The sequence below is a fragment of the Natronorubrum amylolyticum genome (assembly GCF_052040145.1).
In the GTDB taxonomy this organism is placed as follows: Archaea; Halobacteriota; Halobacteria; order Halobacteriales; family Natrialbaceae; genus Natronorubrum.
This window is the reverse complement of record NZ_JBPPFW010000004.1, coordinates 166652-224322: the sequence shown is the minus strand read 5'-3', so window position 1 is coordinate 224322 and position 57671 is coordinate 166652. Positions and strand designations below refer to the sequence as shown.

The window sequence follows — 57671 nt, the reverse complement described above, 5'->3', positions numbered from 1 at the left end:
CGGGTTTCGGTGAGTATTTCGAGCGCTCCGCCGTCGCGATCCGATCGGCGACGCCACCCTAATCGTGTAGAACTTTATACGATAGCGCGCTCGAAAATACGGGCATGGTCGAGGTCGACTGGAACACTGATCGCCGGGAGGGGGTGACGTTCGTGACCGCAACCGTCGCGAACACGCGGACGACCCCGCAGACGGTCCGTCTCGAGAGCCAACTCGACGGTCCGACCTGGCCGCCGCGTCGAAACGGCGTTACGGCACCCGAGTGGGACGGGGACGTCTGGGAGGGCACTGTCGAGCCGGGACGCTGCCGCGGCGTCGGTTTCGCCAGTCCGGTAGCACCGACGGAGCCGCCGATCGAGGTTCTCGAGGTGTCGCGCGTCTCCAACGTAACGACCGCGACGTCGGACGAGGTGCTCGCCGAACTGGACGGCTGGGCGCCGACTCCCGACGTCCTCACCCGAGACCCATGATCGTCGCGGTCAGTGGCGGGAAAGGCGGCGTCGGGAAATCGACCGTCTCGCTGAACCTCGCGCGGGAACTCGACGCCGTCGTTGTCGACGCGGATCTCGCGACGGCGGATCTCCCCCGCGGCCGCGGCGCCGATTTGCACGACGTCCTCGCGGGGCGCGCCGATCCGCTCGAGGCCGTCGACTCGTTCGGCTCGATTCGAATCCTCCCCTGTGGCCGGACGCTCGCCGGCGCTCGAGCGTCGAACTTGAGCGAACTCGAACGGGTGGTCGACCGACTCGAGCGGAAGTGCAGCCGCGTCGTCATCGACTGTCCAGCAGGGCTGGCACGCGACGTCGGCATGCAGCTCACGTGTGCCCACGTTGCCGTCCTGGTTACCACGCCGACCGAAGCGGCGGTCGTGGACGCGCTTCGAACGCGGGAGATCGCACTCGAACTCGATACGCCGATCGCGTCGATCGTCTGCAACCGAACCACGGTCAACGAGCCAGAACACCTCGCGACTCGCGTCGAGCGGGAACTCGGGGCCCCGACTGCGGTGATCGAGGAGCGCTCGGCCGTCGACGATGCGATGGCACGGTGGCAGCCGGTCCGCGATGCCCATCCCGACTGCGACGCGGTCGATGCCTTCGAGGACGTTGCGTACTCGATTGAACGCTGCGAGAAGCGTCTTTCCGGTCGTATCGGGGTTCTCTGAGCCGTACTCATCCCCTCCTCGTTCGACCCGAATCGATCACGTTCCGCGACCGAGGCTTCAGACTGGTCGAACCGATCTCGGTGTTCGTACGCTCAATTCCCGTTCTGGTTCGTCTCGAGAGCCATCGCCTCCACGCCGTCGAAGGTGAGTTCGATCGTCTCGGTGAACGTACTCTCGGGACGGAACTTAGGAACTGACAGATAGTGTTCGACGGCCGTTCCGACACCCGACTCTCTCGTCCGCAGTTCGAAGACGGCGTCGACCGCGTGGATCGTCGCCGTTCGGTTCTCCGGTCGGCCAGGTCCGTCGAGACAGTGTAACACGGCGACGCCGTCGGTCTCGACCATCCGATCTTTCAAATCGTTCAGGAACGAGACGTACGCCCGTCGATCGTCTCGTTCGAGGACGTCCACGAGGTCGATGACGAGCGTGGCGCCGTCGGGCAACTTCCCGATGATCTCCACGGCATCCTCGAGGACCTCCGTTCCCTCGACGTGGCGGATCGTCGGATTCCCGGTCTCGACGGACGTGGTCTCGATCGCCCGGCGGACGTTCGCCGTCGATCGCTCGGTCGTGAGATACAGCGTGCCGCGGGGTGCCGTTGCCTCGTAGAGCAGTTGCTCGGACTGACTGGCCGGCTCGGCAGTCAGCGCCACGACGGAACCCGGAGCGAGACCGCCGCCCAGCCGTCGATCGAGGGTGTCGATGCCCGTCGGCAGCAGTTCGTCGTCGTACGCCGGTGGCGTTCGGTCGGTCGCGTTTCGCGTCTGTAACGTCTCGACGATTTCCTCGTAGGCGGCTGTGGTGTCCTCGTCGGTCAGCGGCGACTCTGCCTCCGGAACGACACCCAGTACCGGCACGTCGACCCACGACTCGACCTCGGTGGGGACCTCCTCGCACCTGTTCACCACCGTCCCGAGCACCCGCACGCCGAGCCGGCGAGCCATCTCGACCGTCGTCTCGGCGGCCGTAAGACTCCGCTCGCTGTCCGTCGTGACGACGATCACGCCGTCGGCCGCCGACAGCGGTTCGACGACGTCGGGTCCCGCCCCCGAGGGACAGTCGACGACCGTCTGTATCGAGTCGGCCTCGACTCGCCCCAGCACCGACTCGAAGTCGAGCTTCTGGGACGGCTCCGGCGCGGGAACGATGCCGGCACGCGACGTCCGCGGACTCACCTGCGCGACCGACCGGACGTCGGTCTCTGCCGTGAGCGCCGCGAGCGTCGGCTCGCGGTCGACGCCGCCGGTCACGTGCACGTTCGGGAGCTGTCGATCCGCATCGATCGCGATAGCTGGCGTTCCGGTTCGCGCAAAGCCCTCCGTGAGACCGAGCGTCGTAATCGTCTTTCCGCAGCCGCCTTTCGCGCCGGCGATAGCAATCATATCGGGATTGGCGCGTCCTCCTTTTTCAACCTGTACACCGTTCCCGGGGTCACACTCGAGAACGTCGTCGCTCCGACGGCCGGAATCTCACGACTGGAGCATCTACTGGCCGTGGAGTTCGCCGTCTCGAGAGCCTCTCTGAACGCAAAATGGTGTTGCCGAACCAACGTTATCCGCACTGTTTCAGCTCGGTGGCCGTCGACCGAATCGTCATCCGCGAGACGTTCGCTAGCTCGGCGACTTCGGTTTGCGTGACGTCGACGCCGTGATCATAGGCCGCCCGGTAGAGGCAGGCGGCCGCGACACCGCTGGGGTTCTTCCCGCTGATCCGACCACGCTCGCGCAGCCACGTCGCGTACTCTCGGGCGCGGCTCTCAATATCCGCCTGCAGTTCGAGTTCGGACGTGTACCGCGGCAGGTACTCGACCGGCGAAATCGGACCGACCGGAAGGCCGAGCTCTCGATTGAGCGCGTCGTATGCCGCCTTGAGCTCGCTCTTGCTCGCGCGCGCCTGCGAGACAACCTCGTCTATCGTCCGTGCGATCGACTGGACGCGACAGGTCGCGTACACCGTCGCCGCAGAGAACCCCTCGAGCGAGCGTCCACAGAGTAAGTCCTCGTGCTGGGCCGACTCGAACAGCGCACACGATTGCTCTCGAACCGGCGTCGGCAGCGACAGCGAGGAGACGAGTCGCCGGATCTCGGTAAAGCCGTAGGCCTTGTTCCGCTCGGCTTTCGACGAGAACCGGGCTCGGTTGTGTTGCCGGCGCATGCGGACCAGCTGGCGCTGACGCTTGCCCGTCACCTCCGCCCCCGTTCCGAACCCGATTCTGGTCGACAGTCCCCTGTCGTGGCGCGAGCGCTCGAGCGGTGCGCCGGTTCGACGTCGGTTGTCACCGTTCTCGAGGGTCCACCACTCCGGGCCGCGATCGATACTGTCTTGGCCGACCACGAGCCCGCACTCCTCGCAGATCACTTCGTTTTCCGTCGTTCGAAGACGGCCACCACACTCCTCACAGCTCTCCGTCTGGGTTGCGCGTTTCATTCAATCCCCACCGCTTCAACTTCGTGTCTACACTATATTATATTAAAACTTCTGAACAATACGAAAATGCAGAATTTTATAAATTACAGGGATGGCTAGACAAAGATACGACCGATAGTTGACAGCATTTCTATGAGTATATAACTATTAGGTATCCGAACAAAAACTGCTGAATCCATCACATTCTAACCATCGAAACCGACGGACCTCACCGGAATCGGTGCGCGGGTGTACGCGTTCGATTCCCGATCGAAACCGACCCGTCCGTTGCTGAACGGTATCGGTCCCGAACCGTCTTTCACAGCGCCATCTCGATGACAGTGACGGAAAACCCGTACAGGGCCATCGAGGTGACCAACGCTCGGCCGATGTGATAGCCGAAGAGGGCGCGATCCAACCCGTACCGGAGGGCGATCGAGAGCGGAATCAGGATGAAACACAGCGTGATGAGATAGACGCCGACGACGATGGCGAGCGATTCGGCGGGAAAGGCGGCCGCGTCGAGGTCCGCCGTCCCGACCATGTCTTCGCTGGACATCATGGCGGCCATCGCGACCGTCGCCCCGGCCACCAGCGGTCCGAAGTAGGTCGCCGTGTTGTCGAGCGTTCCCGTCACCTGCTCGAGACTCCGTTTCGTCTTGGCCTCGACCTCGTCGAGTTCCTCTAAGTGATCGGCCATCGAGACGATCGCCCGACCCGCGGGCTTGCCTTCGTCGGCGGCGATCGCGAGCAGCGCGGCCGTCCCGCGGGCCCGCGGACTCGGGACGTCTCTGAGCGCTCCGTACTCGCCGAGGAAGGCGGCTTCGACGCCCGTGTGAAGACGCCGCTGGACGCCGGAGGCGTGCTCGAAGATCTCGCCCGTTTCGGCGGGGACTCGCGCCGCCGCGAGTTCGACCGCCGACTCGACTGATTCGCCTTCGGCGACCTGGCGGCCGACGATATAGAGTGCGTCGGTGAGGTGTTCCTCGACGTCGCGAACGTAGTTTCGCACCTCGAGAATCGGCCCGAAGATCGCGAGCAGGCCAGCGCCGAGTCCGAGACCGAGGCCGATGATCGGCGCCAGATGGGCGGGACCGAACGTAACCGTGATCGCGTACCCACTCGCACCCGCAAGGATACCCCACAGTCCCCGCAGCCAGAGCCGGTCGGGAACGTCGGGGTGGTCGTGGCTGACCTTCGGCGGCGGGAACGCGACCGGGCGGCGGACGAGGAGCCAGAGACTCGCAGCGACGAGACACGCCGGGAGGGCAACGTTGTACAGCAACACGATGATCCAGATGTTGACCGAGAAACCGACCATCGGCACGGCGGGAACGAGCGCGATCAGCGCCAGCGGGATCATGATCCCGAAGGCGAACAGTGCGGTCGTCGGCGCCCGAATGGCGGCGGTGAACTCCGCCATCTGGTTCCGGGTACCGGTAAGCACCGCCGAAAGCGCTCGATCGAGCGTTCGCGCTCGTTCGCCCTCCGGCGCGTCCTGGGCGGTTGCAAGCAGGTGTGAGGAGCGGCGCAACGCGGGGAACCACTCGGACCACTCCTCCGCGAACGACAGCAGTCCGGTATCCGCAGTCCCCATCGAGCGATCGATGTGGCCGTCGAGGCTGGCCGCCAGCGGCCCTCGTCCGGTTTCGGCGGCGAATCGGACGGCGCTCTCGAGCGCCGGCTGAACCTGCATCCGCAACACGGCGCGGCCGACGAGATTCGGCGTGTCGCCGAGTGCTTCAGTTCGGCGAAACGCCGCTTGGAGATGCGGCAGCGAGTGAATCGCGTGAATCGCCGCGACGGGCGTCACGAGGACGAAAAAGAGGACGAACGTGAGCGGTGCCGAGGTCACTAACAGCGGTAACGGGAGCAGTGCGCCGACGATACCGGCTCCGTACCCTGCACGAATAACTGTCTCGTCGTCGTGTGGCGAGTCGATGAACGAAAGCGAGTCGACGAGGTCGTCGCTCCCGTCGACGTCGTAGGGGTAGAGCGCGGCCAACTTCTGAATGAGTGCCGACGACAGCGTCATCGATCGATTACTTCCTCCCCCGGTCGGCGTACGCCGAAGCTACTTCGCGCGGACTCGTCCGTCCGTCGGCGGCGAGTCTCGAGAGCCGCTCCGTGCGCTCCGAAATCGCCCGCCGAACCGATGCGTACTCCTCGGCTGGCCTGGTGAGTTGATCGACGGTCCGGCTCTCACCGCGGTCGATCCGGCCGGTCGGAACGGTGTGTCCGTCGTCGTCGAGTTCGTACAGCGCCTCGAACCAGATGTCGTCGCCGCTGGTGATGACCTCCTCGATTCTGGCGACGCGGCGGTCGCGGCCGTTCGGCGTTCGGTACGCCTGGACAGTCACGACGAGGTCCGTCGCACCGAACGAGGAGGGTTCGACCTCGAGGTCGGAGACGACGCGCTCGTAGACCTCGTCGGCCCCGTCGCCGTGGATGGTCCCGAGCACGGCGTTCGCGTTCGCACCGACACGCATTGCCTCGTAGAGCACGCGGGCCTCCTCGCCTCGGATCTCCCCGACGACGAGGGCACCGTCTCCGAGTCGGAGTGCCGTCTTGAGCGCCTGTTCGGGCGAAATTTCCGGCCCGTCACCGGTTCCGGTTCGGAGCGCCTGGACGTCTCGATCGACCGACTGCAGCGGGTCGACCGGAAGTTCGGGCGTGTCTTCGATCAGGACGGTCCGCGTGTCCGGCGTCAGTTCGTACAGCAAGGTTCCGAGGAGGGTCGTCTTCCCCGACCCTCGAGTGCCGGCGATCAGTGCGGCCGCATTGCGCTCGATAGCGACCGAGAGAAACGCGGCGACCTCCGCCGGCATCGTGCCGTTCGCGACGAGACTGGGGAGCGTAAAGCGGTCGTCGGCCTCCTCGCGGAAGGCAAAGGCGACCCCCTCCGCGACCGGATCCGTAACGCCAGCGACGCGGACCCCGGTCCCGTTCTCGAGGGCAGCCATCGCGTCGACCGTCGGATTCGCCCGCGAGAACGCCCGTCCGCTGGTTCGACGGACGCGTGACGCGAGCGCCCGCGCGCCATCGACCGTCAGGTGGACGTTCGTCGTCATCGACTCCCCGTCGACGACGAGACGGATCGGGTTCTGGGACACCGGCGAGGTCACGTAGACGTCCGTCACCCGCTCGTCCGCAAACAGATCCTCGAGGATGCCGTAACCGCTCGTGTGCTTCGAAAGCACCCGCGTCAGCAACGGATCGGCCGGCTCGTCGGTCGCGTACTCGATCGCGCGCGAGGCCGCACGGTCGCCCTCGACGTACCCCTCTGCGATGGCCTCGTAGCCCTCGATGAGGTGTTCTCGCTCCGTTTCGGAAAGCGTCCTATCGACGACGTCGAGAACGTACAGCGGAACGCCGTCAGATCGCGTGTAGACCCGCGCTTCGCTGCCGGTATCGAGCGTCTCGACGTCTTCGAGACGCGCACCCTCGTCGATCCGCTGGTCGACGAAATAGTGTCCGATAGTGAGTCCGACGGTCGAGGTCAGCACCGAGTCGTAGCTGCCGATCCCGATCGCTGCGTCCGTGAGTCCGGACTCGACGGCGATGTCCGCGACCGGCCCGATTTGGCTCTCGAGTTCCGCAGCAACCTCGAGTGGGTTGCGCGCGGCGGCCTCGGCGAGTCGCTCGTCGCGCTCGCCGAGCAGTTCGACGAACCGGCCGGCCGCGCCGAGCAGTTCGACGCCCCGATCACCGTACCGTCGTTCGATCCCGTTCGATCGGGTGAGGATACTCGTCGCCTCGCGGTCGGTGAGCGCGTCGACGACCGTCCCTCGACACGCCGGTGCGCTCGCGAGGTCGCCGTCGCAGTCACTCGCGTCGACTACTACCAACTCATCTTCGAAGGAGATACTGCACGTACACGCCCCCTCCGACTCGCCATCGCCGAGCAACGACCCGAGCCCGAGTTCGTCGAGTACGGACCGAAGGGCGCTCGCGACCCCGTCCTGTGACATGTCGATACTGGCGGCGCGTTCCGGTTTAAAATTATACATCACGGGCGACGATTATCGGCTCTCCGTCCTCGTCTTCCAGCAACACGAGCGCGAGGCGCTGGTCGCCGGTGCCGCCCAACTCAGTCGGTTCGTTCCCCTCGGAATCGTTCCAGACGATTTCTTCGTTGATAACCTCCTCTCGTGTGGTGCCGTCCTCGAGGACGTACCGGGCGTGCGTGTAGCTCCCGTTCTCGTAGGGGACCAGTTCGAAGTGGTCGACTCCCTCACTGGTCAGCGTGCTCCGCGGGAGCGTCACCTCGACGACGCGCTGGGGATCGGGGTGGCCGTCGGGAGTCACCTCTTCGTTTTCGATCAGCGAGGTCGCCTCGTCGTCGATCTCCGCCAGACTCGCGTCGACCTGGCGCTCGCTATTCATCGTTGCCCCCCTGTCGATGGCGGGGATCGAGATCGCGAGGAGCGCGATCGTCAACATGACGGCGAGAACGTATCGAATCACGATAGTGTCGCGCGAATCGAGGCGAACAGACCGCTCGATTCGTCGTTCTCGTCATTCCTGTCGTCCTCGTCGTCCGATAACTCGGCCAATTGGGTATCGTCCGAACTGGCTGCGCTGTCCGAATTGGACGCGCCAACTGAACTGGATGTCCCTACCGAACTGGATCCGTCGCCCGCGTCGTCCGACCCGGAGAGTCGCCGTTCGATCGCCTCCTGGACGGCGAGTCCGCTGGACGAAGCGCTGTCAGCGGCGTCCGCTTCCACCTCGTCTTTCGGTGGCTCGAGGAGCGTTTCAGCCGTTGTTTCAACATCACTGGACTTCCCCAACGAAGCGTCGGCCGCCGAACGCTCCGTCGCCACGAGACCTGTTGAGCCGGATTCGTTCGCACCGGTTTCCGACGTGTGTCCCACCCTGGACGTCTGCTCGTCGCCACCAGCGGTCTCCAGTGCAGACGGCTCCGTTCCTGCATGGTCACTGGTGCCGTCGAAGTCTCGGCCGTCGGCCTGTCGCTCCCGTTTTGCGAGTGATCGCTCGAGTTCGTCGATCCGATACTCGAGCCGATCGACGGCGGCGATAGCCGCGTCGGCCTGTCGCTCGACGCCCTCGTTGACCGTCTCGACATTGCCGACGAGTCCGGTAACCGCGTCGACGTTCCCTTCCAGTTCCGCAAGCCGCCGCTCGTGTTCTTCGAGTCTCGTCTCGAGGCGTTCGACGTCCTCGATGACTGCGGCGAGATCGGCGAGTCGGTCGAGTTCGACGTCGCCGTCGACGACCGCGCGCTCGACCGCGGACAGTCGCTGATCGATTCGCTCGATATCGCTCATGTCGCTCTTGGCCGACTCATGGTATTTAAACATCAACTTCGATTGAAGTATTCGGGTCTCCTTGCCGATCCGATTCGCATCAGTCGTCCGCGACGACGTCACTCGCTCGCGGACTGTCACCGCCGTGTGGGGTATTGCGCGGACGGACCTGCGCCGAGTGGATCGTCTCCGTCGCGTCGTCGACGATGACGACCTCGCCGGGGGCCTCCGGGAGCCGGTCCGCGTCCGACAGCGAGAAGTTCATGTACGTCGGCTGGGCTGCCTGCAGGGCGTCGAGGTCCGACTGAGAGGTCAGCCGGTGGGAGATCAGAACGTCCGACTGAGAGATGCCGACCTCGGGGACGGCACTCGGTCGCTGGGTCGCCGAGACGAGGCTCACACCGGGCGCGCGCCCGCGAGTCAGAATTGTCCGAAGAGCTGGCTCCGCCACGCCGTCAAAAAAGGTGTGGGCCTCGTCGAGGAGCAGCCACGGGAGCCGATCGACCGTTTCGGTAACGCGTGCGCGATACAGCGCTTCCGCGACACCGCGGCAGACGGCGTTCATCGGCGCGGACTCGAGACCCGAGACGTCGATGATCGTTACCGCTGAACTGCCGAGTTCGTTGGCATCGATCCCGTCGGGGTCGAAAACCTCCCACGCGTCGGCGAGTCGGAGGTGGTTGCTCGCCGCTCGTTTGTCGGCGACCGGGGCGTCGGTTGCTTCGACGTGGGCTTCCATCTCCTCGAGCGTCGACCCCGCCTGTGCGGCTTGCCAGACGAGTCCGCCCGCGCCGCTCTCCGGCGAGAGCCCGAGCAGCGCACACCACGAGCTGGGATCGAGCGAGGTCGGCGTGACGGCCGGTTCGTCGATCACCGTCGCTGGGACGCCCGCACCGGGAGTCGACTCCGCGAGCGTGTCGAAGACGCCCATCGGATCGACGATCACCGGTGCGACGCCGTCGGCTCGAGCGAGGCCTTCCGCGAGGACGCCCATCGTGTAGGACTTCCCGTAGCCGCGCTTGCCGACGATCAACATCGCGTGCGGGCCGTCGAAATCCAGGTGCAGCGTCGCCCCCTCGCTTCCGTCTCGAGCCCGGTAGGCACCCAACCGCCCGACGGGTCCGTCCTCGAGGTCGTCACCGCGTCCGATTACGAAACTCACAGCGGGCTTTGTCCCTCTTCTCTTTTGAACTTTCGGTCCAACATTTAAGTCAGAAGGCGCGACCAAGAGGGGGTATGCTACCGGACACCCTGTTGTCGGACCGCTCCGACGGGTCGGATCGGTCCGACCGGTCGAACCGTTCTCGGTCGTCGTTCGCTCGAGACGACCGGGCAATCGAGGGCCTGCCGATCCGACTCGTGATCGCGCTGGTCGTCGGTGTGGCGGCGCTCGCGCTGATGTTGAATATGCTTGGTGGGATCGGTGATGTTGGGGATACGGAGGTGACTATTGATATTCCGGATTCCGATGACCAGATAATTCCTCCTGATCGAGATCTTTCAATCGAAATCGAAGTTCTTGACGAAGATGGCGGCTCAGTGTCTGATGCAACAGTAATTGTAACAGCAGGCTCAGCACAACTTGAAGAACCAGTTGAGGGTAATACTGGAGAGGGAGAGAACACTGCAACAGTGGAATTCGGTGGAGAGCAGAGTCTTCGTGCTGATCAAGATATTGGTACGCTCGAAGTCGAAGTAATTCCTCCATCTGATAGTAATTATATTGACGAACAACCCAATCCGGAAATTCGTGTCGCTGATGGTGCAGATCATGACGACATCTGACGACGGTTACAATCCAATAATGGAGAAGTCACAATCTAATTGGGAGAATAGTTGGGTTCGCTTTGTTGTGGTTACTGGCACAATCATGGCTTTTCTTATAATATTGCTTTCTGGGTCTGTAGGAGCATCCGCAATTACCGAAATGGAAGGAGAAGGCACCGAAAGTGATCCATATGTGATTACTAATGCTGAAGAGTTGCAAGCTATTAACGAAGACCTTGACGCGCACTACGTTCTTGGAAACAATATTGACGCAAGTGAAACAGAAACGTGGAACGCTGGCTCTGGGTTCGAACCAATTGGTGAACGGCCTCAAGATGGTACCGTATTCACAGGATCATTTGATGGGCAAGACCACACTATTGATGGCCTCACAATTGACCGGTCGGATGACTATGTTGCCTTGTTCGGAGCATCAACTGGAACTATCGAATCAGTCAGGGTTCAAAATGCAGACGTTAGTGGCTTCAGAGCCGCTATATTAGTCGACTATTTGTATGGCGATGTAAAATCTGTACATGCGAGTGGCCACGTGGAGGCAGATGGATTTGCCGGGGGATTAGTCAGACGAACTGCAAACGATGGAGATAGCACTATCGACAAATCTGGCGCTGATGTTAATATTATTGGTGGGAATGAAGTATACGGACATGTCGGGGGCCTCGTTGCTAATGCAATAGATGTCACCGTTTCCCGTTCGTACGCAACTGGTGATGTTGAAGGTGGAGATGATTCAACTGGAGGTTTGATTGGTTCCTTAGACTCATCGTCTACTGTTCGTCTGTCATATTCATCGGTAGATGTTTCTCAGGGTGATGAAGTCGGTGGCCTCGTCGGTGAAAACAGCGGTTCGATCGATGAATCATACGTAGTTGGACAGGTCGATGGAGGTTCGGAAGTAGACGGTATTGCTGTCCATGATACAGGTAGTGTGACTAATACATATTGGGACATCACTACTTCAGATCATGTAAACGCCGACGGAACTGATTTGAGAACTGATGAAATGACTGGGATGGATGCAGGAACGAATATGGTAGAATTTGATTTCAATAACTTCTGGACGCTCACCGACGACTACCCAGTCCTCGAGTGGCAAGTCCAAGACCTCTCGATCACCCTCGACGACTCGACCGTCGGCGAAGGCCAGCAAATGGGGGTCACCGTCACGCTCACGCTCGACGACGGCTCGACGGTCACCGCCTCCGAAGTCGCCGACTACGATGCCGGCGGCATCGTCGACGTCGATAGCGGCGTCGTCGACGCCAACCAGCAGGGCACGACCGAGATCACGGCCACCGTCGCCGGCCAGAGCGACAGTGTCGAACTCGAGGTCATGGAACCGCCGAATATCGAACTCGAGGACGCTACTCTCGATGCGGATGCCGTCGTCGAAGGCAGCCCGCTCACTGCCACGGCCACCTACGAGAACGACGGCGGGCCGGGCAGCCACACCGCTGAGCTGACGGCCGACAGCGAGGTCGTCGATACGCAGACCGTCTCACTCGAGGCCGACGACGAGACCGAGGTCGACTTCGAGTGGACGCCGAACGGTCCCGTCGGCACCGAGTACGACGTCTCCGTCGACGGAACTGACCTCGGTTCGATCGATGTCGTCGAGTCCGGCACGGTTTCGCTCGCGGACATTTCGGTCCCCGAGGAGGTCGGCTCCGGGTCACCGTACGAGTTCACGGCCGACCTCGAGAACGCGGCCGACGAGACGGTGATCGACACGGTCGAGTACGAACTCGAGAGCCAGACTGTCATCACAGAACCGGTCGCCGTTGATCCTGACGGCTCGACCGCGATACTCGGCTACGAGACCGATGTCGATAGCGGACTCACCGTCGTGCACGGTGTGACGGTCGACGACGAAACGCTCGAAGAGACGAGTCAGGTCACCGAGCCGCCGTCGTTCGACGTCACTGACGTCGAGACGCCCGTGGATGTCGAACCCGGCGACGAGTTCGACCTCTCGGTGACGATCGAGAACACCGGCGGCGTCGAGGGGACGCAGTCGGTCACCGTCTCGGACAACGGCAGCGAGATCGCGACCGAAGAACTGACGCTCGAGGCCGACTCGAGCGAGACGATCTCGTTGGCAGTGAGCGAGGACGCGACGGGCGAGTACGAGTACACGGTCGCCACCGACGACGACGAGACCGATGCCACAGTCACGGTCTCGGAGGAGGCCGATGACGACGGGGCGGACGATTCGGACGGACTGCCCGGATTCGGTGCGGTCGTCGCGGCTGGTGCACTCGCGGTTGCGGTGGCAGTTGCGACACTGCGACGCCGAGAGTAGGGACCTCGAGACGTCTATCGGTACGATTGCGACGAGACACTTACGATCAGCTATGAACGACAGACGCACGATTCAGTGGTATCCGGGGAACGAGAGTGGGACGGCTCCGAGCGGACGGAGCGCTTTGCGAATAACGCCCTCGAGAGCGGGCAGGCACCGATCTCGAGACCGACACACGGGGTGTCGATGATCCCGTTGTTCGTGACACCCGTCGAGATTCTCACGGGTGTGTCCGTCGCCCTCCTGTTCGGCACCGTTTGTGCCGCAGTCGTCGGCTGTGCAACCGTCGTGATCGGCTACGTCGCAGACGAACCGGTCCCGTCAGTCGTGGGTGGTGTGGCGACCGTCGCAATCACCGGCGTCGGCCTGTACGCCGCGGCCGTCGTCGACTCGAGTACGATCCAGCCCGGATTGCTTCTCGGCGTCGGACTCAGTTTCGTCCTCGGGCTGTACGCGACGAGCTGGGGGAGGCAGCTGGCTGTCGACCTGCCGCGGACTACCGCCGGCTCGAGCGAACGAACGCAACCGCTCGCAGCGGACGCGATCGACGCGGTCGACGCGATGGGGCAGGTGACGATTCGATCGAGCGGCGGCGTTCGCGAGTTCGAGGGGTACCCGCCGCTGGGTCCGGAGCTCCGGGCTACACTCGAGGACGGTGCCTGGCGACTCCCTGCGGACTGCCCGCTCTCGGAACTCGAGACGCGCCTCGAGGATCGACTGCGGACGAGCTACGGTTTCGAGGCGGTGTCCGTCTCTGTCGACGGGCGCGGCCGGGCGACGATCACTGCGGCGCCGCCGGCCAACAGCGTCGCGAAGCGGGTCCCTGAGGGGTGGCGGGCCGTGTCGACTCGAGCGCTTCTCCCGACGGGACTGGCGCCAGGCGACGACGTCCTCGTCGCCACCGAGTCGACGACCGTCTCCGGAACGGTGCTCAGCGCGACCGTCGCCCCAGTTGCAGATGGTGGGTACACCAGTCCGAACACGGCACCACATGACGATGGGCCGGGTGACACCCGATCCAAGAGCGGCAGTGGTTCGCTCTCGCCTGACGCCGTAACGGCTGGGGGCGACGGATACGTGACCGTCGCTGTTCCGACCACTGATGCGGATGTGCTTCTCGAGGGCGAACAGGCCAGGATCGTTGTCAGGCCGTCCGGCTCCACGCACGAGTTCGACGCGATTTCATTGCTCGAGCGGGATGGTACCGCGATTCGGCAGAAAACCGTAACCGACGCGGTACGAAACACCGTCTCCGACAAGGAGAGCGATCTCGATGTATTCGCGACCCGAAACGGAGAGCCGAGCGGTAGTGAGCCGGCAGCCGAGTACGAGTGGCGGTTCGAACCCGATTCAGACGCACTCGAGATCGGTAGCGAGGTGTTCCTCTTGGGCTCCGATGTGGCCGCCTTCGGACCCGAACCGGACGAAGGGGGCGAGCGGGACGAAGGAGAACCTGCAACTCCCGAGGTGAGTCACTGAGATGACGATCGCACTCGGACTCGAGGCAGTCGCTTCGACACACCCGCTGCAGACCGGTGGGGAGTTCGGCGGCAACACGACGCTCGAGTGGACGCGAACCGCACTGCTCGGCATTCTCGGCTACGGACTGCTGGCGGGCGTCGGAGCGCTCGTGGCCGCGTTCGGCTATCGAGCGCTGACCGTTCGCGAACTCCCGATCGGACCGGCAGTCCTCGTCGGGACTACCCTGCCGGCGGGCTGGCTGATGACGGAGGCGCTTCGCCACGGTGAGGTCATCGCTGACTCGCCGTTAGTTCATTACACCTCCGGGACGTTCCTTCTCGGCGTGTTGTTCGTCGGTTGTGTCGCCGCGTTCGGGGGTTATCGACTCGGCGACCACCTCGCCTGTGGCGCCTACGGGATTACGCCGATTGGGAGTAATGGTCCGGTTGCAACGCTCGTCCAGTCGGCCGGTCTCGCGAGCGCCGTTCAGTTGCCTGCATCGATCGGCGACGCCGAAGGCTACCCGCCCGTCGACGACGAACGCAAGCGAGCGCTCGCGGGTCGGGAGTTCCTGTTCCCGAGCGGACTGTCGGTCCCGGGGCGTCGGTCTCGACTGGAATCTCGTATCGAGTCGGATTTCGGCGTCGGCTACGTTCGCGCCGATCTCACCGATGCAGGTGCCGTGACGTCGATCGCCGTTGGCGACCAACAGGCTGGGGTGAGTTCGACGCTGGGGCCGGATCAGGTTGCCGTCGCGATCGCCGGCGACCCGTCGCCACGAGCGAGCGCCGGCGATCCGATCGAGGTCTGGACGGCCGACGAGGACTCGAGCCGGCTCGTCACGACCGGTACGTTACGGGCGAGTGCCGGCTCGGTCACGACCGTGGTTGTCGATGCGGACGACGCGGACGCGTTCGAACCGAACGGCCGCTACCAGCTCACGACGCGGCCGGAGACGCCGAGCGACGGGCATGCGCTCGTCTCCGCGATCCGGGCTGGAGATGAGACGGTCACGGCGATCACCGTCGAGGATGACGGCCCGCTCGCGAGCGAGTTCGCCGGCTGGGTTGCCGGGACCGTCCTCGTGATCGACCGAGGCGAAGAGATCCTCTCGCTACCGGCTGACAAGGAGCCGCTGCAGCCCAACGACAGGGTGTACGTCTTCGGGACGCCGACGGAACTCGAGGCGCTTGCAACCGAACTCGAGCCATCCCGGACACCGGAGATGCGAGCGTAACGGACTCACGCAGAGGAGGGCTCGACACAGTTCGTCAGTGGGCGAGCCCGATTGGAAACGGTATCGCCCGAGACGACGGCCGGTAAAGCCAACAGCTTTCGGGGTCGTTGCGTAGATATACGCTATGACCGAACTCCACGCGGCCGCCGAGACGGCTGTTCGTCAGTGTCTGGCCCTCGAGAGCGACGAATCGTGTGCGATCGTCACCGACGACAAACGCGAGCCGATCGGGAACGTGCTGTACGAGGTCGCCAGCGAGATTACCGACGAGACGGTGATCGTTCGCTATCCGCCCGGAGAGACCCACGGCAGCGAGCCGCCTGCACCCGTCGCGGCGGCGATGGCCGGCGCGGACGTCGTGCTCGCGCCGACTACGAAGAGTCTGAGCCACACTCGCGCCCGAACCGAAGCCAACGACGCCGGCGCTCGCGTCGCGACACTGCCGGGGATCACCGAGGACGTCTTCACGACGGGGCTGGACGCCGACTACGAGTCCATCGCGGCCCACTGCGACGACGTAATCGAGCAGGTCGCCGACGCGGACGAGATCCGGGTCACCACGCCGGCCGGCACCGACATCACCTTCGGGATCGGCGACCGGGAGTGGCTCGCAGATACCGGTATCGTTCACGAACCCGGCATCATGTCGAACCTACCGGCGGGTGAGGTGTTCATCAGTCCCGAAACTGCGACCGGAACGTTCGTCGTCGACGGGACGATGCGTCCACACGGGCTGCTCGAGGACGACCACCAGTTGACGTTCGAGGTCGAAGACGGACTCGTCACGCACATCTCGGACGACGAGATTCGCGCGACAGTCGAGGGCGCGGCTGAGGATGTCGGTGATGCGGCGTACAACCTCGCGGAACTGGGGATCGGGACGAACGTGGCCGTCACCGAACTCGTCGGTTCCGTTCTGCTCGACGAGAAGGCCGCCGGCACCGTCCACATCGCGATCGGTGACAACGCGGGAATCGGCGGCGAGACCGAGGCACCGATCCACCTCGACGGAATCTTGCGAGAGCCGACGGTGTATGCGGATGGGGAGGTCGTAGACCTCCCGAAAAGCGAGCGGTGAAACCGCGAGCAGGCGCGGAAGTGAACCTTCCGCGGGCAGAGTGAGCGGCGAAAGCCGCGAACCGGGGAAGTCGGTAGACTTCCAGTAGCGAACGGCGACGAGCCGTGAGCAGGGGAGGTCGTAGACCTCCCAAAAAGCGAGCGGTGAAACCGCGAGCAGGGGAAGTCAAACGGTAAAGACGCTCGAGCCCGTCCGATAGCCCAGATCGAATGGACGACGCCGAAACCACAGCGAGCGGAGACGGGGCCGAAAGCCACGCCGTCGAGGACGTCGATCCTGCGGCGGCCTTCGCCGCACTCGGCAACTCGACGCGCGTCGAGATTCTGCAGGCGTTTCGCGAGCACCATCTGGCGAACCCGACGGCGTCGCCGGCCGCGTTCTCGACGCTTCGAAAGGCCGTCGGGATCAGGGATTCGGGCCAGTTTCGGTACCACCTCGAGCAGCTTCGTGGAACGTTCGTCGAGAAGTGCGACGAGGGCTATCGGCTCACGTACGCCGGCTCGAAGGTGATCGACGCGATCATCGCGGGTACCTACACCGGTCGGACGCGGCTCGGCCCGGTCGCCCTCGACAGCAGCTGTAGCCGTTGCGGAACGGCTGCCCACGCGAGCTATCGAGACGGTGTTCTCGAGGTGACCTGCGAGAACGATCACCCACTGTTTTACTGGTCGGTGCCGCCGAACGCCGCGGTCGGAGCCTCGCTCGAGGAGCTGGTCGAACTGGCGACGACGCTGGCCCTGCAGTCCTACGAATTGGTCGCCGACGGCACCTGCTCGGAGTGTTACTCCGCCGTCGAGCCGACCATTCGAACCGTCGACAGCGAGGACACTGGCGGATCGGTCCGGTTTTCAGCCCGGTGTCGAGCCTGCGCCGCCACCTGGGATGCGCCGGTCGGCTTCGTCTTACTCGACCATCCCGAGATCGAGTTGCTGTATCACCAGCAGGGGCGACCGATCAGCGGCCAGTACTGGTGGGAGCTCGAGGTCGTCGACCGAACCGAAATTGCGGTCCTCGAGGAGGACCCGCTCCGCGTTCGGCTGTCGGTCACGATCGGCGATACGGCCGTTCGGGCAACGGTCGACGAATCGGCTCGGGTCGTCGATCTCGACTGTCCACCGAGTGCGGACTGAGTTGGATAACGTGACACCATGGTCACAAAAATTGACTGAACTGACGACGGACGAACGTGAGTGGTCTCGAGTCGCTCACCCCGCGGTATTGGCAGATTTCCTATAGAAAATCTCTTCGCCAAACGTTGATCCTCTCGGACGCATTCGAGAGTGTATGGCAGTTTCACATCCGATCGGTCCGGGCTCCGAGACCGAGACCGAAACCGAGTCGGGCCGACTGACGGCGATCCGTCGCCGGTTTCCCGACCCGATGTTCGTATTCCTGCTGGGTTTTCTCTCGATTCCCGGCTATCTGTTCGACTCGCTCGCGGGGCTCCAACTCTTCGCGCTGTTCTTCCTTGCCGGGCTGTGGCCGCTGGTCGTCGCCATCGTCGGAACGGTTCTCGAACTCGGGACCGGCGACGATGCGGACGAGAGTGCTCCGACGGACTGGATCAAGATGGGTGATCGGGACACCAACGTCCGAGCGCTCGTCGCGATGATCCTCCTCCAGTTTCAGCCGATTATCTTCGCCACGGGGGTCTTGCAGTTGGCTGGCCATATCCCCATTTTCGCGCGCCACCGCGGAAGTCCGCCCTCGCCGTCGACCTTCGAGAGCGACGTCGACTACCGACTGCCCGTCGAGGGGACGTGGACCGTCGTCAACGGTAGTCCGGATCGCGACTACTCCCACTCGTGGGCGATCCTTACCCAGCGATACGCCTACGACTTCGTGATCACCGACGACGATGGTCGAACGCACGAGGGCGAGCGCGGCCCGCCCGAAGCGTACCACTGCTTCGGCGAACCGATCCTCGCGCCTGCGGACGGCGTCGTCGTGAGCACCCGAACGGACCACCGTGACTATCACCGAACCGACGGCTGGATGGATCCCCTCCAGCGGAGCATTCTGGGCAACAACGTCGTGATCGAACACGCCGACGGTGAGTACAGCGTATTGGCCCACTTGGAGCGGGGAAGCGTGCAGGTCGAACCGGGCGACCGGGTCGAGCGCGGCCAGCGGATCGCCCGCTGTGGCAACTCCGGCAACTCGACGGAACCCCACCTCCACTTCCACGTCCAGGATCGCCCGAACTTCTTCCTCGGGGCCGGAGTACCGGTTCGGTTTGGAGACGTCGAGACTGACCATCCGCGGACCGGGCCGGAACGCCACGACGAGACGTACGTTCACGCGGGCCAGCGCGTGCGGCACGTCGTCAGTCGTGAGGGTCGTGAAATCGCCTCCAGCGATGGTGTCGTCGGCGAACCCGTCCCCAACACGGGCGGACACTCCGACGCGGAACCCGAGCGCAGCGACTCCTGATCCGATCGCTTCGCCTCGCGTCTCGAGCGCACCGACGTGTGACTCGAGACCACTCCGCTGGACCCCGTCCCGCAGTTCAGTAGACCCAGCCCGCAGTTCAGTTCGCTTTTAGGTGCGCGGCGTCTACGACGGTTATGAACGATATTCCGGACCGGGTTCCGACGAACTGCCCGTCCTGTTCGCCGGACCTCGAGACGGTCCACGAGGTCCTGACGGCGACGGAAGGCGGCGGGACCGTAACCGTCCGCTGTAGCGAGTGCGCCCACGTCCACAAGATCCAGCCCGAACAGGAGAGCGAAGTAACCCTCGACGTCGTCGTCTCCCAGGAGGGCGAGTCCTTCACGGCGAACGTGACGACCCCCGAAGGCGAGACCATCGAGACGGGCGACGAGTTCATCCTCGAGACGGACGAGGTGCTCTCGACGGTTCGCGTCACGAGCCTCGAACTCGACGGCCAGAAGCGCAGGGAGGAAGCCGTCGTCGACGACGTCGAGACCGTCTGGACCCGCGAGGTCGACAACGTCGCGGTCAACGTCACCGTCCATCCCCAAGACGGTTCGCGAAACGACAGTCGGTCCATCACGGTCCACGTGCCCGGCGACTACGAGTTCACCGTCGGCGAGACGGAGGAGTTCGGCGACGACGAGTTCGAGATCGACGCCTTTGTCGTTCGCAAAGATTCCTCGGGCTACCACCGTGATCGCTACGAAGAGCGCGGCGATACGATCCTCGCGAAGGACGCGAAACGGGTCTACGCCTACGACGAACAGAGCAGCGCCTGGTCCGCCTGGTAGCGCTGTCGGTATCGAGCGTACCAGACTCGTTATCCCCGTCACTGCCCGGCACTCGCTACGAACACCCTCTTACTCGCGAGACACTAACACGTAGTATCCATGTCCGACAGCGACGAGGCCGCTCGCGAGCGTATGGTTCGGACCGTCGCCTCGCGCGTCGACGACGAGCGCGTCCTCGAGGCACTCGAGTCGGTCCCCCGACACGCCTTCGTCCCGCCGAATCGCCGGGATAGTGCCTACGAGGACCGACCGTTGCCGATCGGCGACGGGCAGACGATCAGCGCGCCCCACATGGTCGCGATCATGGCCGATCGGCTCGGTCTCGAGCCGGATACGGAGGTCCTCGAGATCGGGACCGGCTGTGGCTACCACGCCGCGGTGACGGCGGAGATGGTCGGCCCGGAGCACGTCTACAGCGTCGAATACAGCGCGGATCTCGCCGAGCAGGCTCGCGACCAACTCGCAGCGATCGGCTACGGAGACGTCTCGGTCCGAACGGGCGACGGCCGAGAGGGCTGGCCCGAGCGCGCGCCGTTCGACGCCGCGTACTTCACGTGTGCAACCCCGGAGTTTCCCGATGCGGTCGTCGAACAGGTACGTCCCGGCGGCCGGCTCCTCGCACCGATCGGCTCCAGGTTTCAGTCACTCGTCGAAGCCACGAAACGCGAAGATGGGGACCTCGAGCGCACCGAACACGGGGGCGTTCGATTCGTCGAGATGCGCGGCGAGTAACGTTGTCTTACCCGCCGGGTCGCGCAAGCGCGTCTTTGATTACCGACCGAGCGATACTCTCGGTATGGACCCCGCGGTACTGCGAGAGGATATGGTCGACGGTCTCGAGTCCGACGCCAAGGACGTCCTCCACGACGAGACCGTCGCCGTCGCGATGCGCGACGTTCCCCGCCACGAGTTCCTCGAGGACGATCGGTCGGCCTACGCCGACCGGGAGCACGAGGTTCTCGGCACTCGCGTGCTCGCACCGAGTACGGTCGCCCGACTGTTGCAACCGCTCGACCTCGAGGACGGCCACGATGTATTACTTGTTGGGGCCGGCGTCGGCTACACGGCCGCCGTCGTGGCTGAAATCGTCGGTGACACGAACGTCCACGCGGTCGATATCTCCCGCCCGCTCGTCATCGAGGCCCGACAGAACCTCGCTCGAGCGGGCTACGACGGCGTGCTCGTCGACTGCCGCGACGGCGCGGACGGCCTCCCCGAGTACGCGCCGTTCGATCGCATTCTGCTCGAGGCTGCCGCCGTCGATCCGCCGCGAGCGCTGCTCGAACAACTGACTGACGACGGCCGAATCGTCTTTCCATGCGGGACGCAGCGACAACGCCTCGAGGCCGTCTCCGCCGACGACGAGCGGGCGACGTTCGCGGCCGTCTCGTTCGACCCGTTGCTGGTCGAGGGGGAACAGTCGGGTGCCGTCGAGCGCAACCGAATGACCCGCGAGGACCGCGAACACGCGATGCGTCGAGCCGAATCGCGTCGCGGCTGGGAGCAGGAGTGGATCGAGTGGGAGGAATCGGTCGGCACCCGCTAAGCGGACTTTCACGTCGCGAGCACCACCAGTTGACGTGACCTACCGACGCAGCAGGGAGCGCGTTCAGGCCAGTAGTCAGCGACAAACGATCGGGCCAGCGGCCCGTCGACCACTGTACGAGTGCCATCTCGACGGATCGAACGGATACAGCGGACGCTCACTGTCCGGTACCGCGCAAAAGTGGGGGGTGGGGGGATTGGGGGTGGCGAGAGGTATCGCAGATCGCCAGTTATTGGTACGATCGACTGGGGGTTAACTATACTTACTAATTAGTTAGCTACTGCTTGCCCGGGGTTACTACATAATTAGTACCCACACCGAACGCACTGGTTCCGCAGTGGACAGTCCAGTTCGACTCGAGTGTTCCGCACGGATAGATTTCGGCTCTATTGGTCCTGAACGACCGACTACACGACACGATCTCGCCGATACCGATCTCTCTTGGCGTCCGTTCGACGCCGAACGTCGTCGGCGACGGATGCCTCTCGAAAGGAGTAGTTCGGGGGAAAGTTGGGGGGGTGGGGGATTGGGGGTGGCGATAGACTATCGCAGATCGCCAACGTATCGTACGAACTGATTGGAAGTAAGTATACCTTCTAATTAGTTAGTTAGGGGTTGGTACCGGTACTAATCACCTAGGCTTCCCGTCGAACGCCAGCGTGACGAGCTTTCGCTCGGCCGCTCGCAAGTGGTAATGGTAGGTTGGTGATGAAACGTCGAGCGCGTCCGCAAGCTCTTCACCGGTGCTCTCGCGCGGCCACTCGAAGAACCCGCTGTAATGGGCCGCCTGTAGCGCCTCGAGCTGTTTGGCCGTGAGCCGTTCCTCGAGATGCGTATCGAGCTGCCGCGCCGAGCGCACGCTGGTCGTCTCGCGTCGGGCCTCGAGCTCCGTCTCCGGATACCCCTCTCTGATCGCTTCGACTAGCGATCGGGGCTCGACCTGCTGTGGCACGTCGAGGACGAGGGTCGTCGTTCCGTTCTTGGCTATCGCGGTCTGTAGATGGACGTCGTAGGTTCGCAGGATGTCCAGAATCGGGGAGGACGTAACCGTCAGTTCGAACAGCGTCTCGTCGTCACCTTCGGAGACGATCGAGAGGGTGTCTATCGACGCCCACTGATCTAGCGGCGTGAGATCCGCCGTCGTCGGGACGCTGACGAACACGACGACCTCGTCGTCTCGGTAGATCACCCCCTCGATGGCGACCGTCCCGTCGATCCGCTCGGCGACGCGATTCAGGAGCAGTCGCGAGTCGTGAATCGCGAGTTCGAGCTCGAGCCGGCTATCGGTCAACATCGCGCGCGTACGCTCGACCGATCGGATCGCGTGGCCGATCGTTTCGCCGAGTTCGCCGAGTACCTCCCGCTCGCTGTCGCCCAGCGAGTCGACGCCCGCGACGTGGACGAGCAACACGCCGTACTGACGTTCGGTGTCGGCGAGCGGAACCGCGAGAACCGTCTGGTAGCCGTACGTTAGCGCTTCCTTCCGACGCCGATCCCAGCCGTCGGCCTCGAGGACGTTTCGGACGACCTGCACGCCTCCGGTCTCGAGGGTCTCCCTGACCATCTCGAGCTCCGGGGCTCGGTCGCCGTCGTCACGGACCCGATCGATGAAGGCCGCGTCGACGCCGGCCCAGGCGGTCGGTTCGGGCGGATCGTCGTCGGCCGAGGCGATCCAGGCGAAACAGTAGCGTTCGGTGTCGGCCAGTCGATCACACACCGTCGTCTCGATCTCCGTTCGCGTCGAGGCCTGTGCGACGCCGTGGTTGATCTCCCTGACGATCTCGTTCGTGTGATTGAGCCGCGTCAGTTCCTCGTTCTGCCTGGTGAGCGTTCGATCGTGCTCCCGAAGCAACTGCTCGCGTTCCGCGCGATCTAAGGCCGCTTCGGTGTTCGCCGCCAGAATGTGGAGCAGTTCCGTCATCGTCTCGTCGAATCCGTCGACGTCCTCGGTCCCCGCAACCAACACGCCGTGGGTTCCGAGCGGGACGATCAGCTCGCTTCGACTCAGCGTCTTGGCGTTTGCACCCCCACCCGCTCGCGTCGCATCCTCGTAGTAGGTGCTCTCCCCCTCCGAAAACACGTCCCAGATGTGGCCCTCGCCCTGTTCGAACTGCATCTCCGGATCGACGAGCTCTCGAGACTCCCGGGTCGACGCCGCGTGCTCGAGGCGTCCCGCCGTCGGTTCGAACGCGTACGCCGCGGCGACGGGGACGTCGAGGATCTCCCGCGCGGTATCGACCGCCGACTGGTAGATCTCACGTTTCGTCCCCGCTCGCATTAGATCTCGCGTCGTCTCGTGGAGCGTCGTCAGCGTCCGTTCGTATCGGCGCTCGCTCTCGCGTAACTCCGTCTCGGTCCGATACTGGGAGACGGCGTTCGTGATCTGATTCGCGAGCAACGCGTACTGCTCCTTGCCGGACTCCTTCTGGAGATACTGCGTCACACCCGCGGCGATCGCCTCGCTGGCGATCTCCTCCGAACCGCGACCAGTGAAGAGGATGAACGGAAGATCCGGATCGTCTTCGCGCACGCGCTCGAGCAACTCGAGTCCGGTCAACGCCGGCATTTCGTAGTCGCTGACGATACAGTCGATCGAGCGTTCCGCGAGGATCTCGAGTGCCTCCTCGGCGTCCGTCGCCGCTTCGGCGACGATCGCATCGCGTTCGCGTTCGACCATTTCGCCGGCCAGGTTGGCGAATCCCGGTTCGTTGTCGACGATGAGGACGGTAATCGGGTTCGTCATTGATGAGCGTCGACGGGCGTCGCTGCAGCCGTCATAGGGTGGAAAGATGGCGCGGATACTAAATGATTAGTGTTCCACACGGTGTCGGTCCCGTCGCGCTCGAGTAGCCGTACGGCGTGCGTTGGTTAGGGGATCGTGCCGTCGAACTCGTACGTGTCGGCCCAGTTTATCGACGGATGATCGATTTCGGATTCGAATCGAAGCTCCATCTTCTGTCCGGTCGCGTCGGCGGTGTCGATCCAGTAGAACGTGTCGTTTTTCGGGTAGTAGACCAGAAAGGCGTCGACCTCCCCGTGGTACGTCTCTTCGTGATACGACCCGTCCCTCGTCGTCTGTGAGTGCGTGTTGAAGCGCATCGTTTCGGTCTTATTCGGCCAGCCGGTCTTGCACTGCACACGATACAGGTCTCCCCCATCGTCGACGACGAGATCGTATCTGTCGTTGTCGCCGAAGGGGATCGAAACGCTGTACCCACACTCGAGTAGTTTCGTCAGTGCTCTCGACTCCGTTTCGTCCCCGACTTGCTTCGAGTTACGCATGTGACGGTTTGTCCGATTATCGGTTATAAACTGTCAGTCGCAGACTATTGATAACGAGCACACGCTATGCGGTGCTCGTCGGAGTTGTTCGCGGAAGAAGACGCCCGGAGCGGGATTTGAACCCGGCAGAGACGGTCCGGGCGTGCGGCGCTTCGCGCCGTTCCGGGCCTGCGACTCTTTGTTTTCAAATCCCTCGTCTGCGTTTCTCGAAATTCGATGGTTCGCAACACAGCAAGCTGGTTGCTCACGAGTTTGAATTTCGAGAAGCGCCCGGAGCGGGATTTGAACCCGCGTCACAACCGTGACAGGGTTGTATGATGGGCCACTACACCATCCGGGCAACCTGCATCCCTTGATTTCCCGGTGACACTCTTAAGAGTTGTGTTCCAACTATTCTTCAACTGCGTTATCACACACCCTTGACAGCAATGAGCTTCCGTTCTGCCTCGAGTGATGCAGCACTCTCGTGCTGTTTGGTCCGTGGATACCTATCGAGGGCTCATCCGTGAGACAGACGATTGCTCCGCTCGTCGGGTTGGTCCTCGAAAAGCGCCTGGAGCGGGATTTGAACCACGGTCGTTTCGCTCACTGCGTTCGCTTCACTCCCTGATTCAAATCCCTCGTCGGGGTTTCGCTGACGCCGCTCGTTCGTCGTTACACTCCTCACTCGTGGGTTGGCGTCAGCAGAAAGCGCCCGGAGCGGGATTTGAACCGCGAGGACTTCGCTTCGCTCGTCCTCTGGGTTCAAATTCCCTTTTTGGATTCTCTCGATTTCAGCCTTCGCTCGTCGCAGATGCTCCTCGCTCGGTAGTTGAAATCGAGAGAACGCCCGGAGCGGGATTTGAACCCGCGTCACAACCGTGACAGGGTTGTATGATGGGCCACTACACCATCCGGGCTTACAACACATCGTTTCCCGGTGACGGTATTAAGACTTTCCAATCGATCACCGTGTGGTACGTGGAATCGAGCCACGGAAGCGCCTCGAGTCCGCTCTTTGCTACACAGTTACATGCTCCACAAGGAATTTAACTGATACTGGGGTACTGTCGCATGTGATCGGCACCTCCGATCAGGGCTGCCCCGGTCGGATAGCTGTTGCTCCCGCTCGAGTTAGTAACCGTTAAATGCGTCCCGCCGGTATCTGCCTGTAGTATCTCGTGACAGCCGCTTCTCTCCCGATAGCCGACACGCACACCAATCCCAACACATGGTAGACGTAAGCCAACACGAACTCGTACCGGAGCACACCGTGCTCGACGAGGACGTCCTCGAGGAGGTCCTTGCCGAGTACAATATCGATCGTACAGACCTTCCGAAAATCAAACGCAACGATTCCGCCCTGCCCGACGAGGCGGAGATCGGCGACGTCATCAAAATCGTTCGGGACTCACGGACAACCGACCAGGCAGTCGTATACCGACTCGTGGTGGAATAAATGGCAACAGAACTGAACAGATCCAAACGACGCGACATTTCGCGCGAATACTTCTCGAGGGAACGACTCGCCGAACACCACTACCGATCGTTCAACGCCTTCCTCGGCCGAGGGATGCAGGAGGTCGTCGACGAGAAGGCGACGATCGATACGGACATCGGCGACAAGGAAGGCGAGGAGCCGGTCCACGTCGAACTCGGCGACGTGCGCGTCGTCACGCCCCGCGTTCGGGAGGCCGACGGCTCCGAAGAACTGCTGTACCCACAGGAGGCTCGCCTCCGGAACATCACCTACTCCGCACCCGTCTTCATGGAGATGTCGATCGTCAAAGGCGAGGAGGGCGACGAGCGCGTCGTCGACTCGACCGAGACGAAGATCGGTCGGATGCCGATCATGGTCGGCTCCGAGAAGTGTAACATCGCCGGCTTCTCCGATCAGGAACTGATCGAGATCGGTGAGGACCCGGCCGACCCCGGCGGCTACTTCATCGTCAACGGCTCCGAGCGCGTGCTGATGACCAGCGAGGACCTCGCGCCGAACAAGATCCTCGCCGAATACGACACCAAGTACGGCGACGAGATTCAGGTCGCCAAGACGTTCTCCCAGCGCCGTGGCTACCGCGCCCTCGTGCTCTGTGAACGAACTCGTGACGGCCTGCTCGAGGTATCCTTCCCCTCGGTGTCGGGATCGATCAACTTCGTTACGCTCGTTCGGGCACTCGGCCTCGAGTCGGACGAGGAGATCGTCCACAAGGTCTCGAACGACCCCGAGGTCGTCAAGTACATGCTCGAAAATCTGGAGGAAGCCGACGTCCAGACCGAGGAAGAGGCGATCGAGACCCTCGGGAAACGCGTCGCCTCCGGCCAGGGCAAGAACTACCAGCTCAAGCGGGCCAACTACGTCATCGACCGCTACCTCCTGCCACACCTCCACGAGGAGGGCGTCGAGGAGGAAGACGTTCGGATCAACAAGGCCCACTACCTCTGTCGGATGGCCGAAGCCTGTTTCGAACTCGCGCTGGGCCGACGCGACTCCGACGACAAGGACCACTACGCGAACAAACGCCTGAAGGTCAGCGGCGACCTGATGAAAGACCTGTTCCGGACCGCGTTGAATAAACTGGCACGGGACGTGAAGTACCAGCTCGAGCGCGCCAACATGCGAAACCGAAATCTGTCGGTTTCGACGGTCGTGCGCTCCGACGTGCTCACCGAGCGTCTCGAGCACCCGATCGCGACGGGGAACTGGGTGGGTGGCCGCTCCGGCGTCTCCCAGCTGGTAGACCGAACGGACTTCATGGGGGTTCTTTCCCACCTGCGCCGTCTCCGATCGCCGCTGTCGCGCTCGCAGCCTCACTTCGAGGCGCGGGACTTACACGCGACCCAGTGGGGTCGTATCTGTCCCTCCGAAACGCCGGAGGGGCCGAACTGTGGACTGGTGAAGAACTTCGCGCAGGCGATGGAGCTCTCCCAGAACGTCGAGGACGAACAGGGACTCAAACGTGAACTTGCATCGATGGGTGTCGAGGGGATTCCGGGCCTCGAGGGCATCGAACGATCGACTGCGGACGACTAATCAACAATGAGCAGCCAAGAGCGAGAAGCGAAAGTCTACGTCAACGGGTCGCTGGTGGGGACACACCCCGATCCGCACGAGTTAGCCGCACAGATCCGCGAAGCGCGCCGTATCGGGGACGTCAGCGAGATGGTCAACGTCTCGGTCAAAGAGCGCACTCGCGAAGTAATCGTCAACGCCGACGCCGGCCGGGCGCGACGCCCGCTCCTGGTCGTCGAAGGCGGCGAACCCCGAATCTCCAACCAGGAGATTGAGGCGCTCCAGGACGGTGACCTCGAGTTCGAGGACCTCGTCGACCACGGCTACATCGAGTTCATCGACGCCGAGGAGGAAGAGGACATCCTCGTCGCCGTCGACGAAGACGATCTGACCGAGAAACACACCCACCTCGAGATCGATCCGTCGCTGATCTTCGGGATCGGTGCGGGGATGATCCCCTACCCCGAGCACAACGCCTCCCCGCGTATTACGATGGGGGCAGGGATGGTCAAACAGTCGCTCGGTCTGCCGAGCGCGAACTACCGAATCCGACCGGACACGCGCCAGCACCTGCTGCACTACCCGCAGCTGTCGATGGTCAAGACCCAGACGACCGAACAGATCGGCTTCGACGACCGGCCCGCCGCCCAGAACTTCGTCGTCGCCGTGATGAGCTACGAGGGGTTCAACATCGAGGACGCGCTGGTCATGAACAAAGCCAGCGTCGAGCGCGCACTCGCCCGCTCGCACTTCTTCCGGACCTACGAGGGCGAGGAACGCCGTTACCCCGGCGGTCAGGAAGACCGCTTCGAGATTCCGTCCCAGGACGTCCGCGGCGCACGCGGCGAGGAAGCGTACGCACACCTCGACGAGGACGGCCTCGTCAATCCGGAAACGACGGTCGACGAGAACTCCGTGCTGCTCGGGAAGACGTCTCCGCCGCGATTCCTCGAGGAGCCCGACGACATGGGCGGTCTCTCGCCCCAGAAGCGCCGCGAAACGTCCGTCACCATGCGCTCGGGTGAGTCCGGCGTCGTCGACACCGTCACGCTCATGGAGGGCGAGGACGGCTCGAAGCTCTCGAAGGTCTCCGTGCGCGACGAGCGAATTCCCGAACTCGGGGACAAGTTCGCATCTCGACACGGACAGAAGGGGGTCGTCGGCCACCTCGCACCGCAGGAGGACATGCCGTTTACCGAGGAGGGGGTCGTTCCCGACCTCGTCCTCAACCCGCACGCGCTGCCCTCCCGGATGACGGTCGGCCACATCCTCGAGATGATCGGCGGCAAGCTCGGCGCGATGGAAGGACGACGCGTCGACGGGACGCCGTTCCTCGGCGAGGACGAGGACGAACTTCGCGGCGGTCTCGAGGACGCCGGCTTCAACTCCGCGGGCAAGGAGACGATGTACTCCGGCGTCACCGGCGAGAAGATCGAGGCCGAGATCTTCGTTGGGATCATTTTCTACCAGAAGCTCTACCACATGGTCTCGAACAAGCTGCACGCCCGTTCGCGCGGGCCGGTGCAGGTTCTCACCCGCCAGCCGACCGAGGGACGAGCCCGCGAAGGCGGACTTCGTATCGGGGAGATGGAACGGGACGTGTTCATCGGCCACGGGGCGGCGATGACGCTGAAAGAACGACTGCTCGACGAGTCCGACCGCGAGTTCATCCACGTCTGTGGGCAGTGTGGGATGAGCGCGGTCGAGAACGTCGAACAACGGCGTGTCTACTGCCCGAACTGCGACGAGGAGACCGATATCCACGAGATCGAGATGAGCTACGCGTTCAAGCTCCTCCTGGACGAGATGAAGGCGCTGGGTATCGCGCCGCGACTCGAGCTGGCAGACGCCGTCTAAGCAACCACCATGCAACACAGCACACCAAAAGACATCGGATCGATCAACTTCGGGCTCATGGAGCCCGAGGAGTATCGGGAGATGAGCGCGACGAAGATCATCACCGCCGACACGTACGACGACGACGGCTTCCCCATCGACATGGGGCTGATGGACCCCCGACTGGGCGTCATCGACCCCGGCCTCGAGTGCAAGACCTGCGGAAAGCATTCGGGTTCCTGTAACGGCCACTTCGGCCACATCGAACTGGCCGCGCCCGTCATCCACGTCGGCTTCACGAAGCTCATTCGGCGACTCCTGCGCGGCACCTGCCGGGAGTGTTCGCGACTCCTCCTGACGGAGGACGAACGCGACGAGTTCCGCGCCGACATCACGGAATCCCGAAAGTTGGGTCGCGACCTTAACGACGTGACCAAGGCGGCGATCCGCCAGGCCCGCAAGAAGGATCGCTGTCCGTTCTGCGGCGAGATCCAGTACGACATCGACCACGAGAAACCGACCACCTACTACGAGGTCCAGCAGGTCCTCACCAGCGAGTACTCCCAGCGCATCGCGGCCGCGATGCAGGGCGACGAGGAGGAAGGCATCGAGCGAACCTCGCCCGACGAACTCGCCGAGGAGACCGAGATCGAACTCACGCGGGTCAACGAGATCCTCTCGGGTTCGTTCCGCCCGCGCGAGAGCCAGCGCAAGGCCATCGAGAAGGCCCTGGATATCGACCTCACCGAGGAGGACACGAACAAGCTGATGCCGAGCGACATCCGGGACTGGTTCGAGAACATCCCGGACGAGGACATCGAAGTGCTCGGGATCGACTCCGACCGCTCCCGGCCGGAGTGGATGATCCTGACCGTCCTCCCGGTGCCGCCAGTCACCGCACGACCGTCGATCACCCTCGACAACGGCCAGCGCTCCGAGGACGACCTCACGCACAAGCTGGTCGACATCATCCGGATCAACCAGCGGTTCATGGAGAACCGTGAGGCAGGAGCACCTCAGCTGATCATCGAGGACCTCTGGGAGCTGCTTCAGTATCACGTCACCACCTTCATGGACAACGAGATTTCGGGGACGCCGCCGGCCCGACACCGTTCGGGACGGCCGCTCAAGACGCTCTCTCAGCGGCTGAAGGGCAAGGAAGGACGGTTCCGTGGCTCCCTGTCCGGGAAGCGTGTAAACTTCTCCGCCCGAACCGTCATCTCGCCGGACCCGACGCTCTCGCTCAACGAGGTCGGGGTTCCGGACCGCGTCGCAAAGGAGATGACCCAGACGATGAACGTCACCGAGCGCAATCTCGAGGACGCCCGCCGGTTCGTTTCCAACGGGCCGGAGGGCCATCCCGGTGCGAACTACGTCCGACGACCGGACGGCCGCCGGCTGAAGGTGACCGAGAAGAACTGCGAACAGCTCGCGGAAAAGGTCGAGGCCGGCTGGGAGGTTAACCGACACCTCATCGACGGCGACATCGTCATCTTCAACCGCCAGCCCTCGCTCCACCGGATGTCGATCATGGCCCACGAGGTCGTGGTCATGCCGTACAAGACGTTCCGACTCAACACCGTCGTTTGTCCGCCGTACAACGCCGACTTCGACGGCGACGAGATGAACATGCACGCCCTCCAGAACGAGGAGGCTCGCGCCGAGGCCCGCGTCCTCATGCGCGTCCAGGAGCAGATCCTCTCCCCGCGCTTCGGTGAGAACATCATCGGCGCCATCCAGGACCACATCTCGGGTACCTACCTGCTCACCCACGACAACCCGCGGTTCAACGAGACCCAGGCGCTCGACTTGCTTCGAGCGACCCGGATCGACGAACTGCCGGAACCAAGTGGAATCGACGACGAGGACGAACCGTTCTGGACCGGCCACGACGTCTTCTCCGAACTCCTGCCCGACGACCTCAACCTCGAGTTTACCGGCACCGTCGGCGACGACGTCATCATCGAGGACGGCCAACTCCTCGAGGGTACCATCGCCGAAGACGAGGTCGGCGAGTTCGGCGGCGAGATCGTCGACACCATCACGAAGGTCTACGGCAACACCCGTTCGCGGATCTTCATCAACGAGGTTTCGACGCTTGCGATGCGTGCAATCATGCACTTCGGGTTCTCGATCGGGATCGACGACGAGACGATCCCGGCGGAGGCCCAAGAGCGCATCGACGAGACCATCACCGACGCCAACGACCGCGTCGAGGAACTCATCGAGGCCTACGAGAACGGCGAACTCGAGAGTCTCCCCGGTCGAACGATCGACGAGACGCTCGAGATGAAGATCATGCAAACGCTCTCGCGTGCGCGTGACAATGCAGGGACCATCGCGGACGAGCACTTCGAGGACGACAACCCGGCCGTGGTCATGGCCAACTCCGGTGCGCGTGGTTCGATGCTGAACCTCACCCAGATGGCCGGCGCCGTCGGCCAGCAGGCAGTTCGAGGGGAGCGAATCAATCGCGGCTACGAGGACCGAACCCTCAGTCACTACGAGCCGAACGACCTCTCCGCGGAGGCCCACGGCTTCGTCGAGAACTCCTATACGAGCGGGCTGACCCCGCGGGAGTTCTTCTTCCACGCGATGGGTGGCCGCGAGGGGCTGGTCGACACGGCAGTCCGGACGTCGAAGTCCGGCTACCTCCAGCGCCGACTGATCAACGCCCTCTCGGAACTCGAGAGCCAGTACGACGGTACCGTCCGGGACACCTCGGACACCATCGTTCAGTTCGAGTTCGGTGAGGACGGCACCTCGCCAGTCAAGGTCTCCTCCGGCGACGAGAACGATGTCGACGTCGAGGCGATTGCGGATCGCGTACTCGACTCGGAGTTCGAGTCCGAAGCCGAACGCGAGGAGTTCTTCGGCACGAAACGAGAGGTGACGAACCTCTCCGAACACGCGGACGAGCGACTTGCCGAGGGAGCGGAGGTGACCTCCGATGACTAACGTCCACTACGATGTCAACGACGATACGATCGCCATCGTCGAGGACACCAACCTGCCGCGCCGACTCAAAGACGAGGTCTACGAGACCCTCGAGAATCGCGGTGACGCGACCGTCGAAGACGCCGACGAACTCTCGAAGGCCGTCGAGGCCCGCTACATGGATACGCGCGTCGATCCGCTCGACCCCGTCGGCACCGTCAGCGCGCAGTCGATCGGCGAACCCGGAACGCAGCTGACGATGAACACGTTCCACTACGCCGGTGTCGCAGAGATCGACGTGACACAGGGGCTGCCGCGACTCATCGAACTCGTCGACGCTCGGAAGACCCCCGACACGCCGATGATGACGGTCTACCTCGAGGACGAGTACGCCACCGAACGCGAGAAAGCCCACGAGGTCGTCTGGAACCTCGAGGCGACGAAGATCCTCGCACTCGGCGACGTCTCGACGAACGTCGCGGACATGCGCGTCCAGATCTCGCTCAACAAGGATACCTTAGAGGAGCGGATGATCACGGCCGAGGAAGTCGCCGAGATCATCGAGGACAACCTCGGCGTGAGCACGGTCCAGCAGGGCACCGAGATCCAGTTCGGTCCCGAGGAACCGTCCTACCGCGACCTACTCCAGCTGGTCGAGGAGCTTCGCGACATCACGTTCAAGGGGATCGAGGAGGTCTCTCGAGTCGTCATCCGTCGCGAAGAACTCGACGAGGGCGAGCAGTTCGTCCTCTACACCGAGGGATCGGCCTTCGGCGACGCCCTCGAGATCGACGGCGTCGACGCCTCGCGAACGACGTGTAACAACCTTCACGAGATCCACCGCAACCTCGGCATCGAGGCCGCACGCGAAACGATCATCGAGGAGACGCACAACACGCTCGCCGAGCAGGGGCTTGACGACGTGAACGTCCGCCACCTCATGCTGGTCGCGGACATGATGACGAACCGGGGCGAAATCGAGTCGATCGGTCGCCACGGTATCTCGGGCTCGAAGCAGTCCGTCCTCGCCCGTGCAGCGTTCGAGGTGACGGTCAACCACCTGCTCAACGCCGCGATCCACGGCGAGATCGACGACCTTGACGGTGTCACGGAGAACGTCATCGTCGGCAAACCGATCAAGCTCGGAACCGGCGACGTCGACCTCCGAATGGGATCGACCGACTCCGGCGGCAGTCAAGCCGACTGATCGATGGGTGTTACCCTCGACGACGATGCCCGTCAGTACCTCGCCGCGTTCGAAGAGGTCACGGGTGTAAGCGGGCAGGATTGCCTGGTAACCGACGCGACCGACGCCGACCCCGCGGACGAACGACTCGTCGTCGTCGTCTCGAGCGGCGGGATGAGCGAGGCGATCGGTCCCGGCGGCCGGACCGTCACGAAGTACGAAGATCACGTCGGGAAGCCGGTACGACTCGTCGAAGACGCCGACGATCCCGAGACGTTCGTCGCAAACACGCTCGCCCCGGCGGCGGTGTACAACGTCACGATCAGCGAGAACGAGGATACCGTCGCTTACGTCGAGGTCGCGAACGACGACCGCGGCGTCGCGATCGGTACCGGTGGCCAAACGATCGAAGCTGCACGGGAACTCGCCGATCGGCACTTCGGGATCGACGACGTGCAGCTGATCTAACGTTCACTCCGATTTTCCGTTCGGCAACCTCACGCCTGCCGAGGCACGCTACGCCATTCTCCGTCCGTAACGTAGCTCAGCGAAACGCGCTCAGATTCGACGAGCGGGGTACCTCGAGCGTTCTCGAGCCGTAACGGCGCCTTCGAAACGGGTCGCTTAAGTGCCTTCAACGGATATCGCTTCCCATGGCAAACGGCAAGTACGCCGCGCGCAAGCTCAAGAAGGACCGCCAGAATCAGCGGTGGTCCGACTCTGACTACGCGCGCCGCGCCCGTGGACTTCGCGAGAAGTCCGACCCACTCGAGGGCGCTCCACAGGCTCGAGGTATCGTACTCGAAAAGGTCGGCATCGAAGCAAAACAGCCCAACTCGGCGATCCGAAAGTGTGTCCGAGTTCAGCTGATCAAAAACGGCAAGCAGGTCACCGCGTTCTGTCCCGGTGACGGTGCCATCTCGTTCATCGACGAACACGACGAAGTTACCATCGCCGGTATCGGTGGGGCGAAGGGTCGTGCGATGGGTGACCTTTCCGGTGTCAACTACAAGGTCGACAAGGTCAACGGCGTCGCCCTGAAGGAACTGGTCCGCGGAAACGCAGAGAAACCGGTGCGATAATTATGGCGGCAGAAGACCAACCCGACCCGGACGCCCCCGCAGGTGGCGCAGACGTCGGCGCGAAGCTGTTCGGCACGTGGGAGATCGACGAGATCGCGTACAACGATCCGTCCACCGAACGCTACATCACGGTGACGCCGGTCGCACACACCGCCGGCCGTCACGCCGGCAAGCAGTTCAAAAAGTCCCAGATCTCGATCGTCGAGCGGTTCATCAACCGTCTCATGCAGACTGAGGAGAACACGGGCAAGAAACAGCAGTCGCTCAACCACGTCCGTGACGCGTTCGAACTCATCCACGAGCGCACCGAGGAGAACCCGATCCAGGTGCTCGTGACCGCTGTCGAGAACGCAGCCCCGCGGGAAGAGACCGTCCGCCTGAAGTACGGTGGAATTTCGGTCCCGAAGGCCGTTGACGTCGCGCCTCAGCGCCGCGTCGATCAGTCCTTGAAGTTCCTCGCCGAGGGTGTCTACAACGAATCGTTCAAGACGCCGACGCCTGTTTCGGAGGCTATCGCACGGCAGCTGATCGGAGCCTCGAACTACGACGTCCAGACGTACGCGGTTAGCCAGAAAGAAGAGAAAGAGCGCGTCGCGGCAGCTGCACGTTAAGCGTCTCGCTCGTTTTTGGCTTTTATTTTCTGCTGGCTGTCAGATTCCTTCACTATTAGTTCAAGTCACGTAGTGTAATCTCGTCACTCCAGCATAGTTCATTGTTCAGTAGAACGGGCATCGTTTCTTTCTCAAAGAACTGCACGAGTTGCGGTTTCGTTACGGCTAGCGGCCCGATCTTCTTCGGCAGGAGATGATGTGTATCGATAGATTCAAGATACGGAATAGATACTGTTCCCATACCCTTGTTCCCTAGGATATAATTGTAGATTTCGATCTTTGATTCTCTTCCGCGTGTGTCTATGACACAGGTATTCGGAACACCGTTCTCTGGTTGTGCTACCGTCAGTCGTCCATTGCCGACAACATGATACTGATTTCCAATTTCGGAAACTCTTCGGATAATATCGACAGCAGCGTAGAAAGAGAACCCCGAATTCAATAAGCGAGCAATTATTCCGCCTGTATTGACAGCATCGTCATTTTTTACATCATTCATGGTAACAATCCCACTAATACCTCCCGCCTCGATCAATTGTAGCCCCTGCTCGTATGACTTGCACGCGTTGAGGAAGAACGATTTCGTACCGACCGTATTTAAATCGTAGATATCTAATAGCCCGTCAGAGCACCGAAAGCCGGAACTATCGATGTGGCCAATATAGTGGATAAAATCGCTTTCTCGTGTCAAAACATCCTCGAGTTCGGCCGAAGTGAGTTCATGGTGAATTTCTACATTGAACGGAAGCATATCACGTTTCCCATAGATACTGTTTACAAATATGAGCTCTTCATTCATATTTGGGTCGTTGCAGACGACATGAATCTTGATCGGGTTCTCTTGCGGTGATTGTTTGATGCCGTTGTGGTACGCCGATACTGGTGCAATGCTTTCGATTTCACTACCCCTACTACAATGCCACGATTGGTCAATCGTTGTTATTGATGACTGATTGTCAGCGGATGAAATGGTAGGTACGTTTTGCTTGTTATCCGGTGCCACATGTGATTGTTCTTTTAGAGGCTGATTTGATTGACCTGTTCCGTCCTGTACACTCACGAGGGAGAGATCATTCGCGATAAATGGAAGAAAGGGGATAACGTCTGGTGTTGGCTCTATTTGTGTTTTAAGTCTCCATTCGGGAAGATATGGTTCTATAACCGAAAATGGAATACCAAGATATGATTTAACTTGTTCGGAAAGAGATTGCTCGTACAGTACTGAGGGATCAAACTCTAGCTGTTCGCTGATTTGTTGTCGTTCGAAAAGGGGTAGCGAAGTTTTTCCCTCGCCCCGAACGATACAATCGAAGAAAAAAAGTTGCTGCAGCGTTCGTTCTACCGTCCGCTCAAACTTGTCCGCAGTATCGAGCGAGTAGCTGAATCCGTCTTTTGTGCAGAGTCGCGGTTCCGTCCCGGAAACGACATCTGCCCCAAGGTAATAAACTAGCGGTGCCGAGACAAATATGTGAGAGAGTGTCGGTGGAATCTCAAGAATTACACCCGTTTCTGGAGAATCGATTCCATCAGGAATTGTGAGTTCGTCTCCCAGTCTGATCGTAGGTGGATGTCCACGCATCGTCGGAAAAGATCGTTCGGTAGTTGTCGTTTTTAGTGCCGAACCGAATGACGATACCGCCTGCATCACATTGCTTGGATCTGCCGTTGTCGTAATAGTTCCTGCCGGACGTGTGTGGTGTGAACGCGCACCGATCATCACTCGAGTTAGCCCGCTTAGTTCGATGTGTGTACGATCTGTATCGGAGTATATTTTCACAGAACCTTCGAAGTGAATATAGACTTTGATTTGCAAAGAGATATCAAGCGTATATTCTCCAGATGGTAGTGTGAGTTGCTCATCTGGCTGAACATCTGTCACCATTTTGTTTCCGTCGTACGCATAGACAGGATTGATCACTGGCAATGTAATCCGGTTAGTTTTAACCTCAACTGTTGAGTCTACCGGATATGGAAAATAATCCTGATTACTATCTTGAAGTGAAACCGGCCCATGTATTATGAAGTGATTCCGGTGTCGGTCGATCGGATCGATAATTTCCACCCCATCTCGGGTGGCCTTGAATTGAGGTTTCATACGCTATGAAAGTTAGTGTGGAAACCGACTTCTGTTCTCTCCATCATACACTTCTCTATGTGAATTGGTAAAAATATACGTTGTGGTTATGACATTTTTCCACAATTTACTACGGCAGATTATATACTGCCAGATCAGTCCGGTCTCTGTCCGCTTCTGGCCACATTTAATAGTATTTGCTCGAGCAGTATTGGTAGAAGCTGTGTTGCTGAAATCTACATCCCAGTTGCTCGTCGTCCATCCTACTCTTTCTCTTACTGATATGGATCCCGAGCGGACTCGAGTTGCTACTGAAATCAACAGGGTTGATTTCGATTGTTCGGTTCTCGATCAAATCGACGAGAGTTACGACCTTCTCCTTCTCGATTGGGGACTCGAAAGGCCGGATGCTCGTGGTGTTCTTGACGCGTTCCAACAGAACGCGCCAGCAACTCAAATTCTTGTACTTGCCGATAGTGTTCCGGCAGATGATCCTGTCGATCGCGGCGCAGATGAACTCCTTGTCGGTCCTGTTTCAGACGAAACGCTTTATTCCACGATTGATAGAATTCTTTTGCAAAAGGCGTACGATTCGGCCATGGATGAATTTTTCAGATTATCTACAGAACGTGCATTGCTTGAAAGCGAACTGAGATCTGGCCTTGATGTTGTTGACCGATATCAATCTATTATTGGTGAAATTGACGACTGTCGCAAGCGGGTAGCTACGATTCGAAATCAATTTTCAAGTGAGGAATTCAATAGCACACTTCGCAAATTATTGGATGAGTAGGCAGTTCAACGTTCTTCTTATGAATCTCTTTATTTGTAGCTAAGTATATTTCCTTGCGAACCATCCTTTCAAACACTAACGTCCGAGATAGTACTATTCTTTATACATCTGATAAATTAAAATAAATTTATAATCTTCCCAAATGATGTATGACATGTACTATGGAAGACCTAAGCCAGTACCTAAAGAACCACCCACGAATGATCGGCGTCCTATTTACAATGATGTTGATTCTATCACAAGCTGGAGCTGCCTCAGCAAGTATGGAGTTTTACCCAGGCCCCTAACTAGTTACTGCCATTCGTCAAGTATATCGTCGCTCCAGTGAATTTTATCATCAGATACAACCGGTATCTCCTGCAGGTCAAGGAACTCCTTAAATTGTGATTTCGTGACAAAAATACCGCCAATCTTCCCTGGAAGCAGATGATATAGATTAATGGATTCTATATGCGGGGTGACTATACTTCCCTTGCTAGTACTGGATCCTTCGTATGTCGTAATTTCCAGTTTGACGAAGTCTTGTTTTTCTTCTATTGAGCAAACACTTGGAACACCTGTTTTTGATTGTGCGATCGTTGTAGTTCCTTCCCCTACAATTTGATATTGTTCACCGACAACATTTTCTTTACGAGCAAGACTAAGGGCAGAATACAATGAAAAGCCATGGTTTAATAGCCGTGCAATTATACTCCCAACGCTTGTTGCCCCCCTGTTGACAACATCTTCAAAAGTCACAATGCCACCAATACTTCCCGACTCTACCAATTTCATACCTTGATCATGAGATTGGCAAGCATTCAAAAAGAACGCTTTTGCACCCACTGTTTCAACTTTTTCTGCGTCTAATCTTCCATCTGTGCATTGGAATCCAAGGTCATCGATATGACCGATATAATGAAGAAAATCACTTTCGTCAGATAGAATACCATGCAATTTTTCCGTTGTGGTTTCATAGTATACAGAAACATCGAACGGAAGCTCTTCATGAGTCCCATAGACTCCATTCACTGTTTCAAGTTCGTCACGCATGTCCGAATCATTACATACAACATTAATTTCAATCGGATCAACCCTTGGGGTTCGTCCAATACTATTTTGGAACGCTGAAAGTGATGCTGTGCTTGTGATCTGTCCAGAATCAGAACTACACCATGATTGTTGAATAGTAGTTATGTCTGAGACATTTCTTTTGGACTGCGTGCCTTTTCCACGAACTATATCCGTATGATCAATTGAACCGCTCCGTGTGAAACTGTCAATTGCGTTTGTCTGTACATCCGATGAGAATTGTGGCTCTGTCAATCCTTTTTGTACTCTAACAATAGCTAGATTATTGGCTACAAATGGAAGGAACTCACTGCTTTCTGCTGTAGGCTCAAGTTGCATCTCAAGTCGCCACTCTGGAAGGTACTTTTCTATCTCCTGAAATGGTATTTCAAGATATTTTTCAATTTGTTTGGATATATCTTTGTCGTATATGTTATCTAGGTCGAATGGGAGCGCAGACTCCACAGTCTGACGCTCATACAGCGGAAGTGGTGTCATACCTTCAGTCCTAACTATACAATCTAGAAAGAATATTTGTTTTAGGACTTGTTCTACGACTGTCTCAAACCCATCTTTTCCGGTAAGTGAATAAGAAAATCCGTTCTCAGTCGTAAGTTTTGGAGTCGGCCCTGGTACAATCTTTGCACCTGTGTAATATGAAAGAGATGTTATTGGATATACGTGTGTATACGTCGGCGGAACTTCAATTTCTACACCTGTTTTTGGGATATTAAAATTTGGTGGAAGTTCAAACTTATCGCCTAATCTGATAGTAGGTGGGTGCCCACGTAACGTCGGATACGATCGTTCTGGTGAGGTTGTTTTCAGTGCTGATCCAAATGCTGTTATTGCTTTCATTAAATCCGTTGGTTTTTTTGTTGTTGTGATACTGTTTGCAGGCCGTGTGTGGTATGATCTAGCACCTACGATGACACGCGTTTCATCACTAATAGCGATATGAGTCTGATCAGAATCAAAGTAAATATATAGACTACCATCTATCTTCAGATAAATTTTAAGCGATGCAGATATCTCAAGTGTATACTCTCCTTTTGGCAGTGATGTTGGATCCGGAGGCTGTGCCTCTGCAACCATTGACCCATCCTTTTTACGAATGTAAACATGTTTATTCATCGGAAGAGTAATCATCTCTTCTCGAATTTCAACAGCAGCATCTACTGGATACTGAAACTCATCCGTATCCGCTGGGCAGGGAAATGTTTCCTCATGTGTGGTAAGTTGATAGCGATGTCGCTCAATTCGATCGATTATTTCTAAACCAGTTTCGGTAGATTCAAATTTTGGTTTCATGGAGAGTGGTGGAAGATGCTACGGTCAACCTCCACCGTGATCATTAGGGTAAGCCCCGGACACCATAACCCTACGACTGATCGATCGAGATCCACCCAGAACTCTGATCGCCGTCGTTGATCGACCATCGTTCCTGAAAGTCGCCGCTCTGTTCCCGAAGTTCGACGATAATGTCGAACAGTGGTGCCAGCACGGAGACGACATCTGAGTCTCGGTCCATCGGTAGGTGGTAGTGGATCATACCGTCGGCGTCTCGAGTCCGACCGTTCGTCAGATGAACGAATTTGAAGACGCGTTCGACACCGTACTCCTCGAGGAGCGGCACCAGCGAATTGATGCCAACGCGGAGTTCTGCGGGGGCGAGACCGTCAGCTTCGGACTCGAACGATTCGATTGCGCTCGAGATAGCGATACCGAGGTCGGCAAGCGCGGTGGTCGTCGTCGGTGATGCCTCGAGCGATGGGGAGTCGGTCTCCGACGGATTCGCTCCGGCGTCACTCGCGGCGGTGCTGCGGGCCTGTGTGGCGTAGCTAACGAACTTGAGCGTATCGGACGTGTTGACGTCCGCGTCGACCAGGTGTGAGACGTCGTGTAAATCGCCGGTGGTCGAAACCAGCACGCGTCGACGTGGCCGGACGGTCGCCTGTCCCAGCAGTCGTCGACAGACGTTCTGCCGTTGATCAGCTCGAACGGAGCCGACGACGAGAACGCTCGCACCCTCACGTTTCAGTCGGGATAGCGTTTCGGTGAACTGCTCGCCGTCCGACCCGCTCCCCCAGTCCTTGCGCGAAAACATCAATATATGTTACGCCATTCGTCGAATCATACATTAAATGTTCGGGTTGAAGCGAAGCCGTATACTTGAGCCTTATGGCCGCTACGTTCGATTCGTCGTTCTGAGTGTATCTCTGTGCGCAACTTCGCGACGTCCGTTCGACAAAGGGCCTACGTCTGATTTGTGCACGACTCTCGCGGTTCGGATCGGTGGATATGGTTTACTCGTCGTCGCCGGAATCGTCTCCGTCGTTGCCAGAACCATCTCCGTTGCCACCGGTATCGTTGTCACCGTCATCACCGTCGTCACCGCTCTCGCTGGTATCGTCATCACCGTTCTCGCTGGTGTCGTCGTCACCACCTTCGCCATCCGTGATGACTTCGGTGCCGTCTGCGACCGCCTCGAGAACGTACGTCCGAGCGTCGTCCTGCTCGACGGGTTGAACGGCCGCGACGAAGGTCGTTTCTCCGCCGTCGCGAATCTCGAACCGTTCGTCGAACTGGAGGGGTCCGTCATCGGGTGTCGTTACCGTTGCTGGATCGTCGTTCGTCAGCGTTGCATCGATCCCGCTGACGTCTAACTGCAGGTGTTCGTACTCGTCGACCGGGAAGTCGCGTTCGTCGATCACTTGCGAGCCGTCCTCGAGCGCCACGAGGTCGACGTCTATGGCGTCGTCGAACTCGTAGTACGCTCGGTCGTCACGGGTATCGGTTTCCGACTGTTCGTCGTTTCCGTCGTTCTCCGATTCGCTTTCGTCATCGGTCTCGTCTGGTTCACGTTCCCCGTTCGTTTCACTGTCATCGTTCTCACCCGCTTCGGTTTCGTTGTCCGTCTCTTCGTCGTCGGTCTCGTGGGTTTCGTCGTCCGGAGCGGGAACGACCCACAGACCCTGAATCGTCGCGGTGAAGTCGTTGAAGTCGTCGAACGCGTCCGCTCCGGCGGCGAGTTCTGTGGTGAGCGTTCCGACCGGTTCGTCGTCACCGTTCCCGTCGTCCGAATCGTCGGTCTCGTCGCTGAGACATCCCGCGAGACCGATGGCACTCGCAACTGCAAACCCACTGGCTGCCTGGAGATACGTTCGCCGGTCGATGCCACATGTGCTGTCTGTCGTACCAGTCACGATCGACTGACATAGGCGCTGTGCGATATACGTACTCGCCGTCCATCCTCTCAATTTGTGCCGCATACCAAAATAGTGATTCTAGGTAGTGATTCTGGGTGTTGTCGGTGGACGCGGGAAGATCGCTTTCGGAAACTTACTGTTCGCAAAAAGTATGAGTGGTGAGGTGGTCAGTGGCAATCAGCGACGGTCAGTCCGCGGCGGGCCCCTCACGCCCGTCGCCACCGACGTACGCTCGGGTCGCGTCGACGAGCACTTGGCGGTAGGTACTCGAGTCGGGATCGCGGGCGAGTTCCCGAAACCGACGTTTGAACCCCTCGAAGTCGACGTGCGGGGCGTCCATCGCGGCCGCGTACGCGAGATCGTACAGTCGGTGATCGTCGTCGACGAGGTCGTGGCGTTCGGCGAGCGCGAGCGCAAACGCGGCGTTGACCGCCGTGATATCCGGATCGGAACTCGCCGAGAGGCGCTCGAATCCTGGACGGGACGGCGTCTCGGGGCGATCTGCGATCGCCATTGCGAGGCTCGATTCGAGGAAGGAGAGTAGTTTCTCGCCGGGGCCGACGGCGAGCGTGATGTCATCGGCGTAGATATCTTTCATGTGATTGGCGATCTGGTAGCAGTGGGCCAGCTTGCGCCGTTCGACGCTCTTGCCGGCGAGCGCGAGGTAGAGCACTTCCTCCGTCGACTGTGTGTGCGAGGGGTGTTTCTGTTCGTGTCGGGCCATGTGTGCGAACTCGTGGAGGGCCAGTTCGCGAGCCATGGCACTCGAGGCGGCCTGTCTCGAGATGTTTAGGACGTGGCGGTCGTCGTGGTGGCCGGCCCAGGTTCGTTCGTCGGGATCGTCCTGGAGCTGGACGTGAACCGGTAGCGAGAGGTCGTGTTCGGTCTCGAACAGGTCTCGAGCACCGAGGAACGGAGAGGTGGGACCGGCACCCTGCACGCGGAGATCCATGTGTATGAGTACCAAGTTCCGGCGGCGTATGTCTCTTGCGCCCGATTTCGACGGCCGAAGGTCGCCGCGGTGCGTGACAACCGACGGTCGGCGAGTCAGGTTCGGCAGTTGGATTCTCGTTCAGTCGCATTCGTAACGGGTTGTCGTGCCGGACGTGACAGCGAACCGCTTTCGTCGGCACCGAGCTCTCACTCACCGTCCTTTTCGACGGCGAGTTCGGCGCTGGATCCGCCGCGTTGGTTGTGTGGTATTCACTCACTCAAACTGGAAATATCGGCGCGAAAACCGGGAAATTCGACGGATTCCAGCGGCGACGAAACACTACCCTTTTGACCCCGCTACCGGTAACAGGGAGTATATGGGCCGACGCAAGAAGATCGTCCAAGAGTGTGAACGGCTGATGGACGAACCGGAGAACATCCGGAACATCGCCATCGCCGCTCACGTCGACCACGGAAAAACGACCCTTTCTGACAACCTCCTCGCGGGTGCGGGCATGATCTCCGACGAGACTGCCGGCGAACAGCTCGCGATGGACACGGAGGAAGACGAGCAGGAACGCGGGATCACCATCGACGCGGCGAACGTTTCGATGACCCACGAGTACGAGGGAACCAACCACCTCATCAACCTCATCGACACGCCGGGCCACGTCGACTTCGGTGGCGACGTCACCCGAGCGATGCGCGCCGTCGACGGTGCGCTCGTCGTCGTCGACGCCGTCGAAGGGGCCATGCCCCAGACGGAGACGGTGCTGCGACAGGCGCTCCGCGAGGGCGTCAAGCCAACCCTGTTCATCAACAAGGTCGACCGACTCATCTCGGAACTGCAGGAAGGTCCCGAAGAGATGCAACAGCGTCTCGTTTCGGTCATCCACGACGTCAACGAACTCATCCGTGGCATGACCCAGGACATGGACGACATCGACGACTGGACCGTCTCCGTCGAGGAGGGGACCGTCGGCTTCGGCTCCGCGCTGTACAAGTGGGGCGTCTCGATGCCGTCGATGCAGCGCACCGGGATGGACTTCGGCGAAATCATGGAACTCGAGCGCAACGACAACCGCCAGGAGCTCCACGAGCGGACGCCGCTGTCGGACGTCGTGCTCGACATGGTCTGTGAGCACTTCCCGAACCCTGTCGACGCCCAGCCGATGCGTATTCCGCGCATCTGGCGTGGGGACGACGAGTCCGACCTCGCAGAGACGATGCGTCTCGTCGACGAGGACGGCGAGGTCGTCTTCATGGTCACCGACATCGCGATGGACCCACACGCCGGCGAAGTCGCCTCCGGTCGTGTCTTCTCGGGCTCGCTCGAGAAGGGCCAGGAGCTGTACGTCTCCGGAACCGCGGGCAAGAACCGCGTCCAGTCCGTCGGGATCTACATGGGTGGCGAGCGCGAGGAAGTGGACCACGTTCCCGCGGGGAACATCGCCGCCGTCACCGGTCTCCGAGACGCCATCGCCGGATCGACGGTCTCGTCCATCGAGATGACGCCGTTCGAGTCGATCGAGCACATCTCGGAGCCGGTCATCACGAAGAGCGTGGAGGCCCAGACGATGGACGACCTGCCGAAGCTCATCGAGACGCTGCGCCAGGTCTCCAAGGAGGACCCCACGATCCAGATTACGATCAACGAGGACACTGGCGAGCACCTGATCTCCGGACAGGGTGAACTCCACCTCGAGGTCATCACCCAGCGTATCGAGAAGAACCAGGGCATTCCGGTCAACACCGGTGAACCGATCGTCGTCTACCGCGAGCAGCCCCAGCAGCCGAGCGACGAGATCGAAGGCATCTCGCCGAACCGCCACAACCGCTTCTACGTCTCCATCGAGCCGATGCCGGACGAACTCGTCGACGTGATCAAGATGGGCGAGGCGTCGATGGACATGCCAGAGCAGGAACGCCGAGAGGCCCTGCAAGAGGCCGGCATGCACAAGGACGACTCCCAGGAAGTCGAACACATCCACGGGACGAACATCCTCGTCGACGATACGAAGGGGATTCAGCACCTGAACGAGACGATGGAACTCGTGATCGAGGGATTCGAGGACGCCCTCGACAACGGCCCGCTCGCGAACGAGCCGGTCCAGGGGACCCTCATCCGACTGCACGACGCCCGACTCCACGAGGACACCATCCACCGTGGCCCGGCACAGGTCATCCCGGCAACCCGAAACGCGCTCCACAAGGCGCTGATCGACGGGAAGATCAAGCTGCTCGAGCCGATGCAGGACGCTCGGATCGACGTGCCGAACGACCACATGGGTGCCGCCTCCGGCGAGATCCAGGGTCGTCGCGGCCGCGTCGACGACATGTACCAGGAGGGTGACCTCATGGTCGTCGAGGGTATCGCGCCCGTCGACGAGATGATCGGCTTCGCGAGCGACATCCGCTCCGCGACCGAGGGGCGTGCCGCCTGGAACACCGAGAACGCTGGCTTCGAGGTCATGTCCGACTCCCTCCAGCGCGAGAAGATCATGGAGATCCGCGAGCGCAAGGGCATGAAGCTCGAGCTGCCGCCGAGCATCGACTACATCTAAGAGCAACGACCGCAACGAGCGGCCACCAAGTCAGTGCTCGGTCCCGGCCACTCTCCACGCGGAATATACGGCCGACCGACGCCGCCACCGCTCGAAGGTCGGGCAGTGGGGACCCGACGAAAGATGGGATCATCGCCGCGGAGGCGAGTATCGTTCCCTCTCACGAAAAACCGGACGCTCCCGGAAACGAACTGGATTTCGACGATTGCGTCGGTTATATTCGAGCGAGACTTCAGGCGCAGGAGGATATCAACGATCTCTCGGTATGATTTTCATCCAGAGATATCCGACGGATCGAACCGAGTACCGCCGGCCGGAAAGATCTCTGTGTGGCCCCTGGGTTCGAAATCTGCCGATAACAGCATCCTCGTCCGAAATCCGTCTGTTTCTCCGATCAACTGGATTAGTTTATTGAAACTCCCCCACGGTTTATTATCTGTCCAAACCTGATGGGTAAATAACACTAATATCAAAAACACACTGGGTGCAGTGGGAACACATATGCTAGTAGGGAGCTATTCGAAACTTTATCCAACTCTAAATAATTTAAAAAGTATTTAATAATTGGTCTGAATATGGCGTTACGGGCTATGTTAGAAAATAACACCCGTGATCTTGATAGACGATCGGTGCTGCAAGCAGCCGGCGCACTCGGCGCGCTGTTCGGCCTCAACGGCGTCGTATCCGCGACTCCAGGGCGAGAGCCGGGGCCGAAAAAGGACGAAATCGTCGTCGGCGTCGGCGCCTCAGTCTCGAGTCCGGAACAGGCGGTTGGGCCGCAGATTCCGAGCAACGCAGAGATCGTCCACACCAACGAAACGCTCGGCTATGCAGCCGTGGAGTTTCCCGAAAACGCGGCTGGAACGGCGAAAGAAAACTTCAAGCAGAACGTCCTCCAGGGCGAGGGAATCGAGTACGCCGAAGATAACGTCACCTACGAAACCCTCGAGATGCAGGCTCTCGAGAGCGACACCGAGGACGATAGCGCGGGTACCGAGGATGTCGACGCAAGCGTCGTCAACGATCCCCTGTTAGACAGACAGTACGCGCCACAGCAGGTCAACTGTTCCGAAGCCTGGGAGAAAACGCTCGGTGACTCGGACGTAACGATCTCGATCGTCGACCAGGGGATGCAGTACGACCACCCCAACTTGGCGGAGAACATGGACGGTAGCGTTTCGAACTACGGGTACGACTTCGTCGGGGGCGACGGCGATCCCTACCCCGCCAGCGCCGGCGAGAACCACGGCACCCACGTCGGCGGGATCGCGGCCGGAAGTACTGACAACGGTGAAGGCCACGCCGGCATCTCGAACTGTTCGATGCTGTCGGCTCGAGCGTTAGGCGACGGCGGCGGCGGGTCGTTGACCGACATCGCCGATGCGATTCAGTGGTCCGCGGATCAGGGGGCTGACATCATCAACATGTCGCTGGGCGGTGGCGGGTACACGCAGCTGATGGCGGACGCGTGTGCCTACGCCCAAAACGAGGGATCGCTACTCGTCGCAGCGGCGGGTAACGATTACGGCGGCAGCGTCTCGTACCCGGCCGCCTACGAAACGGTGATGGCTGTCTCCTCGCTCGACGAGGGTGAGACGTTGTCGGCGTTCTCGAACGTCGGACCGGAAACCGAACTGGCCGCTCCCGGGGGCGACGTCCTCTCGACTGTCAACTGGGACGATTACGACTCCTTCTCCGGGACGTCGATGGCGTCGCCGGTCGTCGCGGGCGTTGCCGGGCTCACACTTTCGGCGTGGCCGTCGCTCTCTAACGACGAACTGCGGAGTCACCTCCACGAGACGGCCGTCGACATCGGTCTCTCGGCGGAAGAACAGGGACACGGGCGCGTCGATGCGGGGAACGCGGTAACAACCGAACCGGGGACTGAACCGGATCCGGATCCGGATCCCGATCCGGAACCGGGCGAGTGCGGCGACGAGAGTAACACCGCAAGCGCCGACGGTGAACTCAGCGACGGCTGGTGGGGCAATCAGAGCGACAGCTACAGCTACGAACTCGCGACGGAGAACCCCTGTAGCGCCACCGTCACGCTAGACGGTCCCGCCACTGACGCGACGTTCGACCTCTACCTGACCCTCGACGGTCGCCAGCCAACGACTAGCGACTACGACGAACTCTCGGCTGACTGGGGTGCTGACGAGCAGATCGAGGTCGATCTCGACGGCGACGAGGAGCTCGGTATTCTAGTCGACCGGTACAGCGGCAGCGGCTCCTACACGATTACGGTCGAGGAACTGGGCAAGTAGCGCGGCAACCGGTTTCCACGCGGAACCAGAAACACATGTTTCGGCCGGTGACAGCAGGACGACGGAAGCGCGGCCGTTACTCCCGTTCGCCCGCACCGAGTGCACTCTCGCCGACCTTCTCGTGGCCCTCGATGATCTCCTGACCACCCATGTACGGCTGCAGAGCTTCGGGAATATCGACCGTGCCGTCGTCGTTCTGGTAGTACTCGAGGACCGCAACCATCACGCGCGGAATCGCCAGCCCTGAGGCGTTCAGGGTGTGGAGGTACTCGGCCGACTCGTGGCGTTCGGGTCGGTAGCGCAGTCCGGCGCGGCGGGCTTGGAACTCCTCGAAGTTCGAGGCCGACGAGACCTCGAGCCAGCGGCCGCCCTCCTCGGGACCGTCGTCCATGTCGTCGCCGGGCGCCCAGACCTCGATATCGTAGGTCTTTGCGCTCGCGAAGGTCAGATCGCCGGTACAGAGTTCGAGGATGCGGTAGGGGAGGCCGAGCTGCCGGAGCACTTCCTCGGCCTCATCGAGCAGGGCCTCGAGGCGGTCGTAGCTCTCTTCGGGTTCGACGAAGTTGACGAGTTCGACCTTGTTGAACTGGTGAACGCGGACGATACCGCGGGTTTCGGTGCCGTGCTCGCCGGCTTCACGACGGAAGTTCGGGGTGTAGGCCTGGTGTTTGAGCGGGAGGTCGTCTGTGAGGAGGATCTCGTCGGCGTACATGTTGGTGACCGGCACCTCCGCGGTGGGACAGAGCCAGAGGTCGTCGTCGTCGTACGCCTCCTCGTCGCCGCCGAGTCGGTAGGCGTCGTCGGCGAATTTCGGTAACTGGCCGGTGCCGCGCATCGACTCGCTCGTCACGGGAACCGGCGGGAAGACGTCGACGTACTCCTGCTCGCGGTGGAGATCCAGCATGAACTGGATCAGCGCGTGCTCGAGTCGCGCGCCGTCGCCCTTGAGGAAGTAAAAGCCCGAGCCGGTGGTCTTGGCCCCGCGAGCCTCGTCGATGATGTCCAGGTCTTCGCCGAGTTCGTAGTGGGGCGTGATCTCGTCGGGGTCGACGCGGAGGTCGTCGAACCCCCAACGCCGGTCCTCGACGTTGTGGCGCTCGTCGACGCCCTTCGGAACGCTCTCGTGGGGAAGCTGTGGCACCTCGAGCAGGCGCTCTTCGAGTTCGTCCTGCAGTTCGGTGGCTTCGCTCTCTACCGCCTCGATGTCGGCTTTGAGCTCCTTCGACTGGGCGATCGCCTCGTCCTTTTCCTCCTGTTTGCCGTCGGCGACCAGTTCGCCGATCTGCTGGGTGACCTGATTTCGCTCGTGGCGGAGTTCGTCGCCGCGAGCTTTCAGTTCCCGCCAGCGTTCGTCGATCTCGAGGAGTTCGTCGAGGTCCACGTCGGCACCTCGAGCCTCGAGACCGTCGCGTACCTCCTCGGGGTTGTCGCGTAGATAGGTCCGGTCGAGCATTGCTCGTGCGTTCTTTGCGCCCGGCCAAAACCGTGTCGAAGTACCTTTTTCCGCCTCGGGTTCGTTCGCTACGCTTACTCACCTTTCGGCGCAAAAATCTACGCTAAAAAGGCCGCCTCCACGGGCTTCGCCCGTTCCGGCGGTAAGCTGCTTGCTTCGTCTCCGCGCGGTGTCACCGCGCGAACGGACTGTGCCGTCCCGCACTCGCGGATGCTTCCGTTCGGGAAACGCTTTTTTCGACGGGCGACCGAGTTCGACCTATGGACCCGCTCGAGGGCGAAGCGTCGTCGGTATCGGTGGAGTACGAACCGGTCAGCGTCAAGGACGTACTCATCGAGATGAAAGACACCGCGGAGTTGCTCATCGACCTCTCGTACTCGGCGGTCCTCCACCGCAACGTGGATCTCGCACAGGAGGTGCTTCGACTGGAAGAGCGGATGAACGTCCTCGAGCTCCGCGCGCGGATGAGCCTCATGATGGCCGTCCGAAAGCCGGCCGACGCGGAGGAGCTCGCGCCCGTGCTGGGGATCGTCGCCGCCGCCGACGCGATCAGCGACGCGGCGGGCGACATCGCGAAGATCGTTCTCGAGGAGATGGGGCTGCCGGAAGCCATGCGGGCCGCCTTGCCCGAGGCCGCCGAGGTGCTCGTTCGCGGCGTCGTCGACCCCGACTCCGAGTACGCCGATCGCACGCTCGAGGATATCGACCTCGAGTCCGAGACCGGCGTGCGCGTGATCGCGCTCCGACGCGGTGAGGACTGGCTGTTGAATCCCGGGCCGACGACGACCGTCTCGAGCGGCGACGTCGCGCTCCTCCGCGGTCCCGATACGGCGATCGGCGACGTTTGCGAGGTGCTGACCGGCGACGTTTACGAGACGCCGACGGTCGACAGTCCGGGGATTCCGGACCTCGAACGGGCCGTGGACACGATCATCCACATGAAGAACCTCTCGGAGCTGGCGGTCGATCTGGCCTACAGCAGCGTGCTGTTCGACAGCGCGGAGTTGGCCGAGGAGGTCCGCAACTTAGAGGTCGAGGTCGACGCCATGCAGTCGCGCTTCGAGGCCTGGACGCTCCGGGCGGCCGCCGATGCGGAGGATCCGGTCGTACTGCGGGGACTCATTAGGCTAGGAACCAGCACGGAGGTCATCAGCGACGCGGCGATCGACATCAGCGAGGGCGTGCTCCGGGATATCGACGTCCACCCGGTGGTTCAGCTGGCGGTACAGGAAAGCGACGAGATCATCACTCGTGTCGAGGTCGAACCGGGCAGCGACCTCGACGGCACGACGGTCACGTCGGGGGTCCCCGAGGTCGAGTCGACGATGTCGGTGATCGCCATCCGCCGACCGGGCGACGGCTGGCTGCTGGTGACCGACGCCGACGCCGAACTCCGGGGCGGTGACGTCCTGATCTCGAAGGGGACCCGGACGGCCGCGGCGGCGTTCGAGGAATTAGCTCGAGCCTGACCGACCCGTCCGCCGATCGCTCTTGTTTCGGTTCGACTTCGCCGTCTCGCGTAGACGAAGCTACCCGGCGTACGCGATCAGCATCGAGACCAGTTCGAGGTAGACGAGCGCGCCGAGAACGGCGACGACGACGGCGAGGGTGAGCGGCACGAGCGTCGGCGGCTGTTTCTGAAACTGGATCGTCCGAAGCAATCCCATCATCGACCGGCTCGCCTCCGGTCTGCGGTCTTTCGGTAAGGGGAGTGACGAGGTCGGCTGCGTCGGGGTGCGTGGGTGACCATACAGATGTGGCCCACATCGTTGCACTTGAAACTCAGTCAGACGCCCGACGGACGGACAGCGGACGGCGGTTTCACGACCCTGCGGAAACCTCCCGTAGTGGCGCTCTACGTCCCGTTAGGCGGCAGTTCCCCCATCGCACGTCAGCTGTGCACTCGCCGAACGTCCGTGGCCCGCTCGAATCGATCGCCGTTACTCGTCTCGAAGCGCGTCCGCGACCGCCTCGAGTTCCGCCTTTCGAAGGGGGCGCTCTGCCTCGGCCGGATCGTCCTTGTCGAGGACGTCGATCTTCCAGAGAATCCCCGCACGCATCTGCGGTTTCGAGGGGAGGCCGCTCGTCCCGATATCGTACCCGACGGCGTCGCAGATCGCGGCGAGCGCTTCTTTCGTGAAGGCCGTCGATTCGACGCGCTCGTACCGCCCCACGGCCAGTCGGATTTCGTTCCGGAGGTCGTCGACAGTCGGTGACACGTCTAGCACAACGGCGGGCGTCTCCGTGTAGATTCCGGCCGCGAGTCGAACGCTGCTCACCGATTAGAATCCGAGGACCAGCGCCGAGACGCCGATGAAGATGACCATCCCGAAGACGTCGACGACGTTGGTGACGATCGGAATCGTCGTGTCGTCGGGGTCGATCCCGAGTCGGTAGGAGCCGTAGGTCGCCGCGAAGCTGAAGACGATCGCGATGACGGCCACCGACATCCCGCTGACGAGCGAGATGAGAAGCAGCGGACCGAAGCCGACGACCCCGCCGAAGACGATCGCGTCGATCGCCGCGGCCCCGATCGCCAGCGCCGTGAATATCGTCGCCGCGAGCGCGAGAACCGCCGCCACGTCCGCCCAGAGCTCCCGATCGCGCGGGTCGAGCTCGGTCGTCCCCAGGTGAAAGCGCGTCGACAGCCGCGAGCTCAGGATCGCCCCGAGGTTGCCGCCCATATCGACCATCGTCGGCACCATCACCGCGAGGACGGCGAACTCCTCTAACATCTCCTCGGCTCCCTCGAGCGTGATCCCGGCCCAGAGGACGATGATCGAGAGGACGACCAGCAGCGGGAACATATTGGCGACGATGCGCTTCCAGTCCCAGGTGCCGAGCGACCCCCCGGTGACGACCATCAGACGAGCACCTCCACGAGCCCGATCGCGAACAGCATGAACAGCATGCCGAAGATGTCACCGAGGGTCGTCACGATCGGGCCGACGAGGTTGTCGGGGTCGTAGCCGTACTTGTAGCCCAGAAAGATCAGCGCGAGCAGGCCGAAGATGAGGACGACGGAGGTCAGGACCCCGGCGACGAGCATGATGCCGACGAGTTCGTACAGCGCGGCGACCTCCCAGCCGATCGCCAGCAGCGCGCCCCACGTGACCACGCCGATAACGATCGAGATACCGATCCCGTTGACGAACGAAGCGATAACCGCGTTGACCAGTCGGTCGTTCCACTCGAACCGCGGTTCGATGAGCCCTTGGTGGAGCCCGCTCGAGATGCGCCCGCCCAGCGCGCCGTAGACGTTCCCTCGCGTCGCCAGAAAGACCGGCACCATCACGAGCAGCCCCGGAAAGCGGTCGACGCTCTCTAAGATTCCCTCGAGTACGAGTCCAGCGAAGAGACCGCCGCCCAGTGCGATCAACAGGATAGGGAGCGCCTCCCGGTAGATGGACCAGAAGTCGCCGCGAACGCTCATATCAGCAAATCACTGAGTCCGATGTTAAACGTACCGGGACCGATTCGCCACCGATCGTGATGGCGATCCGTCGCGACTCGATTCGATACCTGTTTGGTTTGTTATCGGGTGGTGTGGTAGTCGAATACGATAGTAGTCCTAGATGAAAAGGAGTTTTAGACATCTCTAATATTTTTGTAGTGCATGCTGAATACCAACCACAGCAGTCGGTACAGCACCGATACCTCGATAAGCGAGGTCGACAAGCGGTCGATAGGGACGACGCCACCGATATTTTCATAACGTGGCTTCCCAACGGAACTGTGGTCCCACGCCCCTTACAACACCATCGGGTCCGTGACCGGTGTTTCTTTTTCGACACTCTCCCGTTACAATCGTATGGTTCACCACGTTCTCGTCCCCGTGGATGGCTCGAGACCCGCACGATCAGCCCTCGAGTACGCACTCGAGCAGTTCCCGGACGCCCAACTGACGCTGCTGTACGTCGTCGGCCTCATGATCGACTACAGCCGTCGCCAGTCGTATCCGGGCTCCACGGCCGACGGCGAACGCGACACTGAACGGCAGAAGACGGTAACGGTCGTCAGCGACTCGAGCACCGAGTAGAACGCGTCTCAGCGTGAGTTCGCCGCGGATCGACGATCCCGTCGGCCGTCCACCAGGTGCCCCGGAAGCAACTTGAGGTAGAGGAACGGAACGAACCACTCGAGACCCGGTGGAACCGCGACGACGTACAGCGCGACCAGCAGTCCCACGGAGAAGACGCCCATCGCGACCGGCCGCTCGAGGTCGTCGGGTGTGGCGAGGATCACCGCTGCACCGAAGACGAGAAATCCGTAGATGACTGCTGCGTCCGCCCACGTCAGTCCGACGAACAGCCAGGCGAGGACGAACGGGTGGAGGTGGCCGGCGACGAACCGAAAGTGGTCACGGCGCGTCTGTGCGGGGCGGTGCCACCACCGGGTCCCGGAAACCGTCGTATTCGCGACGATCCCGCCCGCGATGTCGAAGGCCACGAGGACGACGACGCCCCGCTGGAACGGGGTCCAATCCGGTTGCGCGATGGTGGTGTACAGGAGCAGGCCCGTACAGAACACGACGCTGTATCCCAGTATCAATCCGTTCTCGGCTCGGGTCGACTCCGGTCCGACGAGTCGATCCCACAGGCCACGGGCTCCGGTTCTGGGTGCGTGTGCGATGCCGTCCTCGCGTTCCATACCGAACGGGAGGTGACGAACGGTGATGAACGAATGGGCCGCTTCGAGGGGCGAGAGGCGGCCGACTCGAGTCGGTTACGGGGGACCGAGTGCGACGAGCCCCCACGCGAGTCCGATTGCCAGAAGCGAGAGCGCGAGATTGCCCGCGGCGTTGACGACGGCGAGTAGTCGGTCGCCCCGTTCGTACAGCTGGACGGTCTCGACGGAGAACGAGGAGAAGGTCGTGAACGCGCCGCAGATGCCGATTCCGACGAGTTGGATCGTCGACTCGCCCACGCTGGCGAATATCGCGAGTCCGAAGACGAAACTGCCGAGCACGTTCACCGCGAGCGTCGGCCACGGGAACCGGTCGCTCGAGAACTGCAGATACACCCAGTGGCGCAACACGGCACCGATTGCGCCGCCGGTGCCGACGATGTGTGCGGGTTCGGGATCGAAGGTAACGAACCCGGGAACTGTACTCCCGATCACGCCGCCTCACCTCCCGCGGCGGGAGTGGCGTCGTCGTCGCGAAGCCGGCGTGCGAGTTCTCGACTCGCGAGGACGGCGGTAAAGCCGAGTCCGTAGTTCGCGGCAACGATGGCGACGAGCGCGAGAGGGTCGGCCGCAAGCGCCGACTGGATCGCGAACGTGCTGTAGGTCGTCAGCGACGAGAGAAAGCCGGTCGTGAAGACCGTTCGGGATCGTCCGGCAACGAGTCCCGCGTACTCGGCCTCGTAGACCAGAAACCCGAGCGCGAAACAGCCGAGGACGTTGACCAGCAACACGGCCTGCACGTCGGAGAACAGACCCAGTGCGAAATACCGGAGGTTCGAACCGGCGAAACCGCCGATACCGATCAGTGCGAGCGTCTCGAGACGAACGATGGGGTGGGCTGCCATGGCTGATACGTTGACAGGGACCGTCAGCCGCCCCCGCGATCGGACGCGATCGTCGGCGGATCGACGTCGGTCGCAGCGACCGCGAGCGTTCGGCAGTTGGGTCGGGCGGGCCCCATCGCCCGGATACGCCGGTGTTCTCACAGGATCGGCTTGAGGATTGCGGAACGTCGACCCGTCTCGGCCCGCCGCTGTAACACCACTCCACGAGATGATCGAGAAACCGCGCTCGACTCGAGGGTCCTCGAGCGCATCTCCCGTGCGATACGCTCACAGTGTCGACCGCAGAAGGAAAAGACCCAAGTTTAGACTCCCTCTAATCCCTGCAATGACCGACGCCGAGGCGGACCGACGCGGGTTCACGCGAGCCTCGTGGGCGAACGTCCTCGGCAACGCGGCGAAGATCATCGTCGAGGGGGCGGCGGGGCTGGCGTTCGGCAGCGTCGCGCTGGTCGCCGACGCGGCCCACTCGGTCGCGGATCTGGTCGCGAGCGTCGTCGTGCTAATCTGGGGTCGGAGTTCGTACGACGAACCCGACGACACACACCCCCACGGCCACGACCGGATCGAACCGCTGACGGCGCTGTTCGTCGGCGCGATCATCGCCGTGCTCGGACTGTTATTACTCTCCGAATCCATCCAGGGACTGCTCGAGCAGGATCCGCCGGACGCGAACCTGCTGTTGCTCGCCGCGCTGGCCTTTGCGATCGTCGACATGTACCTCGTCTACTGGTACACGACGCGGGTCAACGAGGAGCTCGATTCGACCGCGCTGAAGGCGCTCGCGACGGACTGTCTGAACGACATCTACACCACCTTCGCGGCCGTCGTCGGGGTCCTCGGCGTTCTCCTCGGATTTCCGCTGCTCGACCCCATCGCCGGCGGCCTCGTCAGTCTGCTCGTCGTTTACCAGGGCGTCGAGATCGGCCGCGAGAACGTCGATTATCTCATCGGGGCCGCACCGGCCCCCGAAAAGCGCGCGGAGATCACCGAGCGCCTGCGCAGTCACCCCGAGGTTCGGGGCGTCCACGATCTGACCGTCTTCTACGACGGCACCGTCCTCGAGGTCGAAGTCCACGTCGAGGTCGACGGCGACATGCCGTTCCGGCAGGCCCACGACATCGAGTCGGAGCTGGTGGACCGACTGCGGAGCCTCGAGGACGTCGGCGACGCGCACGTCCACCTCGATCCGTCGGGGATCGGCGAGTGGAAGGATCGCTTGGAGGAGCGATAGCGAACCGTCGTCGGAGGGTTCTGGCCTCGCTGATGGGCGTTCGACGGCTCGTCGATGGGAGATGTGCGATGGCCGGTCCGCAGGCGGCATCTCGCGTCCTTCCAGTTCAGGGTAGCCCCGTCCCCGCGTCCCCGTCGTCCGATTGCGATCTCGTTCCCGAGATCGGCTCGCTCTCCGCGCTTCCCGTCGTTTCCGTCCCGTGGGCTGTGTCCGTCTTTGAGTCACGCGTCGGTTCGCCATCGTCGTCTGTCGCGTCCGCTCGAGCCAGCGTGATCGAGAACACGCTGCCCTGTGGCCCGGTCTCCGTCAGTTCGACCGATCCCCCGTACCGGCGTACCAGAATGTAGACGAGATACAGCCCCAGCCCGTGGTTTTTCGACTTCCGATCGAATAGCGTCTCGCGCGTTTCGGCCGTAATACCCGGGCCGTTGTCCGCGATGCGGACGGTCACCGTCTCGGCTCGGGTCTCGACGGTGACCGCGATCCGCGGGTGCTCGCTGTCGTTGTGTTCGACGGCGTTCTCGAGTACGTTCGCGAAGACCCATCGAAGGCCCTCGTTTCCCGTCACGAACACGGCGTCGGGCACGTCGGTGTCGATCTTCAGTTCGTCGATTCGCTCGTCGAGAGCCGTCAGCTCAGCGTCCAGCAGGTCGCCGAGATCGACACGCTCGGTCGCGTCCGACTCCCGACTCGCGTTCAACATCGCCCGGACGTCGTTGATCACGTCGGTGAGCGCGTCGCTCTTGCGGTCGATCGTCTCGAGGTGGGTTCGCGATCGGTCGTCGGCGTCCTCGAGGAGCAACGAGGCGTGACCGTTGATGATCTGGGCGCTGTTCAACACCTCGTGTCGCAGGAGATCGTTCAGATAGGTGAGCACCTCCCGTTCCTCCGCGAGTCGCTCGGCGCGAACGGTGGCCGCGGTCGCCTCGACCTCGCGTTGGATCGCCCGGGCTTCGACGTAGCCGACGGTGAGTCCGGCGACGGCGCCCACGTTCAGCGAGAACTGCGCCCAGGAGATGTTACCGGTCGTGGACGGCCAGGGGAAGAAGATCATTATGAGGCCGTTGACCGCCAGAAAGCCGACTCCGCAGCCGAAACACCACTGGGCGATACGACGGTATCGGTCGATGCCGATCGTACTCCGGTCGAGTCGGTAG

Annotated in this window: 50 protein-coding genes and 2 tRNA genes (1 of these 52 cut by a window edge); 27 read left to right on the top strand and 25 right to left on the bottom strand. The window is 61.4% G+C overall.

Features of this window, described 5'->3' with window-relative positions; genetic code table 11:
• Positions 1 to 104: 104 nt before the first annotated feature.
• A complete protein-coding gene (locus ACSFDB_RS16660; protein ID WP_440772043.1) occupies positions 105 to 470 on the top strand; it encodes a DUF7857 domain-containing protein in 366 nt (121 codons plus the stop codon).
• Positions 467 to 1165, top strand: a complete 699-nt coding sequence (locus tag ACSFDB_RS16655) for a MinD/ParA family ATP-binding protein (RefSeq protein ID WP_440772042.1) — start codon at positions 467 to 469, stop codon at positions 1163 to 1165. The genes ACSFDB_RS16660 and ACSFDB_RS16655 overlap by 4 nt, the downstream gene beginning before the upstream one ends.
• A 92-nt stretch (positions 1166 to 1257) precedes the next feature.
• Here ACSFDB_RS16655 and ACSFDB_RS16650 read toward each other — a convergent pair whose 3' ends face one another.
• The 7 genes from ACSFDB_RS16650 to ACSFDB_RS16620 all read right to left on the bottom strand — a co-directional run bounded on the left by ACSFDB_RS16650 (position 1258) and on the right by ACSFDB_RS16620 (position 10006).
• Positions 1258 to 2550 carry a DUF7125 family protein gene (locus ACSFDB_RS16650; protein WP_440772041.1) on the bottom strand — a complete coding sequence of 431 codons (1293 nt, stop codon included), beginning with the start codon at positions 2548 to 2550 and terminating at the stop codon, positions 1258 to 1260.
• Positions 2551 to 2719: 169 nt separating this feature from the next.
• On the bottom strand, positions 2720 to 3595 hold the full coding sequence (locus ACSFDB_RS16645; protein WP_440772040.1) for a transcription initiation factor IIB: 876 nt from the start codon (positions 3593 to 3595) through the stop codon (positions 2720 to 2722).
• A gap of 298 nt (positions 3596 to 3893) precedes the next feature.
• The gene (locus tag ACSFDB_RS16640; RefSeq protein ID WP_440772039.1) at positions 3894 to 5609 is read right to left on the bottom strand and encodes a secretion system protein; all 1716 of its coding nucleotides are present in this window, start codon (positions 5607 to 5609) and stop codon (positions 3894 to 3896) included.
• A gap of 7 nt (positions 5610 to 5616) precedes the next feature.
• On the bottom strand, positions 5617 to 7545 hold the full coding sequence (locus ACSFDB_RS16635) for an ATPase, T2SS/T4P/T4SS family (RefSeq protein ID WP_440772038.1): 1929 nt from the start codon (positions 7543 to 7545) through the stop codon (positions 5617 to 5619).
• 31 nt (positions 7546 to 7576) lie between these two features.
• A complete protein-coding gene (locus tag ACSFDB_RS16630; RefSeq protein ID WP_440772037.1) occupies positions 7577 to 8041 on the bottom strand; it encodes a DUF7311 family protein in 465 nt (154 codons plus the stop codon).
• Positions 8038 to 8865 carry a DUF7310 family coiled-coil domain-containing protein gene (locus ACSFDB_RS16625; RefSeq protein ID WP_440772036.1) on the bottom strand — a complete coding sequence of 276 codons (828 nt, stop codon included), beginning with the start codon at positions 8863 to 8865 and terminating at the stop codon, positions 8038 to 8040. The genes ACSFDB_RS16630 and ACSFDB_RS16625 overlap by 4 nt, the downstream gene beginning before the upstream one ends.
• A 79-nt stretch (positions 8866 to 8944) precedes the next feature.
• Entirely contained in the window at positions 8945 to 10006 is a 1062-nt protein-coding gene (locus ACSFDB_RS16620; protein ID WP_440772035.1) for an ATP-binding protein, read from the bottom strand.
• Positions 10007 to 10080: 74 nt separating this feature from the next.
• On the opposite strand from ACSFDB_RS16620, the gene ACSFDB_RS16615 reads away from it, so the two are divergent.
• The 10 genes from ACSFDB_RS16615 to ACSFDB_RS16570 all read left to right on the top strand — a co-directional run bounded on the left by ACSFDB_RS16615 (position 10081) and on the right by ACSFDB_RS16570 (position 21483).
• Positions 10081 to 10629: a DUF7382 domain-containing protein gene (locus ACSFDB_RS16615; RefSeq protein ID WP_440772034.1), complete on the top strand. Its 549-nt coding sequence runs from the start codon at positions 10081 to 10083 to the stop codon at positions 10627 to 10629.
• A gap of 1033 nt (positions 10630 to 11662) precedes the next feature.
• The gene (locus ACSFDB_RS16610; RefSeq protein ID WP_440772033.1) at positions 11663 to 12934 is read left to right on the top strand and encodes a CARDB domain-containing protein; all 1272 of its coding nucleotides are present in this window, start codon (positions 11663 to 11665) and stop codon (positions 12932 to 12934) included.
• 75 nt (positions 12935 to 13009) lie between these two features.
• Positions 13010 to 14413, top strand: a complete 1404-nt coding sequence (locus tag ACSFDB_RS16605; protein ID WP_440772032.1) for a DUF8167 domain-containing protein — start codon at positions 13010 to 13012, stop codon at positions 14411 to 14413.
• A gap of 1 nt (position 14414) precedes the next feature.
• The gene (locus tag ACSFDB_RS16600; protein WP_440772031.1) at positions 14415 to 15632 is read left to right on the top strand and encodes a DUF8167 domain-containing protein; all 1218 of its coding nucleotides are present in this window, start codon (positions 14415 to 14417) and stop codon (positions 15630 to 15632) included.
• Between the two features lie 124 nt (positions 15633 to 15756).
• The gene (locus tag ACSFDB_RS16595; RefSeq protein WP_440772030.1) at positions 15757 to 16710 is read left to right on the top strand and encodes an aminopeptidase; all 954 of its coding nucleotides are present in this window, start codon (positions 15757 to 15759) and stop codon (positions 16708 to 16710) included.
• 209 nt (positions 16711 to 16919) lie between these two features.
• Positions 16920 to 17840: a DUF7351 domain-containing protein gene (locus ACSFDB_RS16590; protein ID WP_440772029.1), complete on the top strand. Its 921-nt coding sequence runs from the start codon at positions 16920 to 16922 to the stop codon at positions 17838 to 17840.
• 154 nt (positions 17841 to 17994) lie between these two features.
• Positions 17995 to 19143 (top strand): M23 family metallopeptidase, encoded by a 1149-nt coding sequence (locus ACSFDB_RS16585; protein ID WP_440772028.1) that lies wholly within the window; start codon positions 17995 to 17997, stop codon positions 19141 to 19143.
• A gap of 134 nt (positions 19144 to 19277) precedes the next feature.
• Positions 19278 to 19937: an HVO_0476 family zinc finger protein gene (locus ACSFDB_RS16580; protein ID WP_440772027.1), complete on the top strand. Its 660-nt coding sequence runs from the start codon at positions 19278 to 19280 to the stop codon at positions 19935 to 19937.
• A 99-nt stretch (positions 19938 to 20036) separates the two neighbouring features.
• The gene (locus ACSFDB_RS16575) at positions 20037 to 20669 is read left to right on the top strand and encodes a protein-L-isoaspartate(D-aspartate) O-methyltransferase (RefSeq protein ID WP_440772026.1); all 633 of its coding nucleotides are present in this window, start codon (positions 20037 to 20039) and stop codon (positions 20667 to 20669) included.
• Positions 20670 to 20733: 64 nt separating this feature from the next.
• Positions 20734 to 21483 carry a protein-L-isoaspartate O-methyltransferase family protein gene (locus ACSFDB_RS16570; RefSeq protein ID WP_440772025.1) on the top strand — a complete coding sequence of 250 codons (750 nt, stop codon included), beginning with the start codon at positions 20734 to 20736 and terminating at the stop codon, positions 21481 to 21483.
• Between the two features lie 631 nt (positions 21484 to 22114).
• Here ACSFDB_RS16570 and ACSFDB_RS16565 read toward each other — a convergent pair.
• The 4 genes from ACSFDB_RS16565 to ACSFDB_RS16550 all read right to left on the bottom strand — a co-directional run bounded on the left by ACSFDB_RS16565 (position 22115) and on the right by ACSFDB_RS16550 (position 25664).
• Positions 22115 to 24226 carry a bacterio-opsin activator domain-containing protein gene (locus tag ACSFDB_RS16565; protein WP_440772024.1) on the bottom strand — a complete coding sequence of 704 codons (2112 nt, stop codon included), beginning with the start codon at positions 24224 to 24226 and terminating at the stop codon, positions 22115 to 22117.
• A 125-nt stretch (positions 24227 to 24351) separates the two neighbouring features.
• Positions 24352 to 24765 (bottom strand): group I intron-associated PD-(D/E)XK endonuclease, encoded by a 414-nt coding sequence (locus ACSFDB_RS16560; protein WP_440772023.1) that lies wholly within the window; start codon positions 24763 to 24765, stop codon positions 24352 to 24354.
• Between the two features lie 267 nt (positions 24766 to 25032).
• Positions 25033 to 25105, bottom strand: a tRNA-Asp gene (locus tag ACSFDB_RS16555).
• Positions 25106 to 25591: 486 nt separating this feature from the next.
• Positions 25592 to 25664 (bottom strand) — tRNA-Asp (locus ACSFDB_RS16550).
• 311 nt (positions 25665 to 25975) lie between these two features.
• Here ACSFDB_RS16550 and ACSFDB_RS16545 point away from each other — a divergent pair.
• The 8 genes from ACSFDB_RS16545 to ACSFDB_RS16510 all read left to right on the top strand — a co-directional run bounded on the left by ACSFDB_RS16545 (position 25976) and on the right by ACSFDB_RS16510 (position 35409).
• On the top strand, positions 25976 to 26203 hold the full coding sequence (locus ACSFDB_RS16545) for a DNA-directed RNA polymerase subunit H (protein ID WP_440772022.1): 228 nt from the start codon (positions 25976 to 25978) through the stop codon (positions 26201 to 26203).
• A complete protein-coding gene (locus tag ACSFDB_RS16540) occupies positions 26204 to 27778 on the top strand; it encodes a DNA-directed RNA polymerase subunit B'' (protein WP_090308556.1) in 1575 nt (524 codons plus the stop codon).
• A 6-nt stretch (positions 27779 to 27784) separates the two neighbouring features.
• Complete coding sequence (gene rpoB / locus ACSFDB_RS16535) at positions 27785 to 29614, top strand: DNA-directed RNA polymerase subunit B (RefSeq protein WP_090308560.1); 1830 nt, start codon at positions 27785 to 27787, stop codon at positions 29612 to 29614.
• Between the two features lie 9 nt (positions 29615 to 29623).
• A complete protein-coding gene (locus ACSFDB_RS16530) occupies positions 29624 to 32551 on the top strand; it encodes a DNA-directed RNA polymerase subunit A' (RefSeq protein WP_440772021.1) in 2928 nt (975 codons plus the stop codon).
• Positions 32544 to 33737 (top strand): DNA-directed RNA polymerase subunit A'', encoded by a 1194-nt coding sequence (rpoA2, locus tag ACSFDB_RS16525; protein ID WP_440772020.1) that lies wholly within the window; start codon positions 32544 to 32546, stop codon positions 33735 to 33737. The genes ACSFDB_RS16530 and rpoA2 overlap by 8 nt, the downstream gene beginning before the upstream one ends.
• 3 nt (positions 33738 to 33740) lie before the next feature.
• Complete coding sequence (locus ACSFDB_RS16520) at positions 33741 to 34184, top strand: NusA-like transcription termination signal-binding factor (protein ID WP_440772019.1); 444 nt, start codon at positions 33741 to 33743, stop codon at positions 34182 to 34184.
• A 185-nt stretch (positions 34185 to 34369) separates the two neighbouring features.
• Positions 34370 to 34798: a 30S ribosomal protein S12 gene (locus ACSFDB_RS16515; RefSeq protein WP_004267302.1), complete on the top strand. Its 429-nt coding sequence runs from the start codon at positions 34370 to 34372 to the stop codon at positions 34796 to 34798.
• A gap of 2 nt (positions 34799 to 34800) precedes the next feature.
• The gene (locus ACSFDB_RS16510; protein WP_006087695.1) at positions 34801 to 35409 is read left to right on the top strand and encodes a 30S ribosomal protein S7; all 609 of its coding nucleotides are present in this window, start codon (positions 34801 to 34803) and stop codon (positions 35407 to 35409) included.
• A gap of 55 nt (positions 35410 to 35464) precedes the next feature.
• Here ACSFDB_RS16510 and ACSFDB_RS16505 read toward each other — a convergent pair whose 3' ends face one another.
• Positions 35465 to 37504 (bottom strand): hypothetical protein, encoded by a 2040-nt coding sequence (locus ACSFDB_RS16505; protein WP_440772018.1) that lies wholly within the window; start codon positions 37502 to 37504, stop codon positions 35465 to 35467.
• A gap of 202 nt (positions 37505 to 37706) precedes the next feature.
• Here ACSFDB_RS16505 and ACSFDB_RS16500 point away from each other — a divergent pair, with 202 nt between their 5' ends.
• Positions 37707 to 38276 (top strand): HalX domain-containing protein, encoded by a 570-nt coding sequence (locus tag ACSFDB_RS16500; RefSeq protein ID WP_440772017.1) that lies wholly within the window; start codon positions 37707 to 37709, stop codon positions 38274 to 38276.
• Between the two features lie 161 nt (positions 38277 to 38437).
• The gene (locus ACSFDB_RS16495) at positions 38438 to 38563 is read left to right on the top strand and encodes a DUF7503 family protein (RefSeq protein ID WP_440772016.1); all 126 of its coding nucleotides are present in this window, start codon (positions 38438 to 38440) and stop codon (positions 38561 to 38563) included.
• A 4-nt stretch (positions 38564 to 38567) separates the two neighbouring features.
• On the opposite strand, the gene ACSFDB_RS16490 is transcribed toward ACSFDB_RS16495, so the two are convergent.
• The 4 genes from ACSFDB_RS16490 to ACSFDB_RS16475 form a co-directional block, all read right to left on the bottom strand.
• Complete coding sequence (locus ACSFDB_RS16490; protein WP_440772015.1) at positions 38568 to 40637, bottom strand: hypothetical protein; 2070 nt, start codon at positions 40635 to 40637, stop codon at positions 38568 to 38570.
• Positions 40638 to 40707: 70 nt separating this feature from the next.
• Positions 40708 to 41433 carry a DUF7504 family protein gene (locus tag ACSFDB_RS16485; protein WP_440772014.1) on the bottom strand — a complete coding sequence of 242 codons (726 nt, stop codon included), beginning with the start codon at positions 41431 to 41433 and terminating at the stop codon, positions 40708 to 40710.
• Positions 41434 to 41632: 199 nt separating this feature from the next.
• The gene (locus tag ACSFDB_RS16480) at positions 41633 to 42532 is read right to left on the bottom strand and encodes a hypothetical protein (protein WP_440772013.1); all 900 of its coding nucleotides are present in this window, start codon (positions 42530 to 42532) and stop codon (positions 41633 to 41635) included.
• Between the two features lie 190 nt (positions 42533 to 42722).
• Positions 42723 to 43487, bottom strand: coding sequence for a DUF5781 family protein (locus ACSFDB_RS16475; RefSeq protein ID WP_440772012.1), 765 nt, complete (start codon positions 43485 to 43487; stop codon positions 42723 to 42725).
• A 358-nt stretch (positions 43488 to 43845) separates the two neighbouring features.
• Between ACSFDB_RS16475 and ACSFDB_RS16470 the strand changes: the two genes are divergently transcribed.
• A complete protein-coding gene (locus tag ACSFDB_RS16470) occupies positions 43846 to 46032 on the top strand; it encodes an elongation factor EF-2 (RefSeq protein ID WP_440772011.1) in 2187 nt (728 codons plus the stop codon).
• Positions 46033 to 46622: 590 nt separating this feature from the next.
• A complete protein-coding gene (locus ACSFDB_RS16465) occupies positions 46623 to 48299 on the top strand; it encodes a S8 family serine peptidase (RefSeq protein WP_440772010.1) in 1677 nt (558 codons plus the stop codon).
• 76 nt (positions 48300 to 48375) lie between these two features.
• Here the strand turns inward: ACSFDB_RS16465 and serS are convergent, their stop codons facing one another.
• On the bottom strand, positions 48376 to 49752 hold the full coding sequence (serS, locus tag ACSFDB_RS16460) for a serine--tRNA ligase (protein ID WP_440772009.1): 1377 nt from the start codon (positions 49750 to 49752) through the stop codon (positions 48376 to 48378).
• Positions 49753 to 50012: 260 nt separating this feature from the next.
• Here serS and ACSFDB_RS16455 point away from each other — a divergent pair, with 260 nt between their 5' ends.
• A complete protein-coding gene (locus tag ACSFDB_RS16455) occupies positions 50013 to 51221 on the top strand; it encodes a potassium channel family protein (protein WP_440772008.1) in 1209 nt (402 codons plus the stop codon).
• A gap of 60 nt (positions 51222 to 51281) precedes the next feature.
• Here ACSFDB_RS16455 and ACSFDB_RS16450 read toward each other — a convergent pair whose 3' ends face one another.
• The 4 genes from ACSFDB_RS16450 to ACSFDB_RS16435 all read right to left on the bottom strand — a co-directional run bounded on the left by ACSFDB_RS16450 (position 51282) and on the right by ACSFDB_RS16435 (position 53185).
• On the bottom strand, positions 51282 to 51422 hold the full coding sequence (locus ACSFDB_RS16450) for a hypothetical protein (RefSeq protein ID WP_440772007.1): 141 nt from the start codon (positions 51420 to 51422) through the stop codon (positions 51282 to 51284).
• A gap of 270 nt (positions 51423 to 51692) precedes the next feature.
• Positions 51693 to 51971 (bottom strand): hypothetical protein, encoded by a 279-nt coding sequence (locus ACSFDB_RS16445; RefSeq protein WP_440772254.1) that lies wholly within the window; start codon positions 51969 to 51971, stop codon positions 51693 to 51695.
• A gap of 63 nt (positions 51972 to 52034) precedes the next feature.
• Entirely contained in the window at positions 52035 to 52616 is a 582-nt protein-coding gene (locus ACSFDB_RS16440; protein WP_440772006.1) for a magnesium transporter, read from the bottom strand.
• A complete protein-coding gene (locus tag ACSFDB_RS16435) occupies positions 52616 to 53185 on the bottom strand; it encodes a magnesium transporter (protein WP_440772005.1) in 570 nt (189 codons plus the stop codon). Before ACSFDB_RS16435 ends, ACSFDB_RS16440 begins: the two co-directional genes overlap by 1 nt.
• A 378-nt stretch (positions 53186 to 53563) precedes the next feature.
• On the opposite strand from ACSFDB_RS16435, the gene ACSFDB_RS16430 reads away from it, so the two are divergent.
• Positions 53564 to 53791 carry a universal stress protein gene (locus tag ACSFDB_RS16430; protein ID WP_440772004.1) on the top strand — a complete coding sequence of 76 codons (228 nt, stop codon included), beginning with the start codon at positions 53564 to 53566 and terminating at the stop codon, positions 53789 to 53791.
• An 8-nt stretch (positions 53792 to 53799) separates the two neighbouring features.
• On the opposite strand, the gene ACSFDB_RS16425 is transcribed toward ACSFDB_RS16430, so the two are convergent.
• The 3 genes from ACSFDB_RS16425 to ACSFDB_RS16415 all read right to left on the bottom strand — a co-directional run bounded on the left by ACSFDB_RS16425 (position 53800) and on the right by ACSFDB_RS16415 (position 55283).
• Entirely contained in the window at positions 53800 to 54402 is a 603-nt protein-coding gene (locus ACSFDB_RS16425) for a hypothetical protein (protein WP_440772003.1), read from the bottom strand.
• 75 nt (positions 54403 to 54477) lie between these two features.
• Entirely contained in the window at positions 54478 to 54873 is a 396-nt protein-coding gene (locus ACSFDB_RS16420) for a fluoride efflux transporter FluC (RefSeq protein ID WP_440772002.1), read from the bottom strand.
• Entirely contained in the window at positions 54870 to 55283 is a 414-nt protein-coding gene (locus ACSFDB_RS16415; protein WP_440772001.1) for a CrcB family protein, read from the bottom strand. Before ACSFDB_RS16415 ends, ACSFDB_RS16420 begins: the two co-directional genes overlap by 4 nt.
• Before the next feature lie 325 nt (positions 55284 to 55608).
• Between ACSFDB_RS16415 and ACSFDB_RS16410 the strand changes: the two genes are divergently transcribed.
• Positions 55609 to 56514 (top strand): cation diffusion facilitator family transporter, encoded by a 906-nt coding sequence (locus ACSFDB_RS16410; RefSeq protein ID WP_440772000.1) that lies wholly within the window; start codon positions 55609 to 55611, stop codon positions 56512 to 56514.
• Between the two features lie 106 nt (positions 56515 to 56620).
• On the opposite strand, the gene ACSFDB_RS16405 is transcribed toward ACSFDB_RS16410, so the two are convergent.
• Positions 56621 to 57671, bottom strand: partial view of an ATP-binding protein gene (locus ACSFDB_RS16405; protein WP_440771999.1) — the 3' portion only. Its footprint extends 188 nt past the window's final position; only the last 1051 of its 1239 coding nucleotides appear in the window; its start codon lies beyond the right edge, outside the window; the stop codon is at positions 56621 to 56623.

Bases quoted from the DNA above. Each gene is read 5' to 3' on its own strand.
- ACSFDB_RS16545 (WP_440772022.1), top strand. From the start codon at position 25,976: ATGGTAGACGTAAGCCAACACGAACTCGTACCGGAGCACACCGTGCTC.
- ACSFDB_RS16650 (WP_440772041.1), bottom strand. From the start codon at position 2,550: ATGATTGCTATCGCCGGCGCGAAAGGCGGCTGCGGAAAGACGATTACG.
- ACSFDB_RS16615 (WP_440772034.1), top strand. From the start codon at position 10,081: ATGCTACCGGACACCCTGTTGTCGGACCGCTCCGACGGGTCGGATCGG.
- ACSFDB_RS16440 (WP_440772006.1), bottom strand. From the start codon at position 52,616: ATGGTCGTCACCGGGGGGTCGCTCGGCACCTGGGACTGGAAGCGCATC.
- ACSFDB_RS16610 (WP_440772033.1), top strand. From the start codon at position 11,663: ATGGTAGAATTTGATTTCAATAACTTCTGGACGCTCACCGACGACTAC.
- ACSFDB_RS16585 (WP_440772028.1), top strand. From the start codon at position 17,995: ATGGCAGTTTCACATCCGATCGGTCCGGGCTCCGAGACCGAGACCGAA.
- ACSFDB_RS16465 (WP_440772010.1), top strand. From the start codon at position 46,623: ATGTTAGAAAATAACACCCGTGATCTTGATAGACGATCGGTGCTGCAA.
- ACSFDB_RS16505 (WP_440772018.1), bottom strand. From the start codon at position 37,504: ATGAAACCTCAATTCAAGGCCACCCGAGATGGGGTGGAAATTATCGAT.
- ACSFDB_RS16450 (WP_440772007.1), bottom strand. From the start codon at position 51,422: ATGATGGGATTGCTTCGGACGATCCAGTTTCAGAAACAGCCGCCGACG.
- ACSFDB_RS16590 (WP_440772029.1), top strand. From the start codon at position 16,920: ATGGACGACGCCGAAACCACAGCGAGCGGAGACGGGGCCGAAAGCCAC.
- ACSFDB_RS16565 (WP_440772024.1), bottom strand. From the start codon at position 24,226: ATGACGAACCCGATTACCGTCCTCATCGTCGACAACGAACCGGGATTC.
- ACSFDB_RS16580 (WP_440772027.1), top strand. From the start codon at position 19,278: ATGAACGATATTCCGGACCGGGTTCCGACGAACTGCCCGTCCTGTTCG.
- ACSFDB_RS16655 (WP_440772042.1), top strand. From the start codon at position 467: ATGATCGTCGCGGTCAGTGGCGGGAAAGGCGGCGTCGGGAAATCGACC.
- ACSFDB_RS16490 (WP_440772015.1), bottom strand. From the start codon at position 40,637: ATGAAACCAAAATTTGAATCTACCGAAACTGGTTTAGAAATAATCGAT.
- ACSFDB_RS16530 (WP_440772021.1), top strand. From the start codon at position 29,624: ATGCAACACAGCACACCAAAAGACATCGGATCGATCAACTTCGGGCTC.
- rpoA2 (WP_440772020.1), top strand. From the start codon at position 32,544: ATGACTAACGTCCACTACGATGTCAACGACGATACGATCGCCATCGTC.
- ACSFDB_RS16600 (WP_440772031.1), top strand. From the start codon at position 14,415: ATGACGATCGCACTCGGACTCGAGGCAGTCGCTTCGACACACCCGCTG.
- ACSFDB_RS16470 (WP_440772011.1), top strand. From the start codon at position 43,846: ATGGGCCGACGCAAGAAGATCGTCCAAGAGTGTGAACGGCTGATGGAC.
- ACSFDB_RS16430 (WP_440772004.1), top strand. From the start codon at position 53,564: ATGGTTCACCACGTTCTCGTCCCCGTGGATGGCTCGAGACCCGCACGA.
- ACSFDB_RS16425 (WP_440772003.1), bottom strand. From the start codon at position 54,402: ATGGAACGCGAGGACGGCATCGCACACGCACCCAGAACCGGAGCCCGT.
- serS (WP_440772009.1), bottom strand. From the start codon at position 49,752: ATGCTCGACCGGACCTATCTACGCGACAACCCCGAGGAGGTACGCGAC.
- ACSFDB_RS16520 (WP_440772019.1), top strand. From the start codon at position 33,741: ATGGGTGTTACCCTCGACGACGATGCCCGTCAGTACCTCGCCGCGTTC.
- ACSFDB_RS16570 (WP_440772025.1), top strand. From the start codon at position 20,734: ATGGACCCCGCGGTACTGCGAGAGGATATGGTCGACGGTCTCGAGTCC.
- ACSFDB_RS16475 (WP_440772012.1), bottom strand. From the start codon at position 43,487: ATGGATCTCCGCGTGCAGGGTGCCGGTCCCACCTCTCCGTTCCTCGGT.
- ACSFDB_RS16595 (WP_440772030.1), top strand. From the start codon at position 15,757: ATGACCGAACTCCACGCGGCCGCCGAGACGGCTGTTCGTCAGTGTCTG.
- ACSFDB_RS16560 (WP_440772023.1), bottom strand. From the start codon at position 24,765: ATGCGTAACTCGAAGCAAGTCGGGGACGAAACGGAGTCGAGAGCACTG.
- rpoB (WP_090308560.1), top strand. From the start codon at position 27,785: ATGAGCAGCCAAGAGCGAGAAGCGAAAGTCTACGTCAACGGGTCGCTG.
- ACSFDB_RS16640 (WP_440772039.1), bottom strand. From the start codon at position 5,609: ATGACGCTGTCGTCGGCACTCATTCAGAAGTTGGCCGCGCTCTACCCC.
- ACSFDB_RS16575 (WP_440772026.1), top strand. From the start codon at position 20,037: ATGTCCGACAGCGACGAGGCCGCTCGCGAGCGTATGGTTCGGACCGTC.
- ACSFDB_RS16455 (WP_440772008.1), top strand. From the start codon at position 50,013: ATGGACCCGCTCGAGGGCGAAGCGTCGTCGGTATCGGTGGAGTACGAA.
- ACSFDB_RS16635 (WP_440772038.1), bottom strand. From the start codon at position 7,545: ATGTCACAGGACGGGGTCGCGAGCGCCCTTCGGTCCGTACTCGACGAA.
- ACSFDB_RS16435 (WP_440772005.1), bottom strand. From the start codon at position 53,185: ATGAGCGTTCGCGGCGACTTCTGGTCCATCTACCGGGAGGCGCTCCCT.
- ACSFDB_RS16485 (WP_440772014.1), bottom strand. From the start codon at position 41,433: ATGTTTTCGCGCAAGGACTGGGGGAGCGGGTCGGACGGCGAGCAGTTC.
- ACSFDB_RS16540 (WP_090308556.1), top strand. From the start codon at position 26,204: ATGGCAACAGAACTGAACAGATCCAAACGACGCGACATTTCGCGCGAA.
- ACSFDB_RS16515 (WP_004267302.1), top strand. From the start codon at position 34,370: ATGGCAAACGGCAAGTACGCCGCGCGCAAGCTCAAGAAGGACCGCCAG.
- ACSFDB_RS16645 (WP_440772040.1), bottom strand. From the start codon at position 3,595: ATGAAACGCGCAACCCAGACGGAGAGCTGTGAGGAGTGTGGTGGCCGT.
- ACSFDB_RS16625 (WP_440772036.1), bottom strand. From the start codon at position 8,865: ATGAGCGATATCGAGCGAATCGATCAGCGACTGTCCGCGGTCGAGCGC.
- ACSFDB_RS16495 (WP_440772016.1), top strand. From the start codon at position 38,438: ATGGAAGACCTAAGCCAGTACCTAAAGAACCACCCACGAATGATCGGC.
- ACSFDB_RS16660 (WP_440772043.1), top strand. From the start codon at position 105: ATGGTCGAGGTCGACTGGAACACTGATCGCCGGGAGGGGGTGACGTTC.
- ACSFDB_RS16415 (WP_440772001.1), bottom strand. From the start codon at position 55,283: ATGGCAGCCCACCCCATCGTTCGTCTCGAGACGCTCGCACTGATCGGT.
- ACSFDB_RS16510 (WP_006087695.1), top strand. From the start codon at position 34,801: ATGGCGGCAGAAGACCAACCCGACCCGGACGCCCCCGCAGGTGGCGCA.
- ACSFDB_RS16410 (WP_440772000.1), top strand. From the start codon at position 55,609: ATGACCGACGCCGAGGCGGACCGACGCGGGTTCACGCGAGCCTCGTGG.